Origin of the sequence: Dokdonia sp. PRO95 (assembly GCF_000355805.1) — a bacterium.
Classification (GTDB): Bacteria; Bacteroidota; Bacteroidia; order Flavobacteriales; family Flavobacteriaceae; genus Dokdonia.
In genome coordinates, this window is the sequence record NZ_CM001837.1 from 1,221,106 (window position 1) to 1,278,776 (window position 57,671).

Genomic DNA, 57,671 nt, shown 5'->3' on the forward strand with positions numbered 1-57,671 from the left:
CTTATGAGGTCAATGATTATTATTAATCTTCTTGAGCGTCTCTATTTTTCTTATTAATGATACCTTTTGCTTCGTTATCCTTTTTCATTTGCTCTCCTATTTGATTAGAAGCTACAAAGGAGGTGATCATATCATTAAGCATATTACTTCCAGCTTGTGGAGAGTTAGGCATTAAAATTAAGTTAGAATTAGTTTGTTCACCCATAGATTGTAAAGTGTCATAATGTTGTGTTACAACTATAAGCGCAGATGCTTCTTGAGAATTGATCCCCACATTATTTAATACATCTACAGACTCTTCAAGACCACGAGCAATCTCTCTACGCTGGTCTGCAATACCTTGTCCTTGTAAACGCTTAGATTCTGCCTCTGCACGAGCTTTTGCTACTATCTTGATACGATCTGCTTCTGCTTCAAACTCTGCAGCCACTTTCTCGCGTTCTGCTGCATTAATTCTGTTCATTGCTGCCTTTACCTGTAAATCTGGATCAATGTCTGTTACAAGTGTTTTAATGATGTCAAAACCGTAGTTAGACATTGCTTCGTTAAGCTCACGCTTTACTGCAATGGCAATATCATCCTTACGCTCAAAAACATCATCTAGTTTCATTTTAGGTACCTCTGCACGTACTACGTCAAAAACGTATGATGTAATTTGATCTCCAGGGTTTTCTAGTTTGTAAAAAGCATCATATACTTGATCTTTTACTACTTGAAACTGTACAGAGATTTTAAGTCTGACAAAAACGTCATCTTTTGTTTTTGTTTCTACTACAACATCTAGTTGTTGAATTTTTAGGTTGATACGTCCCGCAATTTTATCAAAAACAGGGATTTTAAATTGAAGTCCTGAGTTACGCACTCCTATAAATCTTCCAAAACGCTCCACAACGGCAGCGGTTTGCTGTTTAACCATAAATATCCCTGAGAGGATAATAAGTATGGCTAGTACTACTAATACTGGTAAAAGAATCTGTCCCATAATGGATATTTTAAAAATTATTGATGGTGATTATTGTAATCTTAAAGATAAGTAGCCATAATCGATTAAATGTAACACATAAACTAAAAGTTTCTTGATTGCCTTAAAGTTATTATACCTTACAACAATAATTAAGCATAATCCTCTTTACATAATCCCCTATGAAATATCTATCACTTCTCGTTTTACTAATTGTTACATCTACAGCTATGCATGCTCAATCTTACAGAGGTAGTGGTAACTACAATCGGATAGGACTTCAAGGTAAAGTAGCATTGATAGATTTAGACACAAAGAATTTTGATGTACAAGGAGAAACCGGTTTCCTAGCAGGTTTTACTACTAGAGGAAATGTGTATAATAATTGGGGTATGGTTTACGGAATTGATTTTTTAAGCACTGCGGTTACAGTTCAAACAACTTCCTTAGATCAACTAACTAGTGAGGATACTCAATATAATATTATAGGTGCTCAACTTAATCTATTACTCAGTTATAATTTAATAGCAAACCATCTAGCAGTAGATATTGGACCTGCACTACTTATCAACAGTAAGATGAAGCTAGATAATTCTAGTCAAAGCACAAATATAGTAAGTGGTTATACTACTCTTACTGCAAGTGACATACAAGAAATATCTCGAGTAAATGGTTTTGGCGTCATAGGACTCACAGGAGGTTTTGAACACGTAAGGCTTAGTCTACAATATCAATATGGATTTACAAACATCCTGAATAATCTTAACGATCAAAACCTTGTAATTGATAACAATGCGAGAGATTTTAAAGGCAATGCATCAATAATCGCTGCTGGAGTTGTCTTTTATTTATAAACTATCGGTAAAAAATTAAGGCTACAAATCAATGATTTGTAGCCTTAATTAATAATGTGATGTATAACAATTACCCTAGTGTGGTAATTGCATAGTCTATACGTCGCAATGTTTCTTCTTTACCAACGGTGGTAGCAATATCAAAAACATCAGGTCCTTGCATAGCGCCCACAAGTGATAATCTAAAAGGTTGCATTACTTTTCCAAAACCTAATTCCTTTGCTACAATCCACTCTTTAAGAGCTGTTTGAGCCTCTATTGTTGTAAAGTTTGATACACCAGATAAGATAATTTTCACCTCTTGCATGATGGCTGCGGTATCTTCTTTCCAAGCTTTTTTAGAAGCTTTGGCATCAAATTCTGTTGGTGCAGTAAAGAAGTAACTTCCTAGTGTCCATAAATCTTCTACAAAGATGGCGCGTTCTTTAATTAAATCAACTACGTGTGTTGTATACTCCTCTGTCGTAGTTACATTCTTATCCTTTAAGAATGTCATAAATTGATCTGCTATAAGTGCTACAGGAGATTCTTGCATATACTGCTGCTGGAACCACTTAGTTTTTTCTGGATCAAATTTTGCTCCAGCTTTATTAACACGTTTTAAATCAAAAGCTGCTACAAGCTCTTCTAGACTAAAAATTTCTTGCTCTGTTCCAGGATTCCATCCTAAAAAGGCAAGCATGTTTACCATGGCTTCTGCAAAGTAACCATCTTCTCGATATCCAGATGAGATTTCTTTTGATTTTGGATCTTCCCATTGTAGCGGAAATACTGGAAATCCTAGTTTATCACCATCACGCTTACTTAATTTTCCTTTTCCTACAGGTTTATGAATAAGTGGTAAGTGAGCAAATACTGGTGCATCCCATCCAAAGGCTCTATATAATAACACGTGTAACGCTAGAGATGGTAACCACTCTTCACCACGTATCACATGAGTAATTTCCATTAAATGGTCATCTACTATGTTTGCTAGGTGATAGGTAGGCATCCCGTCAGATTTAAATAACACCTTATCATCTAGAATGTTAGTATCAATCTCCATAGCACCACGTATTTCATCACGTAGTTGCAACATTTCGTCTTGTGGAGACTTAAAACGGATTACATAGTTTTCACCAGCAGCAATACGTTTCTCTGTTTCTTCTTGTGATAGAACGAGAGAGTTATCTAGTTTAAGGCGATTGTGCCAGTTATAGATAAAGGTCTTGCCGTTTGCCTCGTGATCTTTTCTGTGTGCATCAAGGCTTTCGGCAGTATCAAATGCATAGTAAGCATTATTGGTGTCTACTAACGCTTTCGCGAAAGCGTGATACTTATCCTTACGTTCACTTTGTCTATAAGGTCCAAAACCACCGTCTTTTGTAGGTCCCTCGTCATACGAAATCCCGCACCAGTCTAGACTTTCACGTATATAATCTTCTGCACCAGGTACATAGCGATTTTGATCTGTATCTTCTATACGGAGGATAAAAGTACCTCCATGTTTTTTGGCAAATAAATAATTAAAAAGCGCCGTACGCACACCACCGATGTGCAATGGCCCAGTAGGTGAAGGTGCAAATCGCACCCGAACGTTTTGAGACATAGTCTTAGATTTTGTGCAAAGATACTTTTAAGCCTTTAAAAAGGCTTAACGATTACCGTTTAAAGTTTTTTATGAAGTTCACAGTGATATCTTTGTAAATGTTGACATCCTCTTAAAACATAATAAAATAGTACTTTAGAGGTTGCTATAAAGAGAATTAGGATAGATGACGAACAGATTTGAAAAAATAGAGAGGAAGCTAGAGGGATTTATTAGAAAATATTACACTAATGAATTGCTGCGCGGTGCGATATTATTTTTTGCACTAGGGTTGATTTATTTTTTAATCACACTGCTCATTGAGTACTTTTTCTGGCTTAGTCCTGCGGGAAGAACGGTTCTCTTCTGGGCATTTATAGCGGTAGAAATTGCCTTACTCATCAAGTTTATAGCAATACCACTAGCCAGATTATTTAAATTGTCAAAAGGTATCAACTATAAGGATGCTGCTAGTTTGATAGGAAATTATTTTCCAGAAGTAAGCGACAAGCTTATAAACACCTTACAATTACATAGTGAAGTTACAGACTCAGAGCTAATGCTCGCAAGTATAGAGCAGAAGAGTGAAGAGCTTGAGCCTATCCCTTTTAGACTAGCTATAGATTTTACAAAAAATAAGAAGTACCTCAAATATGCTGCAATACCTGTAGTTATATTTCTCATTGCAAACTATGCAGGGAAGGAAAAGGTTTTCTCAACAAGCTATGAACGTGTTGTAAATTACAACGAGGCGTATGAGCCACCAGCACCGTTTAGTTTTTATGTAGTCAATGAGAATTTACAGGCGATAGAAAATAAAGATTTTGAATTGCGCGTGCGCACACTGGGAGATATAATTCCTGAGGAGGCCTCTGTGAGATTTAATGATGAGGTGTATTTTTTACAGCAAATTGCTCCGGGAGAGTATAGCTATATATTTGAACAGCCTACAGAAAATATCACCTTTAACCTTAAGGGTAATAAAGTCGTATCCCAGCCTTATACCATTGAGGTACTCAAGGTTCCTGTACTTATGGATTTTGATATGGAGCTCAACTATCCTGCACATACTCGCAAAGGAAAAGAGACTGTAAAAAATACTGGGAATGCAATCATCCCAGAAGGAACTACCGTTACTTGGAATATAAGTACGAGGCAGACGGAAGGTGTAGATCTTGTGCTTAAGGATACTATTATTCCTTTCGCTTTAAGCGAAAATGTGACAACCTCAAAAGTTTTTAAAGCAGTAAAACGTATCTATAATAACACGAGTTATGAAGTAAGTACAAGTAATAGCCAACTGAAAAACTATGAAAATCTAGCTTATAATTTACAAGTCATAAAAGATCAGTATCCTCAAATATCCTTAGAAGCAAAAAAAGATACTGTAAACGAGCAGCAGAATTATTTCTACGGAAAAGTGAGCGACGATTACGGGCTTAAAAAATTACAAATTGTTTATTATCCTGCAGAGAGTGATAATAAACAGTATGAGGAAATCAGTATTTCAAAGGGTAATGTAGATCAGTTTATTTATGCATTCCCTAATAATCTTGATTTACAAGAAGGAGTAAATTATGAGTATTATTTTGAGGTTTTTGATAACGATGCCATCCATCGCTTCAAGAGTACGAAGAGCACGATTTATAGTTTTGTGAAACTCACCGATGATGAGCTTAAAAATAAACAGCTTGAACAACAACAAAAATCTATAGGTAATCTTGACAAGTCCTTACAGAAGATGAAGGATAGTGAGAAAGAATTACAAGAAATCTCACGCACTCAGAAAGAGAAAAAGCAACTGAGTTTTAACGATCAAAAGAAACTTGATAGTTTTCTGAAACGCCAGAAACAGCAAGAGGAAATGATGAAAGATTTTTCTAAACAATTAAAGGTGAATCTTGATGAGTTTCAAAAGGAAGAAGAGCTTACAGATGAGGATAAGGAAAGACTCAAGGAACGTCTAGAACGTCAAGAAAAGAAAGCAAAGGAAAATGAAAAGCTTCTAAAAGAATTACAAGAGCTACGAGAGAAAATGCCAAAAGAAGAACTCTCTGAAAAGCTTGAGGAACTTGAAAAACAGAATAAAAATAATAAGCGCAACCTAGAGCAAATGGTTGAGCTTACAAAGCGCTATTATGTTCAGAAAAAGACTGAGCAAATTGCTCGTGACTTAGAAGAACTTGCAAAAAAACAAGAAGACTTAAGTAAGAAGGAGGGCAAAGACAATACTAAGGAAAAGCAAGATGAACTCAATGAAGAGTTCAAAAAACTTGAGGAAGCATTAAAAGATCTTGAGAAAGAAAATCAAGAACTTAAAAAACCTATGGAGCTTCCTGGTGACGAAAAGAAACAAGAAGAAATTAAAGAAGAGCAGGAGGGAGCTAGCGAAGAATTAGAAAAACAAGAAGATCAAGAACAACAAGACGGAACACCCCAGGATAAATCTAGTGCTCAAGCGAAACAGAAAAAGGCTGCAGAAAAGATGAAGCAAATGAGTAAGTCTATGCAGTCCCAAATGCAAATGGGTGGTGAAGAAAGTCTTGAAGAAGATGCAGAGATGTTACGCCAGATATTAGATAATCTTCTTGTTTTTAGTTTTGAAGAAGAGACTATAATGATGGAATTTCGTAAGATGGATGGGAAGAATCCTAATTACGCACGTAAATTAAGAAGGCAAAATGTACTCAAACAAAATTTCAAACACATAGATGATAGTTTATATGCATTGTCACTGCGTCAGCCTAAATTGGATGAAGTTATTAATGAGACTTTAGTAGATATTGATTACAGCATGGATCAAGCCTTATCAAGACTTGCCGAAAATCAAATCATGCAAGGAGTAAGTAGCCAGCAATATGTGATCACTGGAACTAATAAACTAGCAGACTTCCTTAGTCAGACGCTGGATAATATGCAAAATGCAATGATGTCTGGTAGCGGCTCCGGTAAAGGAAAAGGTATGGGCATGGGTTCTGGCAGTGGTGGCGGAGGACAACTCCCCGATATTATACAGAGTCAAGAAGAACTCAATAAGAAAATGGGTGAGGGTAAGAAACCCGGGGAAGGAAAAGAAGGTGAAGGCAAGGAAGGAGAATCTGGTGAAGGTTCTGATGGAAAAGAAGGAGAAGGAAAAGGAGGCGGTGATCAACCTGGGTCTGAAGGCGAGGAAGGAAAAGATGGTGAAGGTGGTCAAGGTGGAGGAAAAGGCTCGAGTAATAGTGATTTAAAAGGTGATGGAAATGGCGAGAATGGGGATGGAGAAAATGGAGAAGGACAAAGTGACGAGTATGAGCAGGGACTTCTTTATGAAATATATAAAGAGCAGTCTAAGTTAAGACAACAACTAGAAGATGCTATTCAAAGGGAAGGTCTTGGGGACAATGCAGAGAAGCTTGTTAAAGATATGAAGGATGTCGAGCAGCAATTATTAGACAAGGGTTTTAATAATGAAACCTTACAACGTATGACTAATCTTAAGCACGAACTACTTAAACTTAAAGAAGCAACGCTACAACAAGGAGAGGAGAATAAGCGTGAAGCAAATACCAACTTAAAGGAGTTTTCAAATCCTGTAAACAGTGCTCTTGAGAAAGCAAAAAAGTATTTTAATACAACAGAAATATTAAACAGAAATGCACTTCCGCTTAAGGAAGAATACAAGCGTAAAGTGCAGGATTACTTCCAGAAAAACAATGATTGAATTTAATAGTACAAATGATTTTGAATTATCAAATCCTGGAGAGTTACTTCAGTGGTTAACATCCGTTATAGAAGCCGAGCAAAAACAAATGGGTGAGATCAATTACATTTTTTGTGATGATGCTTACTTGCATAAACTCAATGTTGAATATTTGAATCATGATACCCTTACAGATGTAATTAGTTTTGATTATACAAGTGGAGATGTGATTAGTGGAGATGTTTATATTTCTGTAGAGCGTGTCGAGGATAACGCTGCAGATTTTAAAACTTCATTTAAAGACGAATTAAGCCGTGTTATGGTTCACGGACTACTGCACTATTGCGGTTATAAAGATAAGAGTGAGGATGAGGCTAAGGAGATGAGAGCTAAGGAAAACTTATATTTATCAGTTAGATAAGTAGTAAATTTCTTACAACTCTCGAGTTCAAGGTTTAACATCTGTCCCAGTGGGAAGTTGTGTTAGAGAGAACTAAAGGCTGTATCTTTGCACGCCTTTAAAAGAATGTATATAATGCTTTCGCGAAAGCGTAACTTCTCTTAGAGATATTAATATTTTAATGTTCCACGTGAAACAATGAGTCTATTTCAAGATACATACGATGTTATAGTAGTAGGTGCTGGCCATGCAGGTTGTGAAGCTGCCGCTGCCGCTGCAAATATGGGAAGTTCTACACTTCTTATAACTATGAACCTACAAACCATTGCCCAAATGAGTTGTAATCCTGCTATGGGAGGAATTGCAAAAGGGCAAATAGTAAGAGAGATTGACGCGCTAGGAGGATACAGTGGTATCGTGTCTGATAAGACAGCGATACAATTCAAGATGCTCAACAAATCTAAAGGTCCTGCCATGTGGTCTCCACGTGTGCAATCTGATAGAATGAGATTTGCAGAGGAGTGGAGAATGAAGCTTGAGCAAACTAAGAATCTTGATTTTTATCAAGAGATGGTTAGCGGTCTTATCGTAGAAAATGATAAAGTAGTTGGTGTAAAAACCTCACTTGGAATCGAAGTACGAGGAAGATCTGTAGTGCTAACTAATGGTACTTTTTTAAATGGATTAATCCACATAGGAGATAAACAATTTGGTGGAGGTAGAGCAGGTGAAAGAGCAGCCACCGGAATTACAGAACAGCTAGTTGGATTTGGATTTGAATCTGGTAGAATGAAAACAGGAACACCTCCACGAGTGGATGGTAGATCGTTAGATTTCTCTAAGATGATTATTCAACCAGGTGATGAAGTTCCAGAGAAGTTTAGTTATAGTAAAGAAACAAGTCCGCTTACAAATCAGCGTCCTTGTCATATGAGTTATACTTCGCTTGAAGTTCATGATATATTGAGAGAAGGTTTTGATCGTTCACCTATGTTTAATGGTCGAATTAAATCTCTTGGGCCAAGATATTGTCCATCTATCGAAGACAAGATTAACCGCTTTGCAGATAAGGATAGGCATCAATTATTTATTGAGCCAGAGGGTTGGAATACTTGCGAGATCTATGTAAATGGATTCTCAACATCACTTCCAGAAGATGTCCAGTTTAAGGCTTTAAAGTCTGTAGCAGGTTTTGAAAATGTAAAATTCTTCCGTCCAGGTTATGCCATCGAGTATGATTATTTTCCGCCTACACAGTTAAAGCATACTTTAGAAACTAAGCTTGTGAGCGGACTGTATTTTGCGGGACAAATTAATGGAACCACTGGATATGAAGAGGCAGCTTCTCAAGGATTAATGGCAGGTATGAATGCACACCTTAAAGTGCATGAGAAAGATCCTTTCATGCTCAAAAGAGATGAAGCATATATAGGGGTTCTTATTGATGATTTAATTACAAAAGGTACAGAAGAGCCGTACAGGATGTTTACATCTCGTGCAGAGTATAGAACACTGTTGCGTCAAGATAATGCAGATGAGCGTCTCACACCTATGTCAAATGCTGTAGGTTTAGCCTCTGAGGAACGTCTCATTACCATGGAAAAGAAACAGGCAGAATCTAATGATCTCGTAAAGTTCTTTGAAGAGACAAGTATTCTCCCTGAAGAGGTAAATGATATACTAGAGGAAAGAGGATCTTCTCCTATGAGACAATCTGATAAAATGTTTAAAGTATTTTCTAGACCTCAAATCACGCTTGATGATATGAAAGGCTTTGAGAAAGTAGCTGCCTATATTGAGGAGAAAGATCTTGATCGTGATGTATTAGAACAAGCAGAAATTAAAGTTAAGTATGCAGGTTACATTGCAAAGGAAAAAGCAAATGCAGACAAGCTACAGCGATTAGAAAATATTAAAATCCCAGAAGGTTTTGATTATGCAAAACTGAAGTCGTTGTCTTTTGAGGCTAGGGAAAAATTATCTAAAATTAGGCCAACTACAATTTCTCAAGCATCAAGAGTGAGCGGAGTTTCTCCTTCAGACATAAGTGTAATGTTAGTTTATATGGGGCGATAGTTTTTAAATAGTATACGTTCCACGTGAAACAAAGTTGATGAAAGAAGATTTTAAAGTAAGAGATCATTCGGTAAGTGGAGAAGAATTTACACTAAAGTATGATAAGAAGTACCACATGTATTTTACAAATCCTAAGCCGGATATTTCTAAGCTTCCTTCATATTATGAAAGTGAAGATTATATATCTCACACAGATGGAAAACGATCTTTATTTGAAATCGCATATCAAACTATAAAAGGTATCACGCTTTCGCGAAAGCAAAAACTCTTAAAAAAGTTTCATCCTGACCAAGGTTCTGTTTTAGACATAGGAGCTGGAACTGGAGATTTTTTAGAATTTCTATCTAAAAAAAAATGGAACGTAAAAGGAGTAGAGCCAAATGATAAAGCTAAAAAGCTTGCTCAACATAAAGGACTCGATATTTATAACACTATTGATGAAGTAGGAGGGGAGTTATACGATGTGATAACGATGTGGCATGTGCTAGAACATGTTTACGATTTACAAGAGCAAATAGCATGGTTGAAAAAGCAACTAGCAAAAAATGGAACTTTATTTATTGCCGTTCCGAATTTCGAATCTTTTGATGCTAGTTATTATAAATCATATTGGGCAGCTTTTGATGTGCCAAGACACTTATACCATTTTTCAGAAACTTCTATAAAAAGACTTTTTGCAGAACAAGATTTACAATTAGTAAAAACACTGCCTATGAAATTTGATTCCTATTATGTGAGTCTTCTTTCAGAAAAGTATAAAAGTGGTAAAATGAATTTCTTCACTGCATTTGTGAGTGGATTCAAGTCAAATCGTAAAGCAAAGCAGTCTGGAGGTTATTCATCTCATATTTATGTCCTTAAACACGCTTAAATTGCAAATAAGCGCTTTTAAGGGCTTATGAGCACGAATGCTTTAAATATATATAGCTAAATGCCGAAACCGCTTAAAAACAGTGTTTATAGGCTTCGTTTTTAATAAGGTTTTATTATTAATTCATTTTTTGACGATTAGTTTTTCTTATGACGGCTTGTTTCGACAATTTTTCATTTTTTATTTAATCTGGAATTGACAATTTAGTTTTCAATGTTTCTGTTCAAAATGTAATTTGATATGAAATGTTCCACGTGGAATATTTTCAATTAACAATGTCATTTTTATATCACACAATTACTATCGGCTGTAATATGTGTATCAATCTTCCAGATTATTTCATTTCTGTTTTCAATGTTAATGCTTTCAGTATATCGTATTGATTAATTACGAATTAATTCTCTTTTTGAAATTGTAGCCTTCTCAATAAATTCTCTAAGTGTAGGTTTCAAAAGATTCAAGTTTTAGTGAATAATCGATAAGGTTAAGTCTTTTTACATTTATTTGAGAATCAAAATGGAAATAGAATTAATTTTAATTCAGTTTTAATGGATTCTACCTATTTTCGCATCAAATAATCAAAACAATAAAATGAAAAAAATAGGAATGCTACTTGTTACCGCTATGATGGCTGTAGCTTGTCAAACAGAAAAAACTGGTTTTGTAGATACTGAAGAGCTACTTACAGAATATGCAGAGCTTAAAAGCGCAAAAGATCGCTTTACAAAGCAAAATGATGAAATCATGGGCGAGCTAGAGGTAAAAATCAAAGCTTATCAAATCAAAGAAGACTTGTTTAGAAAAAACGGGCCATCTATGTCTCGTAAAAAGCAAGAAGCAACTTATAACGAACTAGGAGCAGAGGCACAACAATTACAACAAGAACGCCAGGCAAGAATAGGTCAACTACAAGTAGAAAGCCAGAAAGTAATAGACTCACTTATTACAAAAGTGAAGGACAAGGTAAAGGATTACGGAAAGACAAATGGTTACTCTTATATCTATGGATCTAACGATGCTGGAAGTGTTCTTTATGGTAAAGATGAGTTAAATCTTACAGAAGCAATTCTTACAGAAATGAATGGAGAATATGCTCCAAAAGAAGACTAAATTCTAGTCTTCAAAATAGCTTAAAAAGCGATGAGAAATCATCGCTTTTTTTATGCCTAATACTCATTGATTATCTCGTCCCGAAATGACTAGAGAGCGCCGTAAAATCTCCGTACTTTTTATCAAGATAATCAAGCTTATTTAAATAAGATTTCACCAACCAAATGGTACTGCTTAACGGGATAGAAACCGTGCCGGTAGATTATAGAGCCTCTAAGTGTTGTCGTTTAGTAAAAGATCTGAGATCATCTAGTATATTGATAGCGTATACTATTGATTGTTTATCTAAAAATATATTTAGTCGAGGCTAAATATAGATGTAACTATTTGATATGATCAGCTCTTACGATGTAAAAATCGAGTTAATTTAATTGAGAGATCTGTTAAGATTATTTTTGCATTTCCATTACGTTCTATATGATATGAAGCGTCTTGTATGGCCTCTACAATAGGAAATATATTATTATTGTGAACAAACGGAGCAAATTTTGAGAGATCAAAACCGGTCTCTGGTTCCATAAAAACAAGATCATTTGCCTTGTAATTTTTAAGCAAAGCTTGACGAAAAAATTGCACGCAATAAGCCAGGAAATTCTTTTGAGTTTCACGACCAGATTTTGCTATGATTTCGCTCCACTCCATAAGTCCTAAAACGGCTTCTTTTTTACCCTTTGCTTGGAAGGCTGTTCGTACCCATGTAACAAACCATTTTTCAAACTGAATATCGTCTCCATCATGATGCAATAAATGCATTGCTTGCTGGTAATCTCCTTGTGCTTGATGAGCAATTTTATGAGCTTCGGCATCTGGAGTATTATGATGATTAATTAAAGCATCGGCAATTTGTGGTTCGCTTAATCTTGGGAAATGTAATACTTGGCATCTTGACTTTATCGTTTCTATAATGCTATCCTCATTTTCAGATATGAGAATAAATAAAGTTTTTGCTGGTGGCTCCTCTAGTAGTTTGAGAAGTTTATTTGATCCAGCAGTATTCATTTTATCGACTGCCCATATAATCATTACTTTATAACCTCCTTCATAAGATTTTAGGGCGAGTGCTTTATTGATTTCGGCAGCTTCATCTACTCCTATTTGCCCTTGCTTCTTTTCAATACCTAGATGCTGGTGCCATTCAAAAAGATCTCCATATGGATTTTCTGTAATAAATGATCGCCACTCTTTCATAAAATTATTAGAGACAGGATGGCTTTTTACTTCAGGAGTAGTGGCTACAGGAAAAGCAAAGTGCAAATCTGGATGTGATAAGTGTTCAAACTTTAAATTACAAGCTTGAGATCCTCCCTCATTTTCGCCTTGAGCGTTATTACATAAAATATATTGTGCATAAGCAATCGCCATGGGTAAAACCCCTGTACCAGATAAACCTATAAAAAGTTGAGCATGAGCAATACGCCCTGCATCAACACTTGTTGTGAGATGATTTTTGATAAAATCTTGCCCGATAACGTTTGAGAACAGCATAGCTCCAAATATAAAGGAATCACTGCATTTTTTATCCTCTGTATCTATTATATTTGTTAGCAAAACCAATGAAAATGATTACAGTAGACGACTTTAATTTTGAGAATAAGAAAGCTTTAATCCGCGTAGATTTTAATGTTCCCCTTGATGAAGATGGTAATGTTACTGATACTACAAGAATTGAGGCCGCAAAACCTACTATTTTAAAGATATTAGAAGACGGAGGATCTGCTATCCTTATGTCTCATTTAGGTCGCCCTAAAAACAAAGAAGAGGAGTTTTCTCTTTCTCAGATTTGTAGAACTGTTTCTGAAGTCATTGGTGTAGAAGTAAACTTTGTGGAGGATTGTGTAGGTACAAAAGCTATAGAGGCAGCATCTAACCTTGAAATGGGAAAGATATTATTACTAGAAAACCTTCGTTACCATAGCGAAGAAACAGCTGGTGATGTTGAATTTGCAAAGCAGCTAAGTGGGCTAGGAGATATTTATGTAAATGATGCCTTTGGTACTGCACACCGCGCTCATGCATCTACTACGATCATAGCTCAGTTTTTTCCAGATGCAAAATGTTATGGTTATTTACTAGCTAAAGAAATTGAGAGTCTTGATCGCGTGCTTAATAACAGCGAGAAGCCTGTACTAGCTATTCTTGGTGGTTCTAAGGTATCTTCAAAAATTACGGTTATTGAGAATATTCTTGATAAAGTAGATGAGATGATTATAGGTGGAGGTATGGCTTTTACCTTTATTAAGGCACAAGGAGGTACCATAGGAGATTCTATTTGTGAAGATGATAAAATGGAGCTCGCACTTGATATTCTTAAACAAGCCAAAGAAAAAGGAGTACAGATTCACATACCAGTAGATGTTATTGCAGCAGATGATTTCTCAAACGATGCAAACACAAAGGTGTCTGATATCATGAGTATCGAAGATGGATGGCAAGGCCTTGACGCTGGACCAAAATCTCGCGAACTCTTTGATGAAGTAGCAAGGCGTGCAAAAACTATTTTATGGAATGGACCATTAGGAGTTTTTGAGATGGAAACATTTGCCGGAGGAACTATCGCACTAGGTCATAGTATTGCTGCAGCTACAAAGGATGGCGCGTTCTCACTAGTAGGAGGTGGAGATAGTGTTGCTGCTGTAAAACAATTTGGTTTTGATACAAAAGTAAGCTACGTCTCTACTGGAGGCGGTGCAATGCTTGAGATGCTGGAAGGTAAAACTCTACCAGGTATAGCTGCTATACAAGAATAATTAACAATACATCAATAGATAAGACCACCTCTTGAGGTGGTCTTATTTTTTTATACTTAACAGAAGTTGTGCTGGCTAGAAGTTATATCCCCTATCTTTAAAACCATACGATTTTCCCGTATCTTTCGTTCCTTGACTATGACTCTAATGCAACATAATTTTAAAATATCCCTAGTAGCTTCTATACTCTTGTTTTCCGCTTTCGCGAAAGCGCAAGATACCCTCTCATATGAGGCCTACAAACAGAAAGCTCCGGTTATAAAAGAAAATAAAAAACCAACACTCCAAAGAGATACTATCAAAGTAGTAGATACTGTCATTACAAATACAATCTCTCAAGATTTACCTCAAGTATTACTAGATACACAAGTGAGAGATTCTATAACCTTTAACTTACCAGATAATCCTCAAGCAGCACTTATAGATATGCGCTGGCGTAAGGAACTGGCAAGAATGGATCTATTTGATTCTATAAATAATATACGTGAAAGCCACACATACCGTCCAGAAGTAAACTTAGAACTTCCTACAGACACACTAAAAAAACGCCTTGCCGAAATAAATGCGCGTACTCCATTTAACGTGGAGTATAACCCGTCGCTAGAAAGCGTGATAAATCGTTACTTAAAGCGTCACAAACCTACCATGGAGAAGCTTATGGCCGTGAGCCAGTTTTACTTCCCTATGTTTGAGGAGCGTCTCGATAAGTACGACATTCCTTTAGAGATGAAATATCTCGCCATTGTAGAGAGTGCACTGCGACCTAGAGCAAAATCAAGAGTAGGAGCAACGGGATTATGGCAGTTTATGTTTGCAACAGGTAAAATGTTTAAGCTCGAAGTAAACAGCTATGTAGATGATCGCATGGATCCTATTGCAGCAACAGAGGCGGCTTGTGCTTACTTATCACAACTTTATGACATACATGGAGACTGGGATCTTGCGCTAGCATCTTATAACTCTGGTCCAGGAAATGTGTCTAAAGCAATAAGACGCTCTGGAGGTGCTACAAATTACTGGAATATTAGAAAGAATTTACCTCGAGAAACCGCTGGTTATGTACCTGCGTTTCTAGCCACGATGTATCTTTTTGAATATGCAGACGAGCATGGATACACACCAGAAAAAGCTCCTGTAAATTACTTTGCAACAGACACCATTCACATAAAACAAAGCATCGCTTTAGATCAGGTTTCTAGTATTGTAGGTATTCCTTTGGAGATTGTTCAGTTTTTAAATCCGCAGTATAAATTAGATATTATTCCGGTGGTAAAGGATAAGAAATATTACGTGCGACTCCCTATCGAGAGTGTGGGTAAATTTGTACAAAATGAACAGGCTATTTACGCTTTCGCGAAAGCAGAATTAGACAAACGTGAAAAACCATTACCTGAGGTACTTACAGCAAGTTCGCAGGTGAGATATCGAGTACGTAGTGGGGATTATTTAGGTAAAATTGCCAATAAATATGGCGTAAGAGTAAGCCAAATCAAGAAATGGAATAACCTCCGATCCAATGCCCTTAAAATAGGACAGCGATTAACGATTTACCCTAGAAAACCTGTTACTAGTAGCTCATCAAATAGCAGTAAAAAAACTGTATCATTTAAAGGAAAGAAAACATATATCGTTCAAGACGGTGATTCGCTATGGAAAATTGCAAATAAATATCCTGGAGTAAGTATTGAAAATATTAAAGTTTGGAACGATATTAGTAGTTCTAAACTCAAACCAGGAATGAAATTACGCGTTTCTAAATAATTAGATTATGAAAAAGTTATTTCTCGTCTTAAGCCTATGCTTTACAGCAGCACTTGCCGCACAAGAAGTAACTCTCAAACCTTTTGACCCTGCTGCTTATGTAGCAATAGATAGTGAAGGAAATGAAAATCGTACTGTTAAGAATCCAGTTTATACATACTTGATAGATAACTACAAAGCCATTTCAGAAAAGGAAATTCTTTCACCTAATGGTGGCGGAGATTGTGGTTTTACACAAAATTTTGATAATGGGATCATCTACACAAAACGTAATTGTGGCGATGCATCACTTGCAACTGGAGAAGTACTCACTATAGCAAACCCTGATAGAGAATCTGTGCTGTTATGGGTAGAGTCGGTGAATAAGATTTTTGGAGATTATGGTCAGAATCATTGGAACTTCGACCTTACAGAATACAGACCTACGGACAATATACTAGGCGGTTTTTTTACAATTAAGAGAGATACAGATTACACCACGATCCTTGTGATGTCTGGATGTTAATCATTAATAATAGCAATATGATAAAAAGAATATTTTTAAGTATAGTAACAGCGTCCTTACTTATTTCTTGTGGGGATAATGACGGTAAACGCATTTTAAGCCAGTCTGTAGGTAATATTAACAACGTTAAGGTAATTGTGACTAAAGCACAATGGCAAGGAGCTATAGGAGACGCGCTACGCGATGTGCTGGCAGATCCTGTTTATGGATTACCACGTGAGGAGCCTAAGTTTTCTATAGATCAGATTCCGCCTGAGGCTTTTAGTGATTTTTTACTTAAGAATAGAATTTATTTGCAAATAAAACCGGCAGATAGTGCTTCTTTAACTATCGTAAAAGATAAGTATGCACGCCCACAAACAGGAGTAATTGTTACTGGAAGTAGCCACACACAAATTGCAAATCTTATTATTGATAATGAGGAACGTATTGTAACTGCTTTTAAAGAACAAGAGCTTGTTGCAAATCAAAGTCGAATTAAAAAGGCATTGAAGAAAACAGATTCTTTACAAAAGGTATTTGGAGTAAAACTTAACTTTCCAAATGCATATCGATATGCAGAACAGAAATCAGATTTCTTCTGGATGCGCAAAGAGCTAAAGCGCAGCGGTAACATGAATATCACAGTGTACGAGGTGCCGCTACAAGCAATTGATAAGGACACCTTAACAATCAAGAACATTATACGCATGCGTGATTCTATAGGAGGAAAGAAAATACCAGTAGATGATGGTCGCTTTATTACAGAACGTGCTTTCTCACCATACTTACAAGAAACAGAGATAGATGGAAAACTAGCTTATGAAACTAAAGGAACATGGGAAGTAGACGGTCGTTATATGGCTGGACCTTTTGTAAACTATGCCGTAAGAGATGAAAAAAATGGAAGATACTTGATATTAGAAGGTTTCATCTTCTCCCCATCACAAGACCAGCGTGATAATATGTTTGAGCTTGAGAGTATCTTGAAAAGTGCTAGGTTGAGGTAAAAACGTTATCTTTATTATGTTGTTAAACAGTATATTATGGGAGCACTAGAGTTACGAGAAGAAGTTTTAAGAAAAGTGCAAGATGCAGATGAGCGTTTACTTGCAATGATAAATGCCCTAGCAATAAGCTATCAAGAATCTGAAGTAATTGCTTATACTGTGGAGGGAGAACCTTTGAGTAGAGAACAATACAAACAAGAGCTACAGGAGGCAAAAGCAGAATATAAACGAGGAGAGTATACAGCCGTAGATGATCTCAAGAAAGAAATAAAGGATTGGTAATTGATGCTTAATACTGTCTGGACCAATACAGCAAAAAGAGATTTAAAGCAAATTTACAATTACATAAAGAATGTAAAGAAATCACCACAAGGCGCTCTAAATGTGGTTAATGATATTATCGAGGCTAGTGAAACTATTATTTACTTTGAGCAATATCAAAAGGATGAAATTAATAATACCTTTAGAAGGATTATAATAAGACATTATAAAATAGTGTATGATAGAGAAGGTGATGACATTGTTATTTTACGAGTCTTTAGCACATATCAAAACCCTAGTAGATTGATAAATGACGTTTAGAAATTATGCTTTCGCGAAAGGTGGTAAATATAAAAAAACCGCATAACTCAAAGAGCTATGCGGTTTTTCTATATAAGAAAGAGGGAGTATTACTTCTTCTCTTCTATCATATCGTCTTCTTCGTCCTTAGACGCTTTCTTAAATTCTTTGATACCGCCACCTAAGCCGCGCATCATTTCAGGGATTTTCTTACCTCCAAAAAGTAATAAAACAACTAATACAATAAGTCCTATTTGCCAAGGGCCTACCATTCCTAAAAATATTGCTAAAAAATTCATCTTCATCTGTTTTAGAAAAACAAAGATAGTAAGAAAACAGACATACGAGCGTTAAAGTGATAAAAAGGACTTAATTGGTGCTGAGTGGTTATCGCAATCCAATTTTCGCGAAAGCGTAAAGACATCAATTATCTCATATCTAAAAAGTATATTTGTATCTCAAATGACAGAAAAAAAAGAGAAGAAAAAAAAGATTGCAAAAAAGCTACTGCATAAGTATCGCTTAGTTATTCTCAATGAAGATACTTTTGAGGAGCGTATTTCTTTTAAACTCACACGACTCAATGTGTTTATTCTAGTAGGTATATCTGCTATTATTCTTATTGCACTTACTACATTACTTATCGCATTTACACCATTAAGGGAATATATTCCTGGTTACTCAAGCACAAAACTCAAGCGCAATGCGACGCTACTCGTTGCAAAAACAGATTCTCTTGAAAATGCAATTAGAGTAAATGAGCAATATTACTCTTCTATACGTAGAGTGTTAAGTGGAGACGTAGAGGAGCTAGAATTTGATAGAGATTCTATACGCGATGCTGTTTTTAATGATGAAGAAATATATGTGCTCCCTAGTAAGGAAGATAGCCTGTTGAGGCAAACAGTAGAGCAGGAAGACAAGTATAATGTGTTTGATAAAGCTATTGAGGATACAGATTTCTCACTATTTCCTCCTGTGAAAGGAACCATATCGTCTGCATATAATGCTAGCCAAAAACACTTTGCAGTAGATATTGTAACGGTAAAAGATGCCCCAGTAAAAGCGGCAGCAGATGGTACTGTAATTTTTGCCGAGTGGACTGCAGAGACAGGTCATGTACTTATTATAAATCATGGTAAAAACCTTATCACTGTTTATAAGCACAACGCTTCTCTCAATAAGTCACAAGGAGCCTTGGTTCAAGCAGGTGAAGTTATTGCCACGGTGGGTAATACAGGTGAGTATAGTACTGGACCACACTTACATTTTGAGTTGTGGAGTAATGGTTACCCTATAAATCCGACTAATTTTATAGATTTTAACTAATGTCGATAAAGTCTTTTGGAGCAAAAATTTTTGCGTCGTACATACAGCGAAGTATAAAAAAATGGGCAGACAACCCTATTGAGACTCAGCACAAGGTTTTTGAGAGTCTTATAGATGCGGCTCAGTATACGACCTTTGGTAATGATCACCGTTTTGACACAATAAAATCGCATGCAGATTTTGTTAAGCAGGTGCCTATAAGAGATTATGAAGACTTGCGCTACTATGTAGATAAAATGGTTGCTGGAGAACCAGATATACTCTGGCCAGGTAAACCTCTTTACTTTGCAAAAACTTCTGGAACGACTTCTGGGGTAAAGTACATACCGCTTACTAAGGATAGCATGAAAACGCATCCTAACAGTGCACGTAACGCAATTCTCTCTTACATCGCAGAGACAGGAAATACAGACTTTGTAGATGGTAAGATGATTTTTTTACAAGGAAGCCCAGAGATGACCGAAAAGAATGGCATCAAACTAGGCCGTCTTTCTGGTATCGTCGCACATTATGTGCCTAATTATCTACAGAAGAATAGGCTTCCTAGTCTGGAAACTAATTGTATAGACGACTGGGAGCAAAAGGTAGATGCTATTGTAGATGAAACCATAGATCAAGATATGACGCTCATAGGTGGGATTCCTCCGTGGGTACAGATGTATTATGAGCGCCTTATCCAGAAGAGTGGTAAAACGGTGGGAGAACTCTTTAAAAACTATCAGTTGTTTGTGTACGGAGGTGTAAATTATGAACCTTACCGTCGCAAGCTAGAAGATCTTATAGGTAGAAGCGTAGATAGCATTGAGTTATATCCAGCGAGTGAAGGGTTTTTTGCCTTCCAAGATTCACAGACAGAGAAAGGAATGCTGTTGCAACTAGACAACGGTATCTTTTACGAGTTTGTAAAAGCAGATGAGTTTTTTAATGAAAACCCAACGAGAATAACGCTTAAGGATGTAGCTCTTGACGTAAATTATGTGATGATTATCTCTACCACAGCCGGTTTATGGGCTTATAACATAGGAGATACCGTGATATTTACGAGCCTTAAACCCTATCGTATCATGGTTTCTGGTAGAATCAAGCATTTTATCTCTGCTTTTGGAGAGCATGTGATAGGCAAGGAGGTAGAGCAGGCCATGCTTGAAGCCTCAGCCGAAACAGACATTAAAGTGACAGAGTTTACCGTAGCACCGCAAGTAGCACCTCAAGAAGGATTACCTTATCATGAGTGGTTTATAGAATTTGAAAATGAGGGTAGTGATGATTTGCACGCTTTCGCGAAAGCGTTAGATTCCTCACTACAAGCTCAAAACTCATACTACCTTGACTTAATCACAGGAAAGGTACTCCAGCCATTAAAAATCACGAAGGTGGTAAAAGATGGCTTTAATAATTACATGAAATCACAAGGAAAGTTAGGTGGTCAAAATAAAATTCCAAGACTTTCAAACGATCGAAAGATTGCCGATCTATTGCAATCAAAATAGTAGTTAATAATCAACTTGAACACGAAATTACCGCGGTCAAGTTCAATTAAGTACCTTTATCCCCAATTATGAGCACACAAAAAAAACAAGGCCGTACGAGAGCCCAAGAGAGCAGCAGCGCTATAGAACGCATGTATATTACTATGCGTCACCTTTTTAATAGAGGATTTTATAAACCTATGGGAGTCTCTGGTGAGACACTTAGAGAGTCACTTCTTATACTAAGACCAGAAATTTACGGTACCATCGCCGAAGAAAAGGTAGAACTAGATGGTCTTCTTTACGTTATTGATAGACTTCCAGAAGGAATAGAGCAGTGCAGGTTTATTAACCTAACAAGTGATGAGGGTTATAAAAACAGCCACTTTGAACCTATTATTCCAGCAAAACGACGTCGTAACTGCTACCGCATAGATGAAGAACAAATGAACATCGAGATTACTCGTGGTCGTTCTGAAATTTATGATATTCTTACACACGTGACGTTCTTATTCATAGAGTCTCACAAGATTATGAAACGTGTCCTTATAAATGATGAGGGTGCAGTAATACGCGATTGGGAAAAGCTAGAAAAAGCAGTTTTAAATAACGAAGAGTTAGATCAAAATAGCTGGGAGATTGCCACCACGCATACTGCAAACATCTTAGGACGCACCTTTGCAGAGGTACGAGCTATTGCACCGCACTTTAATACTAGATCAAACAATAAACGTTTTTTTGAACTTATTTACTGGTTAGGTAAGCTGGCTATAGCAGAAGTACTTAGAGAGGAAAAGCGTACAGTTACCTTTAGTCCTGTTCTAAGAGAGCGTCTAGGTCACCACATACATGGTGAGATCTGGGCAAATGATATAAAGGCTACGTTAAAAAAGAACAACCTTCTAGGTAGGCCTTTACATATTATAAGTGCAAATATGCACTCTGTAATGAACACACTGTATGCTCCACTCGCACTTAAATCTGAGCTTAAGAAAAAGTCTAAACTAGAGGTGTATGAGATGCTTAGTGATAGCGGTAATAGTGCTCTACGTGCCAAAGTAGAGAGGGCTGCATTACAAAATGGAATGATATACCTACCAGATGATAGTGGTACTAATATCAATGTGCAAATTTTTGACATGTGTAAGCTACCAGTAGCCGAAAATGATTTTTGTAGTAATGATCTAAAAAAGGAGGAGCAGCCAGTCATTATAGTGATGGACTACGCCTTTGGAGAGCAGGCTTATGAAACTATGGAAGAGCTTCTCAAACCGTATGAAGAGGGAGAGGAGAAAACATATTTAGACGTAGATTCTGTATCTATTATGGGTAAAGCAGGTATTCTAGAAGGTGGAAAGGGAGACCTTATGATACCAAGTGCACACCTTTTTGAAGGTACGGCAGATAACTATCCGTTTGAGAACGAACTTACTAAAGAGGATTTTGAAGGACATGGATTAGAAGTGTTTGAAGGTGCTATGGTTTCTGTATTAGGAACATCACTGCAAAATAGAGATATCCTTAAATTCTTCCATGACAGTACTTGGAGTGTAATAGGTCTAGAAATGGAAGGAGCACACTATCAAAAAGCAATACAAGCTGCCGCAAAACTACGTAAGAGTATACAAGAAGATGTAAAAGTAAGATATGCGTATTATGCTAGTGATAACCCACTAGAAACGGGTAGTACACTCGCATCTGGCGGACTAGGAACTACAGGAGTAAAACCTACGTACCTTATTACAGAAAAGATTCTACATCAGCTTTTTACCTCTAATAAGTAGTACGGATATAATACAACTAACATTCAATTTTAAGTAAGCTCATGAGCGATCACAACAATCCGCCTGTAAATCAGCAAGAAATGGACCTCTCAGATATCTTTTCTTTGATAGGTAGACTATTTAAAAATATAGTTTATTCATTTTTTAGGGTTGTTGATTACTTCATCAAAATGTGGTGGGCCTTCTTATTACTCATTGTTGCTGGAATAGCTCTAGGGTTTGTTTTTAAGGAGGAGCCATCTTATGAGGCAAATCTGTTATTAAAAACTAATTTTACTAGTCAGGCGTATGTTTATACGGCAATAGATCAGTTTAATAATAACCTTGAGGAAGACGATGAAGGTTTTATAACCTCCCTTGGTAAATCACCAGAAAGCTTTAGTATTAAAGAAGTAAGCGTAGAGCCTGTAGTTGAGGTGCTAGATTTAGTGAATTATATTGGAGAAAATGACGGTGCACTAGGAGAGATGACTAGAGAGTTTAAGCTTGAAGATGATCGTGAGTTGTTTGCAACAGATCGGTTTTTATCTAAGTTTAAATTTCATAAACTCAAATTTGTATTTGATAGTGATAAAAACTTAAACGATATTGAGACTTTCTTGTCATTTATTAATGACAACTCGTATGCTAAAGAATTGAAAAAGGAAGGCCTCAAAAACCACATAGCTTACCTTGAAAGTCAAGAACAATCTATTGCTCAGATAAATGAGCTTATTAATTCTATTAGTACGGATAAGAATATATCAGATCAAAAAGGGCAGCAGGGGTTCTATTTTAATAATCAAAATGAAAACTTAGCATCATTATTTCACACCAAATCAAATCTGGTAGGAAATTTAGAAATAGAAAAGAATGACTTTGTAAGTTATAGTAATCTAGCAGTAATCGTAAGTGACATTCAAGTATCAAAGAAATCATCTATAACAGATAACTTAATTGTTATCTACCCATTAGTATTTGTGATAATATTTTTAATACTCTCGGGTATTGTAAGTGCATATAGATCATACAAGCGTGAAACTTCTGCATTAAAAAGATAGTTTTTCATACATATTAATAATTATTTATGAGTAATAAAGTAGCATTAATTACCGGTGTGACTGGTCAAGACGGAGCGTACTTAAGTGAGTTTTTACTTAAAAAGGGCTATGAGGTACACGGTATTAAACGCAGATCATCTTTATTTAATACAGATAGGATAGATCACCTTTATGAAGATCCTCATATAGATAATCAGCGATTTTTTCTGCACTATGGAGATCTTACAGACAGTACAAACTTGTTTAGAATTATTCAAGAAGTACAGCCAGATGAGATTTATAACTTAGGTGCAATGAGTCATGTACAGGTATCCTTTGAGATGCCAGAGTATACAGCAAATGTAGATGGACTGGGTGCCTTACGATTATTAGAAGCTGTGAGAGCTCTAGGACTTGAAAAAAAGACGCGCATTTATCAAGCAAGTACATCAGAGTTGTATGGAAAAGTACAAGAAGTACCGCAATCTGAAACCACACCTTTTTATCCAAGAAGCCCTTATGCAGTAGCAAAACTATATGCATACTGGTCTACCGTAAATCATCGTGAAGCTTATGATATGTTTGCGTGTAACGGTATTTTATTTAATCACGAGTCTCCAGTACGAGGAGAAACTTTTGTGACTAGAAAGATCACTAGAGCTACATCAAAAATTGCTTTAGGATTACAAGATAAAATGTATTTAGGTAATCTAGATGCAAAGCGTGACTGGGGTCATGCTAAGGACTACGTAAGGATGATGTGGATGATCTTGCAAGCAGAAGAGCCAGAAGATTGGGTAATCGCCACGGGAGAGACTACAACAGTACGTGACTTTATAAAAATGGCCTTTACACATATAGGTGTTACCTTATCTTTTGAAGGTGAAGGAATTGATGAAAAAGGAATTGTTACTGCATCAGAAAATGCAGATTATCCTGTAAAAATAGGGCAAGTAGTGGTTGAGGTAGACCCAAAATATTTTAGACCTACGGAGGTAGAGCTTTTAATAGGTGATGCTACAAAAGCCCTCAAAAAGCTGGGCTGGAAGCCCGAATATAAACTTCAAGGTCTTGTAGATGATATGATGCAGAGCGACCTAAGGTTAATGAAAAAAGATAGCTACCTCAAAGAAGGCGGATATAAAACGATGAATTATTTTGAGTAATACATCCATACCTACAAACGCTAGAATTTTTGTTGCTGGACATCGCGGCTTAGTGGGAAGCGCGATTGTTAATACACTTGTAGCAAAAGGCTATACGGATATAATCACGCGCACTCACAAGGAACTCGACTTAACAAACACAGTAGCAACACAAGAGTTTTTTAAGAAAGAAAAGCCAGAATATGTTTTTCTCGCAGCTGCAAAAGTGGGTGGGATTATAGCAAATAATACGTATCGAGCAGATTTTCTTTATGTGAATCTCATGATTCAAAACAATGTGATTCATCAGAGTTATGTACACGGAGTTAAGAAATTGTTGTTTTTAGGAAGTACTTGTATTTACCCTAAAAATGCACCGCAACCTATGCCAGAAGACGCTCTGCTTACAGGAGCTTTAGAATATACAAATGAGCCCTATGCCATTGCCAAAATAGCCGGCATCAAACTTTGCGAGAGTTATAATTTGCAATACGGGACAGATTTCATTTCAGTGATGCCTACTAATCTTTATGGAATTAATGACAACTTCGACTTAGAGAAATCTCATGTCTTACCAGCATTGATAAGAAAGATTCACCTTGCAAAATTACTTTCAGAAGGAAAGAATGATGAGGTCTGTAGAGACTTAGATGTTTCCGCTTTCGCGAAAGCGCAACCTATACTAGAAAAGTACGGTGTAACAGCCAAAAGCGTTGAGATATGGGGAACAGGAACGCCTAGAAGAGAGTTTTTATGGAGCCAAGATATGGCAGATGCTTGTGTGCACATTTTAGAAAACACAAGTTTTGATGACGTAAGAGGAAGCACAACCGAAGTAAGAAATACACACATAAACATAGGCACAGGAGAGGATATATCTATAAAAGAGCTAGCAACGCTTATTAAAGAAACGATAGGTTTTAAAGGACAACTAATTTTTGATAGCTCAAAACCAGATGGCACACCGCGCAAGCTTACAGACGTTACAAAACTTAATAGTTTAGGATGGAAACATACGGTAGCGCTTGAGGATGGAGTTAATAGATTATATAATTGGTATTTAGATATTAAGAACCGATAAGAATGTCATTTTACAATACACTTAAATTTATAGTTACACATCCTCTTAATAAGAAAAATCCTGTAGCTGGCCTTGTACGTTTTGGTAAATGGCAGTTAAAAAGTAGGCTTCTTAACAGGCCTATAATTTGCAATTTTGCTACTAAAAGTAAGCTATTAGTCTCTAAAGGAATGACTGGAGCAACCCAGAATATATACTGTGGCCTTCAGGAATTTAATGATATGTCTTTCCTTCTTCATTTTCTGCGAGATACGGATCAATTTATTGACATAGGGGCAAACGTAGGTAGTTACAGTATACTTGCTTCTTCTGAGATAGGTGCTACCACGTTTGCTGTGGAACCAGTTCCTAAAACTTTCGAAAGTTTACAAAGAAATATTGAACTAAATAATAGTCAAGATAGAACGCAATCATTTAATATGGGTGTGGGTAGTACTAAAGGGAAGATTTTATTTACTGCCGGATTAGACACAATGAATCATGTAGCTATAGAAGGAGAAAAAAATACTATAGAGGTCCTTGTAGACACTTTTGATAATCTGTTTGAATTAAATAAAACTACTCTCGTTAAGATAGATACAGAAGGATTTGAATCTGCCGTTTTAGAAGGAATGGAGGAATCAATCTCAAATAGCAACTTGCAAGCTATAATCATTGAGTTAAATGGACTATCTAAAAGATATGGTTATGATGATAATAAAATTCACAATAAGCTCATAGAAAGCGGTTTTAAGCCATATGACTATAATCCTTTTACACGCACTCTGAATTTACGCAAATCGTACGGACAATATAATACTTTGTATTTACGTGATTATAATTTTATTTTAAACAGAGTTCAAGCGGCTCCATTATTTAAGATTCATAACACTGAATTTTAAATGTAACAATCACATTAGAGTTTGAAAAACCTTCATGAAATTAAGGCGTTAATTCATTCCTCATTTGGGAAGAGAATTTCTGTAAATTATATCTCGCTTTTACTTATTCAAGTTACAAACCTAGTATTACCTATAGTTACCTTTCCTTATCTCATCTCAATATTAGGCTTGCAGAAGTTTGGGTTGATAATGTTTGCACAAGCCATTTGTTCTGTACTTTACATTTTTGTTGATTATGGGTTTAGTCTCAGCGCAACAAGACATATAACGCTACAGAGATCTGATAAGGAAGAAATGGCAACTGTTTTTTCAACTGTCCTTCTTATAAAAATTGTAATCGCTACAAGTGTATTTATGTTATACGCTATTACTGTTTTTGTTGTGCCCAAATTTCAAATTGAAAAAGAAGTGTTTTTATTAAGCTACCTTATGGTCTTTGGACAGGCGTGCTTTGTAGATTGGTTTTTTCAAGGAATAGAAAAGATGAAAGTGATGGCACTCTTGAGTCTTTTGGCAAAAGGAGTTTTTACACTTCTTATATTTGTGTTTATACGTGATGTGTCAGATTATGTTCAAGTTCCATTCTTTATGGGTATAGGATATATTCTAGCAGGAATTCTAAGTATTATTTTAGCTTTGAAATACGTTTCCATTGTTAAACCTAGTTTCACCTTAGTAAGAAAATTATTAAGGGAAAGCTTTAGTTTATTTGTGTCTAACCTCGCTGCTAGATTGATTAACACTATTCCCATCTTAGTGCTAGGTTTCTTTGTTAATGAGTCTACAGTAGCTATTTACACAAGTATGGAAAAGCTTATCACAACTTCAAAAGGGGTCTTTGTTTCCCTATATCAAGCGTTATTTCCATGGTTAGTTAGTCAAACACGTGTAAAACAGAGAGAATACGTAATAAAAATGTTACCTATAGTTGGCTTACTTGCAATTATGGTTACACTACCATTCCTAATTTGTGGAGGATGGCTGTTAAACATATTGTATGATAATGTAGCTATAAATGAAAATAGTTACCTTTTCTACATACTTGCACTTAATATCATTTTCACTAGTTATTTTATGCTATTTATTGCCCATTATTTTCCAGCGGTTGGTGATTTTATGTCTCGATTGAAGACATTGGCTTTTTCAGCTGTTTGCGGGATTATAATAGGCTTAATTTTTATCAGTCAGCTTGAGATACTTGGAGCAGTTATCACGGCGGTTTCTATAGAAGCTATTCTATTAATATTCTCAATATATTACTTTATTAAAACGAGACCTGTTGGAACTATCTAAAGATAAAAAGTTGATTATTATTCAAACGGCTGTCCCAGATTATAGAAAAGGTTTCTTTAAAGCCTTGAGAGATAATCTAGGGGATAATTTTGAGTTGTATAGTGGTAGTCACTATTTTGAAAAATCTATACAGTCTGACGCGACAATCCCTTATAAGAAAACTAAGAACACTTACCTTTTTAACGCTAGATTTTTAATTCAATTTCAAATCATAAAATTAATAGCGAGTGATAACCTGTTAGTGCTTGAACTCAACCCTAGAATAATTTCGAATTGGATATTATTGATAGGTAGAAAAATTTTAGGTAAACAAACGATACTGTGGGGTCACGCATGGCCACGACAAGGTAAAGATGCTAGTACTGATAGTTTAAGACATCTCATGCGTAAACTAGCAAGGGCTATAGTAGTATATACTAATAAACAGCAATTAGAACTTCAAGAGAAAATGCCCCGTAAAATCATTCTCGCAGCACCTAATGCACTTCTCAATACATCTCAAATGGGTGCAATTGCTGGAAACCCTAAACACCTTATTTATGTGGGGCGTTTAACAGAAAGTAAAAAAACACTTTTTCTTGCAAAGGCATTTAGCAAAGCACTTAATGATATTCCAAACGATGTACAGCTTTTTATTGTAGGAGATGGAGAAGAAAAGGAGGCTCTAGAATCATTTATAATAGAAAACAACTTGTCTCACAGAATACATTTGCTGGGCCATATAAATGATATAGCTCGATTGAGAGAATTATATAGCAACAGTTATTTTAGTGTTTCTCCTGGTTACGTTGGGTTGTCTGTAACTCAAAGTTTTGGTTTTGGTGTACCTATGATCGTTTCAAGAGATGAAAACCATTCCCCAGAAATTGAAGCAGTTTTAGATGGTGTAAATGCTCTTTTTTTTGATACTAATAGCGAATTAAGCTTTCGCGAAAGCTTAATAAATATGTACAGCAATATTGATTTATGGACATCAAGAAGAGATGAAATTGCCGCATTTTGCGCCAAAAATTATTCTGTAGAGGCAATGGCTCAAGTATTTTGTAAATTGTTAAATACTAAGAGGTAATGAGCCTCTATAACCACTAGCCCGTCAAGCGAAGCTTTTTTTACTTGTACTCAATAAAGAAAGTGATAATTTCTAATAATTCTCAATTAAATGGATATAATAAGGAGCCAAAATAGTATCAAGTTAGTAGAGGGTGCTCTCTTGTTATTATTTGCCTCTATTTTATTACCCTCTAATATAAAATCGATTGCAATCGGCCTCTTTGCCGTTGTGAGTTGTTTACATTTTTTTAAAAGTGGAAACACCTTTAATATTAGGTTTTTCTTTTTAAATAGTGCCGTTTTTATAGTAATGGTCTTTACGTTACTATATAGTGATAATCTTGAGTATGGAGTACAGAGACTTATCATGTTTTTATCTCTTGTAGTTTTCCCACTTTGCTTTTCTATGTACTCCCAAAAAGATATTAACTTCTTATATAGAAATAAGTATAGGTACTTGTTTGCATATATAATTACAGTGGTTCTATTTAATGTAATACCTTTTTTGTGGTTTTATATCACTCATTACAGTTTTATAGAAATGTTAGAACACTTTCCTATGACAATGAAATTAAATGTAGGAAAATATGGAATGCATGCTATATATCTATCCATGCATTGTAGTGTTGCCCTTATCTTTTCAGTGTATGTATTACAGTCCTTAACAACAAAATGGAAAGTAATATGTTTAATTGCCTTAGATCTAATATTAGTATGTTTCTTATTAATTTACGCAAAGAAAGGATCAATGATTGGTTTAACTATAGTTGCTTTTCTCTTTATACTCTTTCGACGAAAAAAGGTAACTATAAGGCCTTATCTTTTTGCTTTAGTAGGACTTATGGTACTTATAGTAGCAATTCCGCGCACTCGAAATAAATTTTTAGAATTTAAGAAAATTGAGGCAGTAGGTGAAGGAGCCCCTACCTCCACAAATATTAGATACACTATCTATAATGTTGCTAAAGATGTAATACTAGATAGCCCTATTTTAGGTTATGGAGTAGGTGATTTTAGATCAGTTTTAACTGATAAATATCAGGAATTAGAAATACCAATATTGCAAGAAGGAGGATATAATGCACATAATCAGTTTCTAAGTTTTTTGATTATTGGCGGTATTGTAGCGCTTCTAGCTTTTATATGTACGCTTTTAATAAACTTTATCTTTGCTGTAAAGTTTAATAACGAATTACTAATACTATTTATCATTTTTTATGGTATTTTAATGCTTACCGACAATATTTTAGAGAAGGAGGCAGGTGTTGTATACTTTTCATTATTCTTCAATTTTCTTACTGCCAAATCACTATTTGCAATTCCTAATCACAGTGACTTAAGAAGATAATTAGAATGGGTTTAGTTGAAAATATTCAAGTTTAAAGATGTATGCTAGGTAAACTCATATTGATGTTATCTTATCTACTGATAAGTATATTTCTATTTGCAACATTCAGTGCAGATACTTCTGTATGGATATCATTCTTTATAAGTAATCTCTTATTATTTGGGATGTTCTGGTGGCATTTGTATCAAGAGAAAGAGTTTTCTCCTTTCATTTCTGTGTTTCTTGTCTTTAGCTTTCTGTTTTTCATACTTTCTCCGCTTCTCCAAGTAGGAGAATTAAACCTTACAAATGGAGTTTTCATAACTAAATTAAAATACTCCCAAGCGGCAATTGTACACACAAATGTACTTGTAATCATATTCAACCTGACCTTTGCTGTAGCATATCTTTATTTTAAAAAGTTTCGAAAACTGAGAGTTATTCCAGTTTATGATCAGACCAAATATAAAGCCCTGCCAGTACTAATTAGTATAATCTCTATCGCTACAGTGCTAGTGTTTATTGCTAGCTTCGGTTTTGTACAAGAAGAAATAAGAAGACATAGTGGGACACCCTCGTCTGCGTCAATAGGGATGCTATTGTTGTGGAAAAAGGTGCTATTTATGATGCCATTTGCAGGAATCGTACTATGCTTTCAATATTTTGAGAAACGAAAAAAACTACCAATAAACATTATTATTGTAGCCTTACTTTTCTTAATTCTTGGAGCGTTTTTATTGTGGTTTAAAAACCCCTTGACAGAAAAGCGCAACGCTTTAGGTCCCATTTATATTTGTATTATATTCTTGATGGCACCTAGATTACTTAATAGCAATGTTAAAATGACGCTATTTATGTTCTTTTCAATGATTATAGTTTTCCCACTCTCTGCCATACTTACACATGTGACAGCCACGTTTGAGGAGATTTTAGACAGACCTAGAGTGTTATTGGACAGTTTTGAAGGTTATGGTATAGGTCAGGTTTTTAATACATTACACTATGATGCCTTTATAAATATTACAGCAACCTTAGACTATGTAAAATATGAGGGCTTTTCATACGGTTATCAATTGCTAAGCGGTTTATTATTTTTTGTTCCTCGTAGTCTATGGGAGACAAAACCCACAACCACTGGAAAATTAGTTGGTGAACATCTTATTGAATATCATGGGTTCCATTATAGTAATTTATCTAATCCACTAGTATCTGAGGGTTATATTAATTTTGGGATTTTTGGAGTCGTTATGATGGCTATTTTTCTCGCAATTACATGTATAAAGCTTCTTTCATGGTTTAAAAGCGACGACTATCTTAAGAAGATTTTAGCACTTTACTTTGCTATACATTTATTATTCTTATTGAGAGGTGATTTTGCAAATGGCTTTTCTTATTACATTGGCATCTTTGTCGGAGTTTATATACTTACGCGCTTTTTACAATATATAATGGAACAGATGTTTTTAAACCAGAAATCATGGAAGGCAAAACATAAGCAACGTATATAAAGAAGCCTTATACTATGCAATTTTATAAGTTAATATACGCATCATTTTGAACTGTAAAAAGTGATTTACTTATCTGTATTTTTGATTGTTTTCACTTCTAATATTTCCAAGTAGCAAATGCACATAGTCCAAATACATAATAGATATAAAGACATAGGCGGTGAAGATATTGTTGTGAGTCGAGAAAAATTGCTACTAGAGTCTGCAGGTCATAAAGTCTCTCAATATATTGTAAATAACAATGATATTAATACGCTTTCGCGAAAGCTAAAAACGGCATTGTCGCTACCATATTCGGTTTCTCAAAAGAAATTAATTAAGGCATTTTTAAAAGATTCTTCACCTGATGTTGTGCACGTGCATAATTTTTTGCCTGTAATTACTCCGTCGATTTTTTACGCTTGTAAAGAACTTCGCATACCAGTAATAGTTACTCTACATAATTACAGAATACTATGTAGTAACGGGCTTCTTTTTAGAGATGGGAAACCTTGCGAAGACTGTATAAAAAGTAAATGGGGTATTCCCGCTATTAAAAACGGTTGTTATCAAGAATCTAAAATCGCGACAGTATTTCCCGTAATCAGTAACGCCCTGCATGGACATTTACAAACATGGTCATCATATATTGACAAAGTGATATTGTTAAGCGAATTCTCTCATGAGATTTTTAAGAAATCGCATATAACTTTTAGAGAGGAACAAGTTATAGTCAAACCAAATTTTACCGAAGATAGAGGCTACCTCTATGATAAAGAGAATTATATGCTATTTGTAGGGCGTCTCTCAGATGAAAAAGGGATTGTAAACGTAATAGAAGCTTGTATTAAAGCAAATAAAAGACTCAAAATTGCAGGTACAGGTCCCCTTCATGAAGTTGTTGAGAATTATTCACACCTACATAATAATATAGAATTTGTAGGAAATCAAGATGGAGAAGAGTTATCAAGCTTATATAAAAATGCTCAAGCATTAATCACAGCATCTAAGATGTACGAGACTTTTGGGTTGGTTATAATAGAATCATTCTCCTTTGGTACCCCAGTTATTGCACCATCGTTTGGGAATGGTGGGCAATTAGTTAAAGATCAATACAATGGATTACATTACACGTTAGATGATATTGATAATCTTGTAGAAGCGATTGAAAAAACAGATTACCTAGATCAAGAAACTATGAGAAATAATGCCCGAGAAACATTTCTGAAAAACTACACAGCTCAACAGAACGTATTAAAATTGCTAGATGCGTATAAATCCGTTTTATGATTAGGAAATTCTATTAAACTATTTTTACAAGCCCTATGAATAATCTCCAAGGCAAACACATCACACTTATCTCCTTAAACTTCTACCCGGAAGACACTGCAATAGGACTTTACAGCACGCAACTAGCAGAATATCTAGAGCAGCAAGGAGCACATATTTCGGTGATTACTGCGTTTCCTTATTACCCTAAATGGGAAATAACAGAAGCATATCAAAACCAAGGAGCTTATCTACATGAGAAGAAGGGAACCATTGATATATATAGATATAAGCAATTTACTCCCAAGGAGCCTACATTCTTAAAACGGGTTATACATATAGCCGATTTTACCATAGGTTCACGCTTTAATTTCAAGCAGATTGCAGCGTGTGATATTGTAATCTCTGTTATTCCTTTTACGAGTAGTGCATGGTTAGGAAATACGCTTTCGCGAAAGCGTAACGCAAAACACTGGATTCACATTCAAGATTTTGAATTTGACGCGGCTTTTCAGTCGGGTCTTGCCGCTGGAGGTGAAAGTAAAAGTATGGCGTATAAAGCGTTGATGAAATTAGAGCGCAGTATTCTCAATAAAGCAGATTATGTGAGTACGATAAGCCATGCGATGCTTGCCAAACTAAAAGAGAAAACCACCACCGAAACCTACTATTTACCTAACTGGATAGATGCAAACGAGAGTGATCCATCTAAGTCACAAGCACATCCTTATTTTTCTAAAGATAAGTGTAGTATTTTATATTCTGGTAATGTGGGAGACAAGCAAGACTGGCAGTTATTTACAGACCTTATCAAAGCATTAGACTTTAATACGTTTGAAGTAATTGTAGTAGGAGCAGGGGCAAAAATGAATGCTCTAAAGGAGAATTTAAAACATACAGAAGTAAATTTTTATCCTCCAGTACCATTTGCCGCGTTATCAAGTTTGCTAGCTAGTGCAGATGTGCATATTTTATTTCAAAAGAGCGAAGTTGTAGATACGGTTATGCCTTCTAAAATACTAGGTATGATGGCGAGCGCTAGACCATCTATCATTACCGGTCACCCAGACGCAGAGCCAGCTAAGATTATAAATGATTCGAAAGGTGGATATTACAACTCCGTTATTAATGTTGATATAATATTGAGCCAGCTAGAGACTCTCCATTCGGCTCCAGAAACTGCTTTAACTATGGGTACAGCTGCAAGAAACTATGTACTTGAAAAATTTGCAAGGAAACCTATTTTAGATAAATTTTCTCAAACGCTGAGTAGGTTGTAGGGCTTAGGCTTTACAAGCAGGTAATACTTCCTTATTTTTACGAACACAGATTGTTAAGTCTGTATAGATTAATCAACCAATTATGAAGAGAGTTTTAATTACGGGTGCTGCAGGATTTTTAGGGTCTCATTTATGTGATAGATTTATTAAAGAAGGTTTTCATGTAATTGGGATGGATAACCTTATCACTGGTAGCCTGTCTAATATTGAGCACCTTTTTAAGTTAGAGCAATTTGAGTTCCATCATCACGACGTTACTACTTTTGTGCATGTGCCAGGTGACTTAGATTATATTCTACATTTTGCGTCACCAGCGAGTCCTATTGACTATCTTAAAATACCCATACAGACACTTAAAGTAGGTTCGTTAGGAACACACAACCTATTAGGATTGGCCAAGGTTAAAAATGCCCGTATTCTGATTGCATCAACATCAGAAGTTTATGGTGATCCACTCGTGCATCCTCAGGATGAAAATTATTATGGTAATGTAAACACTATAGGGCCAAGAGGAGTATATGACGAGGCAAAACGCTTTCAAGAATCTATCACAATGGCTTATCATCGTTTTCATGGCTTAGAAACTCGCATAGTGAGAATTTTTAACACCTATGGACCTCGTATGAGACTTAATGATGGTAGAGTAATACCTGCATTTATGGGACAAGCGCTCAGGGGAGAAGATCTAACGATATTTGGTGACGGTTTACAAACTCGTTCCTTTTGTTATGTGGATGACCAGGTAGAGGGTATTTTCCGCCTATTAATGAGTGATTATGCATTTCCCGTAAACATTGGAAACCCAGATGAAATTACAATAAAAGATTTTGCAGAAGAGATTATAAAACTCACCGGGACTGATCAAAAAGTAATTTACCAAGACTTACCGGTAGATGACCCGATGCAACGTAAACCTGATATTTCTAAAGCAATGGAAATATTAGATTGGGAGGCCAAGGTAGGTCGCGCAGAGGGTATGAAAAAGACGTTTGAGTATTTTAAAAGTTTATCTCAAGAGCAATTATATAAAAGCGAACATAAAGACTTTTCAAAACACATACGTAAATAAGTATGGCGCAACGCGTAGGTAGGTATTCCTTTTACATAAGACCCATAATTTATGTTATAGACCTAGTAATTATTTTATTACTAGCTAGGGTATGCCTCATTATGAATGAGGATTTTGTGGTGTTCTCATTGTATATCACGATAACTTGGATTTTATCAACCATCAAGTCAGATTTTTATGAAGTTTATAGGTATACTAAGCCTACACGTATAGTATCCCTTTTACTATTACAGTTATTCATTTTTGCATTACTTGTTTTTGCATTCTTCGGTCTATTTCAAACAGTAGACGCCTCTCCAATAGCTGTGTTTCTATATGTTTTATATGTTTTTATAGGTGTAGGGATCAATAAATTTGGAGTATTCTATTTGTTAAAAACGTATAGAGCAGTTTTAGGAGGTAACCATCGTCGTGTTGTTATTTTAGGCTGGAATGTGCAAGTTAAGGAGCTTAAAAAGTTTTTTGATGAAAACAAAAGGTATGGTTATGTAGTGAGTAGCACCTTTGATATAAAAGACCCAAGTGTATCTCTTGACAGCATATTTAATTACATATTAGAGAATAGTGTAGATGAGGTTTACTGCTCAGTAGAGCAGTTTACTAATGAAGAGTTGAGAGAGATATCTGAATTTACAGATAACAACCTTAAGATATTAAAATTTATTCCAGACAGCCGCGAGATCTTTACAAAGAAACTAGAATATCAATACCTAGGGATTACTCCCATACTATCTTTGCGTACCATCCCTATAGATAAACCATTTAATCAGTTTATTAAACGTGCGTTTGACATCGTTCTTTCTATTGCTGTACTTGTAGGCGTATTATCATGGCTTACCCCTTTGCTTGCAATTTTAATAAAGCTCGACTCTAAAGGGACTGTGTTTTTCAAACAGAAACGTAACGGATTAGATTATCACGAGTTTTACTGCTATAAATTTCGCTCTATGAGAGATAATGAGAAGGCAGATATTGAGCAAGTGAGTAAAAATGATAGTCGTATTACTAGAGTAGGTCGGTTCCTGCGTAAAACCAGTATGGATGAATTACCGCAATTCATTAATGTCCTTAAGGGAGACATGTCTGTCGTGGGGCCAAGACCTCATATGGTGAGACATACTCATATGTATGCAGAGCGTATAGATAAATTTATGGTGCGTCACTTTATAAAACCTGGAATCACTGGTCTTGCGCAAGTGAGTGGTTACAGAGGAGAAATAGAGACTGAAGAGGATATAGTAAACCGCGTAAAATTTGACATATTCTACGTAGAAAATTGGTCACTCTTCTTAGATATTAAAATTGTTTTTAATACTATTTATAAAGCTATTGTAGGAGATGACAAAGCTTACTAAAAATGACATACAGCCACTAGTCTCCATTATCACTCCGCTGTATAATGCAGCACCATTTATTGCTCAAACTATCGCGAGTATTCAAGCACAAACGTATCAAAACTGGGAGCAAATTATCGTAGATGATTGCTCGACAGATAATTCTGTTGATATTGTAAGAGCCCTAGCAGCTCTTGATGATAGAATTAAACTTATTACGCTTTCGCGAAATAGTGGTGCCGCACACACCCGCAACATTGCAACAGAAGCTGCTCAAGGGAAATTCATTGCATTCTTAGACTCTGACGACTTATGGCATGCAGAAAAACTCCAGAAGCAAATTGCCTTTATGCAAAAAACAGCTTGTGACGTTTCTTATACCAGCTATGTACATATCGATGAACATGGAAAACCACTTGGTAAACGCATCGTGGCATTACCAGAGCTCCATTACAAAAAGCAACACAGCAATAACTATGTGGGAAATCTCACTGGTATTTACAATGCAACCTCAATAGGTAAAATAAGCGCTCCAGACGTTAGAAAAAGACAAGACTGGGCGCTGTGGCTAGACGCGATAAAGAAGAGCGGAAAACCCGCCTTAGGTTTGCAAGAAGATCTGGCTTTTTATAGAGTACGTGAAGGCTCGATGAGCTCAAATAAATTAAATCTCGTTAAGTACAACTATCAGTTTTACAAAACTTGCTTAGGATATTCTCATGTAGTAGCTGCAATATGTTTACTCCGCTTTTTCTGGGAGTACTTCGTAGTAAGACCTGAATGGATACAGCGATATGATGTCTAAGAAACGAGAGAAGTAAACTGTTTGAGTTTACCTCTATCCCTACGGTCCAGTACGGCTACTTTTTCAAAAGTTAGCTTTAGTTCATCTTCAAGATAAGTAGTGGTAGCTTTTTCAATATTTCTTTTTTCTTGAGCATTAAGTGGTCTCTCAGAGGTATAAATAAATTTAAATGAATCTTGAGCAGTTTGCTCAATAATGAACTCACTTACATTGCCATCTTCCTCTATAATACTCTTGGTCACATAATAAAATGTTAGTCCAGGAACTACTTTGCCGCTAGGTAGCCGTGCAATATCACTTGTTCTTCCTTGAAGATTTTCTAAAATAGGATTTTTAAGCGTGCTTAGTGGTGATAAAGATCCCATATCACCTATATCATAACGTATAAAAGGATGTGCTTTATTATAAAAAGATGTGATTACAATACGCCCTACCACACCGTGAGGTACAGGCTTATCGTTATCATCAAGAATTTCGACAAATAACAACTCACTATCTACCTCTAACTGATTCTCCTTATTTTGAAAGGCTATAAGTCCTACTTCTGAGGCTCCATATTCATTAATGATTGGGACATTAAATTGCTCCTGCATTAATTCTAAATCATCGGGAAATAGCATTTCACTAGTGACAATACATGCTTTAAGAGTAGGACAGATATCAGTGAGTATAATTTGGTGCTTTTTCAAATACTTAGCAAGTAATACAATGCTACTGGTGTAGCCATTTATATAGTCAAAAGGTGTCTTGCTAAATTTTTTAACCATATCTGCAAGCTTGTGCTCGCAAAGATCAAAAATGGGAAAACGATATCTGTTACCTAGTTTATCCTTGAGTCTTTCCTTTTGATAGGCAATCGTTGTAAGCGGAATCCCATAAAAACGCGCCTGTTTTGAGGTGTCCAGGTCAAGATGATACCAGTTGTACCTCCTTTGGAAACTCACCCAGCTCAACGCATGAGCGTCTTTATCTTTTGCAAAAACAAAAGGATGTCCAGAAGATCCAGAGGTCCTACCTACGTATACCGTCTTGCGGTCGTAGTTTTGAGAAAGCCTATTTTCAAGCGGTTGTTGTAGATCTGCTTTTGTTAGCACTGGCAGTGTTTCCCAGTCTTTTTCGCCTCTTTCGGTAAGGAGACTTTTATAAAAGGAATTATAAATCTCGTGATGGGTAACTATCTTTTTTTTCTGCTCAGATATATATGCTGCATATTCACTTTCTGGGATATCTATGATACGTTGTAATTCCGCTTTCGCGAAAGCGGTATCAAATCCCTTCATTTTTAAAGCCCAGTTGAATAAATTCACATCGTCTTAATTAGGGAGCCAAAATACAAACATTTATTTTTGTCTAAACGCAAAATATACCATAATGAATATCTTAATCTTAGGTTCTGGAGGACGCGAGCATACATTTGCTTATAAACTAGCACAGAGCGAGCAATGTGATTCACTTTTTGTTGCACCAGGTAATGCAGGTACTGCTCAAATTGCAACGAATGTTGCCATAGGCGTAACCGATTTTGAGGCCATCAAAGCTTTAGTGATTAAGGAACAAATAACAATGGTTGTTGTAGGACCTGAGGATCCGCTAGTGCAAGGAGTATATGACTTCTTTAAAGGAGATGAAGCTCTCAAAAACGTTGCTGTCATTGGGCCCAGCAAGGAAGGAGCAGAACTTGAAGGGAGCAAGGAGCGCGCAAAGGAATTTATGATTGCTCATGATATTCCTACGGCTGCCTACGAAGCCTTTACAGTAGAAACACTAGAGAAAGGACAAGCGTTTTTAGAAACTTTAAACTCTCCATATGTTTTAAAAGCAGATGGTCTTGCGGCGGGTAAAGGAGTTTTAATCATAGAAGATCTTAATGAGGCAAAGAAGGAACTAGCGAGTATGCTTGGCGGTAAATTTGGCGATGCAAGTACAACCGTAGTCATAGAAGAGTTTCTAGACGGAATCGAGCTTAGTGTTTTTGTACTTACAGATGGTAAAAACTATAAAGTGCTTCCTACTGCCAAAGATTACAAACGTATAGGTGAAGGTGATAAAGGACTTAACACCGGAGGAATGGGTGCAATAAGCCCAGTTCCATTTGCAGATGATGCTTTTATGAAAAAAATAGAAGACCGCATTGTAAAGCCTACGGTTAATGGTCTTACTAAAGAAAATATAGATTACAAGGGATTCATATTTATTGGTCTTATCAAAGTAGGAGATGACCCTAAGGTAATTGAGTACAATGTACGCATGGGTGATCCTGAGACCGAGGTAGTATTACCACGTATTCAGTCTGATCTTGTATCACTTTTTAAAGCGGTTGATAATCAAACATTAGACCAGCAAGAGTTTAAGCTAGATGCTAGAAGCGCAGCAACAATAATGCTTGTTTCTGGAGGATATCCAGAAGCTTATGATAAAGGAAAAGTAATCACAGGACTTGAAAACATAGAAGGTTCTATTGCTTTTCATGCAGGAACAACAGAAAAAGATGGCGCAGTAGTTACTAATGGAGGTAGGGTGATTGCAATCACATCCTTTGATGAAGATTACAGAGAGGCCATAAAAAAATCCTACCAGAATATAGAAAAACTACATTTTGATAGGATAAATTATCGTACAGATATAGGTTTTGACCTATAGTGAATTAAAGGTTGCTTTCTAGCTCGCTGTTTTTACCTAAGAAACCGTGAGCTTTTGCCTCGCGGTATTCTGTATCGTTATCGTCATACTTTTTGATTTCCATAATCCAGTATACGATTGCAGCTGCACAAATGAGCATAAATAACCAGTTTACTCCGTTAGCAAGCCACCAGTTGCTCAATTCTAATTCGGCAAGGGCGTTAAAAGGTGCAAATAAAGTTGCTTCTGCAAATTCTTCAATGCCTTCGAAAAATCCTGTCAAACTCATAATGTTGTATGTTTACAATATTGAAATCTTAATTACACATCACATAAAGATGTTATTGCAAAAATAGGAAAAAAACTAGCTATGCTCACAAGATTTTTTGGGACTTCAAAACCACTCGCCATTGCGCTTGTTTTGATATATATGACCTTGGGGTTTTTCTATAGCCATAGGGATATATTTACAGAGCCATTTACATGGCTAGGCATATCTGTAACGTTAGGTATGTGGTTACTTTATGTGCTCACTATGTTTATATTGAGTTTTGTTTCTCAAAAAAATGACCTTACTAAGCGATCTTCATATGGAGTACTCTTGTTTGCAGCATTTAGCTTAGCATTACCAGTCGCTCTAAAGGATCACGCCATATTAATAGCAGGTTTCTTTATCTTAATCGCGCTGCGTAGGATCATCAGTTTCAAGTCAGAATTACACATGGAGCGCAAGATTTTTGACGCGGCATTATGGATACTATTAGCGTCACTTGCCTTTTATTTTAGCTGGTTGTATGTTATAGCGATTTATCTAGCGTTACTTTTTTATAGAATTACGGTAGTAAGATATCTCTTTATACCACTATTAGCGCTACTAAGTTTTGGTGTGATTTATTATTCTATTTTATTATTTCAGGTGGGAAATCCGTCTGAGGTTTCGTTATCATTTCAACCCATATCACTAGATTTTACAGCTTATAATAATCTACAAGTGCTCGGTGCAATCGCTTTCTTCATTGGGACATTATTATGGACCATCTGGAAGTATCTAGGTGAGCAACGAAGAGCCTCCACTGGATCAAAAAGTAGATACTCCGTTATTTTAGGAATACTAGCTGTAGGGCTATTGGTAATCTTGTTTACCACTACAAAAACTGGAGCAGAGTGGTATTTTATTATTCCTGTAATGACCATTATTGTAAGCAATTATCTAGAAAACACAGAGAGCCTGCTCTTTAAGGAAAGCTTACTATGGTTTATCATATTATTACCTATTCTTATTCATCTACTACCTTAATTTTATAGCTCTTGTTTCTAAATCCAAGGCTACTGTTAACAAGTAAAGGCAGTGGGCTATTCCAAATCAAAAAATAATATCTTTGTAGACAATGCATGTTGCCCGTAATCCTTAGGGATTTTAACCGTTTTCCGACGCACTAGGCATTATAGAACAATTACATTATAGAAAACAATTATATGTTTACAGAAAAGGCAAACGCCATTTTTAAAGAAGCAATCGATACCTATCATTTAGTAAATACGGTAGACCAACCTTTTACTAATAAGTATGATAAAAATGAAGATTTATTGGGTCATCTGTTGTACAGAAAATGCTGGATAGATACGGTACAGTGGCACTATGAAGACATCATTCGTGATCCGCAGATTGATCCAGTTGCAGCCTTGACTCTAAAACGTAAGATTGATGCGTCTAACCAAGATCGTACGGATATGGTAGAATATATAGACAGCTATTTTCTTGAAAAATATAACAGCGTTGAGGTTAAAGAAGGCGCTACAATTAATACAGAAAGTCCGGCTTGGGGAGTAGATCGTTTATCCATCCTAGCACTCAAAGTATACCATATGGAAGAGGAAGCAACTCGTACAGATGCTAGTGATGCACACCGAGCTGCTTGTAAAACTAAACTTGACATATTACTTGAGCAACGCGTAGACCTTTCGACAGCGATAGATACCTTACTTGAAGATATCTCAAAAGGTGACAAGTACATGAAAGTCTATAAACAGATGAAAATGTATAATGATGATGAGCTCAACCCTGTACTGCGCAACATCAAAAAATAATTATCTATTGTAGGTTTTAGTTTAAATCGATAAACCCTTCACAAGTCTAGCGAGATAATGACTCAACAAAAACACATGCTCATCATTCGTCTCTCTGCAATGGGAGACGTTGCGATGACGGTGCCTGTGGTGTACGCTTTCGCGAAAGCGAACCCAGAAATAAAAATATCCTTCCTTTCAAAACCTTTTTTTAGGCCTATTGTAGAAGCAATGCCTAATGTATCCTTTATCGCTGCCGAAGTCAATACCATACATAAAGGGGTGAGCGGTATGTGGAAATTATCGCGCCAACTTAAAAAGTTAGGAATTACACATGTAGCAGATATGCACAATGTAATTCGGTCAAAAATGCTGCGTAAGTTTCTTAATCTTCCCAGCGTTTCCTTAGATAAAGGTAGACCAGATAAAAAGGCACTCACTAGAAGCACAGATAAAGTTTTTAAAGCTCTCAAGACCACAATAGCAAGATATCAAGATGTTATTGAAGGGTTAGACGGACATCATTTTATACCAGAACCACTCCCTAAACCTAACAAACAAGATGAGGTTATAGAGTTTACTGCTGGTTGTCATAAAAAGTGGATTGGTATAGCACCTTTTGCTGCACACCTAGGGAAGCAATATCCACTAGACTTGATGGAACAAGTCATTAGAGAGTTAGATGGTAAAAAGGATTACAATTTATTTCTTTTTGGAGCACCAGATGAGGAGGAGATACTAAGGGATCTTTCACAAGGTTGCATGATGACAAAAGTAGTTGCCGGAAAACTCAAATTTAAAGAAGAAATTAATTTTATAAGTCAGCTAGATCTTATGCTCGCTATGGATAGCGGTAATGCGCACCTAGCAGCAATGTATGGGATTCCTACGGTGACATTGTGGGGAGTAACACACCCATACGCAGGATTTGCACCATATAACCAAGAAGCAAATTGCTTACTTTCAGATAGAAAAAAGTATCCACAAATACCTACCTCTATTTACGGAAACGTAGTTCCTGAAGGCTATGAGGATGTGATGAGGACTATCTTACCTGCTGATATTGTTGAGAACGTGACAACTATAATCTAGTTTCAAAGTGTTATGCACGCATAGCAATATTGTTTATATTTGTTTAAATTAAATGTTTTATGAGCGCTACAAAACCTACCCTAAAAGACTTACTTGGTATTACACATCCTATCATTATGGCACCTATGTTTTTGGTGTCTAATGTTGCAATGCTTAAAGCCGGAATGCAAAACGGTATCGCTGCTTGTGTACCAGCACTCAATTATAGAACAATAGACGAGCTTAAGGCGGCAATTACAGAACTTAAAGCTGCCAAAGTTCCTGGAGGGGCTTTTGGTATTAACCTCATTGTAAATAAATCAAACATGAAATACCCTGCACAACTGGAAGCGGCTTGTGAGCTAGGGGTAGATTTTATAATTACATCTTTGGGATCTCCACAGATGGTAATTGAGCAAGCAAAACCTAAAGGAATCAAAGTGTTTTGTGATGTAACAGACCTTGGCTATTCAAAAAAGGTGGAGGCTATGGGCTGTGATGCTCTTGTGGCTGTAAATAATCAAGCAGGAGGACACAGAGGTAATATCGCTCCCGAAGCATTAATAAAAGAACTTGATGAAAACTGTACAATTCCAGTAATCACTGCTGGAGGCGTTGCAAATAAAGCAGATCTAGAACGCGCTATGTCTTACGGTGCCATAGGAGCAAGTATAGGAAGCCCTTTTATAGCATCAGAAGAGGCTCCAGTATCTCAAGAGTACAAACAAGCTTGTGTAGACTTTGGCGCTAAGGATATTGTGATGACTCAAAAGATTTCTGGTACACCTTGTACTGTCATAAACACGCCTTACGTTCAAAAGATAGGGACTAAACAAACGTGGTTAGAAGGCTTATTTAACAAGAATAAGAAGCTTAAGAAGTGGGTTAAGGCCATACGTTTTGCAAAAGGAATGCGTGACACTACAAAAGCTGCTCAGGGAGCTACTTATAAAACAGTATGGGTTGCAGGTCCATCTATAGAAGAAACGACTGCTATAGCGCCTGTGGCAACTATTATTAAGAAGTTTATATAGAAGTACGCTTTCGCGAAAAAAGGAACTGTCATCTCGACGCTAGGAGAGATCACACAAGCAGCTAAGGAATATAGCTCTACAAGTAACATTTTAAAATTTATCCTATAATTTTTTCAGTGTTATGCGATTTCTCGTCACTCGTACCTCGCTCTGTCCAAATGACTACATATTGTCATCTCGACGAAAAGGAGAGATCACACAGGCAGCTAAGGAATCTAGCTCAACGAGTAGCGTTTTAAAATTTCTCACATAACGTTCTCACTCTTATGCGATTTCTCGTCACTCGCACCTTGCTCTGTCGAAATGACTACAGATTGTCATCTCGACGTTAGGAGAGATCACACACGTAGCTCAAAGTAGAGCGTTTCAAAGGTTTACTTACTTCAAATAACCAAAATCTTTCAGATCTTTTGAGGTATGAACTTCATGAGCAACACCATCTTTTAACACCAAGTTCTTAGTAGAAACGTCAAATACATCTGTATAATAGTGATCTGTGAGTATGATTCCTTTTTTCGCTTTAAGCGAAATTAAAAACTCTTTTATTTTCTCCTTGTAAAGCGGTTCAATCATAGAAAAAGGCTCGTCCAGCATTAAGAAAGGGTGGTTGAGGTTTGCGACAAGTAGTAATTCTAGATAACGTATTTCTCCCATGGAGAGTAGGCCAGCTTTTCTTGAAGCAATTTTTTCAATAAATGGAGCTCTAAAGATGGTGTCTTGAGCATCACCACTTTCATGAAATAGCGGAATAATATCTCTCACTTTTAAATGCTTGGGTAAGAAACTTTCTTGTGGTAAGTAACCGATAAGTTGCTCAGGTATGATGCTTTTAGGTACAATGGATGTACCATTTATGCTAAGCTCTAAGCGCGTAGGTTTAAGTGTTCCAAAAAGAATTTTAAGAAGTGTAGATTTTCCAGAGCCATTCTTTCCAAAAAGTCCTAAAACATCTTCTGTGCTAAGATTAAAAGATACATCTGTGAGTATATTTTTCCTTCCAAAGTTTTTGTAGAGACCGTGTACGTTAAGTTCATTTTTCATAGAAACGGCAGTACAAATACAGTGAGTATGCAGGCAAGAACAAAGTTTACCGCCCATGCACGTAGTATCAGATAGCGCTTTGTAAAGCCGAGATTATAATACATATAATATTGCTGCTTCTGAAAATATGCAAATGCCAAAACGCCTAAGCCAGTGCCAAAAACTCCAAAAATAATGATGGTGGTAATTATCCCTACAGAGATGCGTTCACTAGCGGAAACGTGAACAAGCCCAAACACTAAGCAAATGCCTGCAGCGTATAAAGTTACATCACGGTAATAGGTCCACATGGATGAAAAGTAAGGAAAGTAATTGTTTTTGCAAATGAGTAATGATGGTTAAAAAGCAGTGATTGTAAGCTTTAAGAATTATTCAAAAACCTAAAGAGCTTTCTTAAGTCATTATCTTCCTTAAAGGATAACTTTTCATCTTTCATAAAGGTTTTCACTGCATTAGACTCATTATCAAATTGATTGATAATAGAAGATTTTTTCAGTTTTATCTTTATTATTTCGTCATCTTGAGAGATGTAATAATTACTATTAATAACTATTTGATCATTTAATTTACCCCTATATGGGTCTGATCCTCTTTGTATAAGCTCTGCTTTGAAGTCTTTTAATAAAGTTTTTCCGTTATAACTTCCTAACTCTTGAAAGAGCACAAATTTATTTTCTATTTTAAAATACTTAACTACGTAAGGACTGTAGTTAATACTTACTCTTTTAATGTCATCAAGTTCAAATATGTACACAGATTTCTCTGATATTTTTGATTCAAATGAACCTTTATCAGCGTTAATGTTGAAGTTTTGCTCTAAGACATATTTTTTGCCATTATTTAACTCAATTACAGCATTATTTTCCCAATTTTCAAATACGTAATATGATCCTTCAACATTAGTTGGCGAAGAAGAAAACATACTCGAACTTCCTGATGCTGTGCCTATAGTATTAGGCGCTCCAGCATTTGATATAGAGGAAAGAGCATTAAAATTAGTCTCGGTAACACTACTTTGTTGTCCAAAGAGCGAAAATGTGGTTAAAATAAATATTGTAGTGACATGTAGGGATAGTATACATTTCATGATTAGATGTTTGCAGTTAAAACATCAATGTAATAAATATAAATAGTTTTACATGAAATATAGACAACATTAACTAATTGAATATAAGCTGTTTATTGATGTTCTTGATTGCTATATTTTATACACTCCCTTACCACCATGTTGCCCTATAACAAAAGCATTAAATTCCTTTAAAAATAATTTTTTATCTAAGGCATGCTTTTCGGCAGTTGCTCTTAGTCCTTTTTTCAGTGCGGCATTTTTCTTAAGAATGGAAACTAAAAACCAAATAAGTATAGCAATTATTAATAATCCTAGTGTGAGCATTGTCATTTCTATAATATTCTTCTCTGAATAAGTAACACGTTTTCCAGCAATAAAAATGCTGTAAATACCAAAAAGTCCAGCTACTGCAAAACCTACGTATCGTACATTATAAGTAGTTTTCATATACAATACATAACTATCAATTTGGGCTTGAAGTTCTTGAGACGGTAGTGTGGATAATATTGGGAATTCTTGTAGGTCAGTATTCATTGTGCTACTTGTTTAATACGTTTTATAATTTCTTTTGCTTGTTTTTTATTGTCAAACTGCCCAAGGCTAAAAGTTCCATTTTTAATAACACTATTAACGTTTGCAACGCTTACTATCTCGTTCTGTATGACAAGTACAAGTTTACGTTCATAAACGACGCCACCTCTTCGCGTGATGGGAATACCCTTATAATTGGTTGTGAAGTTTTCAAGCTCTTTGCCAGTGAGGTCGTCTAGCTTAAAGAATATGCTCCATATTGGATATCCTTTTGGCTTGCTTGCCATTATCTTTTGAATGTCTTTAAACTCTATAAGCGCAGTATTGCTATAATGTATAAGTCTTTTGTCATCTGGATTAATGCCAGAGGGATCTTCGTCATTTATGGTTTGTGCATAAAAGCCGTTATAGAATTTTTGTAATAGAGGCGTCTCTTGCTGAGCTTGAACAGCAGTAACAAATAAAAAAAGAAGTATAGGTAGTGTATTATAAATTTTCATCCTTATAAAGGTAGCCTGCAATATATCTACAAATGATAAGCACATGCAAGCTATTAAAAAGAAAAAAACTCATTAAGTAACTATACCCAATGAGTTTTAAAAATATGTTATCGTAAAAGACTACACATCATCAAAATCTACCACAATCGAAGCTGAGGTAGGATGCGCCTGGCAGGTAAGTATTAATCCTTCGGCTACTTCTGAGTCTGTTAAGATTTGGTTTTGTGACATGACTGCTGTTCCTTCTGTTACACGAGCAATACAGCTGCTGCATATGCCGCCTTGACAAGAATGTGGAGCATCTATGTCTTGATCTAACGCTACATCAAGAATGACAGCATCTTTCTCCATAGTAAACTCAAATTCCTCATCGTCACAAACTACTTTGATGGCAGTTTTCCCATCTAGGTTGGCGTCAATAGTTACCTCTTCTGTACTTGCAGTAAAAAGTTCGAAGTGGATATTTTCTTCCTTAGTATCGTTTTCCTTAAGCACTTTAGAAACTTCTTTGATCATGGCTTCTGGGCCACATAAGAAGTACTCGTTAAAGTTATTTGACGCATATTTATTCTTTACTACAAAATTAACTGTAGCCTTCATAATACGTCCAAAATGTGCTCCATCTACTCGTGTTTGAGAGTAAATAAACTCTATAGAGAAACGATCTTTATACTGGTCGCGTAAGGCAATTAACTCATCGCGGAACATGGCTTCTTCTTCGGTGCGGTTTCCGTACACTAGAACAAATTTACTATCTGCAGACTGTGATAATGTAGTCTTAATCATTGATAAGATAGGCGTGATTCCTGATCCTGCAGCAAAGGCTGCGTAGGTTTGCGCTTTCGCGAAAGCGGAATTTTCAATTTTAAAACGTCCTTCTGGTGTATGAACGTCCATGGTATCACCCTCCTTTAACTCACGGTTTGCATACGTAGAAAATGTACCATTCTCAACTTCTTTTATCGCAACAGTAAGTCCTTCTTGAGGAGTGCTGCAAAGAGAATATGCGCGACGAACTTCCTCGCCATTAATTTGAGTTTTTAAAGTTATATATTGTCCTGCAGAGAAGTTAAAATCTTCTTTAAGCGAATCTGGAACAGCAAAAGTTACTGCCACAGATTTTTCTGTAACGCGCGTAATGCTTTGTATATGAAGTGTATGAAATTGTGACATTATGTTTTTTTTGTAAAAATACAAACGATTGCGTTTTGTATGTAACATTATCGAGAGTTTAAATACCTATACCTCGCTAAATAACCTGTGATTATGGTAAAACAATTTATAAGTCTAGAGTGGAAGGCTTTTTTTAGAAGTGCTTCTTTTCAAACCAACCTCGCTCTCAAGATCTTGATGATTTTTGGGGTGTTGATGATGATTTTGTACCTAGGAGGTGCAGGTGTAGGACTCTATTTCCTTCTTGAGAAAATGGACCTCGAACCTTTTGCCACGGTAAACATGTTTATGATTTATTATGTAGTGGGTGATCTCATTATACGATACATGGGGCAGAAAATGCCGGTAGTAAACATCAAACCGCTATTACTACTGCCTTTTAAGAAGACTAAGATTGTAAAGTTTGCATTAGGTAAGACGGTACTTTCTTTCTGGAACTGGATGCATGCATTTTTCTTTATTCCATTCTCTATAGTCTTAATTGCACAAGACTTTAATCCGCTGGGAGTATTGGCATGGCATATTGCAATGTTCTGTTTTATATATGCAAATAACTTTATCAATGTCTTTTTAAATGATAAGTTGTGGTTAGTAATAGGTGTGGGAGCACTTTTTGCACTTCTAGGCGCTGCTCAGTATTACGAATATTTTGATATTACTGCTTTCACCCAGCCATTCTTTCAAGGGCTGTATGAAGTGAAGTGGACGGTTATTTTCCCTATAGCACTACTTGTTGTGGTGGCAACCATCGCATTTAAATATTTCTTAGCACGATTATACCTTGATGCAGGGCTGGCAAAAAAGGTGAGTGAAGCAAGCGGTGGAGATTTAGGATGGTTAGACCGTTTTGGGAAACAATCTACATTTCTCAAAAATGACATTAGACTTATAATGAGAAATAAACGCTCTAAGACTACGGTCTTTATGAGTATGATGTTTTTGTTTTATGGATTGTTGTTTTTTGGAGTAGAGGTTTATAGTGGTCCGTTCTGGATGATGTTTGCGGCAGTGTTTGTGTCGGGAGGGTTTTTGTTCAGTTTTGGTCAGTTTGTTCCATCATGGGATAGTGCTTACTATCCGCTCATGATGACGCAAAATATTGCTTATAAAGAGTATTTAAAATCAAAGTGGTTACTAGTGGTAATCGCCACTCTTATCTCTGCAATACTTTGTATTCCTTATGTTTACTTTGGGGTAGATGTACTACTCGCCATCATTGTAGGCGCCATTTTTAATATGGGAATTAACGCTCACTTAGTATTACTGGGTGGTGCGTTTATAAAAACACCTATAGACTTACAGAGTGGTAAAAAAGCCTTTGGTGATAAGAGCTCTTTTAATCTTAAAACATTACTCGTGAGCTTGCCAAAAATGCTCGGACCTATGGCTTTATATGCTATAGGCCACTTTACAGTAGGTCCCATGCTAGGGTATGCACTTGTTGCTATAGTAGGATTGATAGGTTTTGCCTTTAGAGATAAAGTGTTTGACCAGATTATTAAAATATATAAGAGCGAGAAGTACAAAACGCTTGAGGCTTACAAACAAACTAAATAATACAGACTATGATTACTATAAACAACTTATCAAAATCATATAGCGGAGTAACAGTTCTCAATCTTGAAGGGTTTGAGATTCCTAAGGGACAATCTTTTGGACTAGTAGGTAATAACGGCGCGGGAAAAACAACACTTTTCAGCTGTTTGCTAGATCTTATCCAGCCTACTTCTGGCTACATAGAAAATAGTGGGGTAAAAGTGCATGAAAGTGAAGATTGGAAAACACACACCGCATCTTTTATAGACGAGACTTTTCTCATAGGTTACTTAACACCAGAGGAATACTTTTACTTTATAGGAGACTTGAGAGGTGAGAATAAGGCAGATGTAGATGCGTTACTTGCAACTTTTGAAGACTTCTTTAATGATGAGATTATTGGAAAACGTAAATATCTGCGTGATCTTTCTAAAGGAAATCAGAAAAAAGTGGGTATTGTAGCTACACTTATAGGAAAGCCTGATGTTATTATTTTAGATGAACCTTTTGCAAATCTAGATCCAACTACGCAAATAAGGCTTAAGGGAATCATCAAGCAAATGGCCATTGACAAGGAGGTTACAGTACTAGTTTCAAGTCATGATTTACAGCACGTAACAGAAGTTTGTGAGCGTATTGTGGTGCTTGAGAAAGGAGAACTTGTAAAGGACATTATTACCTCACCGGCTACTCTTAAAGAGCTAGAAGGTTATTTTGCTGGCAATGAGGTAATCACAGGGGTGTAAATTTTGGGTAAAAAAAATGGTCACAATAAAGTAACCATTTCCTAAGTTCCCCAACTTAATTGTTCAAACCTTATAAAGGTCTGAACAGTAAAAATACTAAAGTGCTTGCAATCAACGATGAACATGGGGTAATTTTTATGAAAAAAATTCAAACGATTGCGTAAATACGCTTTTTGATACTTTTTTACTGGAAATAGGATACTTCTTAATAAGTGAATACTATTTAATTACGGATAGAAATCTTCGTTTTTTCAAAAAGAAGCGTATTTTTACGAGCCTCCATACTAATTACGGTAAATTACAGTTCCCTTTAGTAAAAACAAATAAGGTTTGAAATTACTCTTAAGACGTTTATTCTTTACTGGTGTTATTACACTATCTCTATCGAGTTGCTCTCGTAAGAACGATTCTTTTTTGAGCCGTAACTTCCATGCTGTTACTACAGAGTTCAATACATTGTATAATGGAAACGTTGCGCTAGAAGAAGGCAAGAACTCCCTCGTACAAACCTTTAATGATAATTATTGGGATGTTTTACCTATTGAGCGCATCGCTTTTGAAGAAAATACAGCTCTAGGAGAAGAGAATAGAGACCCTAACTTCTTAAGAGCAGAAGAAAAAGCCATAAAGGCAATACAAAACCATGCTATGAAAATAGATGGTGAGGAACGCAACCCACAAATGGATGAAGCTTTTCTTCTATTGGGTAAAGCACGTTACTACGATCAGCAATTTGTACCTGCTTTAGAGGCTTTTAATTATGTACTCGCATATTATCCCAAGAGTAATAACATAGCACAAGCCAAGGTCTGGAAGGCAAAAACAAATATTAGGCTTGAGAATAATGAGGTAGCAATTAAAAATCTTAAACAAATTTTTGAGGTAGAAAAAGATCTCAAAGATCAAGATATTGCAGATGCTCATGCAATGCTCACGCAAGCATATCTCAACCTTGGTATTCAAGATAGTGCATTTCAATATATACAAAGTGCGGCAAAGCTTACAAGAAAATCTGAAGAGCGCGGTCGCTACAACTATATTTTAGGCCAATTATACAATAGAGCAGGCGAGTATTCACTCGCAAATGAAGCGTTTCAAGATGTTATTGATCTCAACCGTAAAATACCACGTAAATACCATATTAACGCACGCTTGGAGCAAATGCGTAACTACGATTATAAAGTGGTAGATACGCTAGTAGTAAGAGAGCGCTTAGATAAAATGGTTCGTAACCGTGAGAATAGACCATTTTTAGATAAAATCTATTACGCAAAAGCAGACTTCTTTATGAGAACAGGAAGAGAAGACTCTGCAATTGTTAATTATAATAAGTCTTTAAGGCAAAGTAGTACAGATGATTACTTGCTTTCTAGAGATTACCTAGCACTCGCAGATTACAATTTTGAGCAGGCCTCGTATAAAATTGCGGGAGCATATTATGATAGTGTTATAGGAAAAATTAATGATCGTAGCCGTGAGTATCGTACTATCAAGAAAAAGCGAGAGAATCTAACTGACGTTATAGATTATGAAAACCTCACACAGCGCAATGATAGCATCATTGCTTTAGTGACACTTTCAGAAGACTCACTTACGGCTTATTTTGATAACTACATTGCGCAAATCAAAGCAAAAAAGGAAGCAGATTCTATTGCACGTGTTGATAAAATACGTAACAATGAATTTTTTAATGCTTCAGGTAGTGGAGCTAGAGAATCCGGTGGAGAGCCAGGAGAGTTTTATTTCTATAATGATGTAGCAGTTGCATACGGAAAACAGTCTTTTGAAAGAAGATGGGGGAAACGCCGTCTCGTGGATGGATGGAGATTATCTTCTGTACAATCTGTACCTCTTAATTCGAGTAACTTGCCAGTTGCCTTAGATAATCCAGATCTTGACGGAGAAAAAGACATGACTACGGCAGATTATATTGCAAGCTTACCAAGGGAGAAGACTCAAGTAGATAGTCTGTTAAAAGAACGCGACTTTGCATACTTCCAGCTAGGTCTTATTTATAAAGAGAAATTTAAAGAATATCCTCTGGCAGCCCAGCGATTAGAAAAATTACTAACTTTTAATCCAGATGAAAAGTTGGTGCTTCCTGCATTATACAATCTCTACCAAGTGTATGGGACTATGGACGCTTCCGCGAAAGCGAATACCTACAAAAATAAAATTACAACGGAATATCCAGATTCTCGTTATGCTACTCGCATCAATAATCCAAACAAAGCATTAGAAGCCGATGCAGAGTCTCCAGAAGAGGTGTATAAGGGATTATATAAGAGATTTCAGAACCAAAATTTTGTAAATCTCGAGAGCGATTTAAATAAAAGAATCGATCAGTTTTATGGCGACCCTTATTTACCAAAGTTCGAATTACTTAAAGCAACAGTCGCTGGAAGATATGAAGGGTATGAGGCTTATAAGAAAGGGTTGAGCTATGTAGCACTTACATATCCTCGCACAGAAGAAGGAAAGAAAGCACAAAGCCTACTGCAAAATGCACTCCCTACCATGAAGTTTGATCAATTTGATGACGAGTCTATTGCAATTAACTATAAAATAATCTATCCATTTAAAAATAGTAATATTCAAGGAGCGAGAGATTTACAGCAAAAACTTTTAGAAAGTTTTGAGGAGGTGGGCTATACGGAGTTTTCAACCTCTATAGATGTTTATGATGCACAACAATCATTTGTTGTAATTCATTATTTAAGTAGCCGCAGCCAGGCAGAAGGCCTAGTGGAGTTGCTTAGTACTAATAAAGATATTTTGATAACGTTACCTAGTATGGTAATCGCATCAGAGAATTATAAAATAATTCAAATGCATAAAAATCTTGATGCATACAAAGCACAAGATTCAAATTAACTGATTAATTTTTACTCATGTTTTCAGACAATAAGAAAGGAAAAGGACCTGATCTATCTAACCAGCAGAACCGCATAAGCCAGGGTACAACGCTTAAAGGTGATGTCACCTCAGAAGGTGGTTTTCGTATTGATGGCGTTATACATGGTAATATTACCTCACCTAATAAAATTGTAATAGGTAAAACAGGTGTGGTACTAGGAACCCTTATTTGTAATGATGCAGATGTAGAAGGGAAAATAGAAGGTAAACTAGAAATTAAGAACCTTCTTTCTATAAAAACAGCTGCTCATATTGAGGGCGAAGTAATTACAGGTAAGCTAGCTGTAGAGCCAGGGGCGACCTTCAATGCATCATGCGTTATGAAGGGAAGCGTAAAAACACTGTCTAATGGCAAAGGAAAAGAAGGGCGCTCAGCTTAATAGGTGGGTTAAATTTTCTACCATACCTTTTCAGATGGGAGCAACCATCTACTTAGGTAATTTACTAGGAACATGGCTCGATGTGAGATATGAAACAGAGTGGGTGGAAACAACAATCACATTAATTGCAGTTTTTCTTTCTATTTATATTGTAATCAAAGGGGTTATACAACTTAACAAGTAGTCGTGATAAAAAAAATACTCCTCTATGTTGCTGTCGCTGTGGCTACTTTTTTTATCAGTTACAGCTTACATAATTATATATTGATCTCTATAGACAATACCCCTCCTTATAATTTGAGAGATGTATATATCTTTCATCTATCATTATCACTTTTTATCGTTTTGTCATTTGAGTTGATCATTTATTTTTTAAAGGAATTTAAAGATCAAATAGGATTTTTATACTTAGGGTCTATTGTCTTAAAAATGATGCTCTTCTTTGTTATTTTTAGAGAATTACTGTCAACAAGCTTACAATTGTCAAAAACAGATAAATTATCATTACTCATTCCTATTGCTATTTTCATAATTTATGAGGTGATGATAGTTGTTAAAATGCTAAACAGAGCGGATTAATTTTGAAATAATTAAGAAATGCATTTTATTTTCAAGAAAATGAGTATTTTTGCACAAAATTTAAGGTTACGTTATTTATTGAAAATTTAAGAATGAAGGTAGCATCAAAATCAATCACACTTTTAGTATTAGTTTTTGTTCTTAGTATTCCCTTTTACGCTTTCGCGAAAGCGGATACTGGAAAGACTGGAGAAAAAGGAAATCCGGTTAATACTAAAGAGGAGGTAAAGGCTTACATACAGCATCACTTAAAGGATTCTCACGACTTCCATTTATTCTCAACTTTTGATGATAATGGGGTAGAGCACCACTGGGGTTTCCCGCTTCCTGTTATGTTATGGGGAGAAAACGGATTTACTGCTTTTATGTCTTCAGAGTTTCATCATGATGATGAAGGTCAGGTAATCGTAACTAAAGGTGAAAGCCGCTTTGTGAAAAATCACGGTCGCATCTACGAGCTTGAGCCAGGAGCAACAAGTCTTACTTATGATGAAGATCACCACGCAACAAATGCTTCAAAACCTTTTGATCTTTCAATCACAAAAAGCGTTTTTGGTATTATACTAATAGGGCTTTTAATGTTAATCTGGTTCTCAGGATTAGCAAGACAATACAAGAAAAAAAATATTCCAACTGGATTTGCACGAGTACTTGAGCCTCTAGTAATTTATGTGAGAGACGAAATAGCAAAACCGAACATTGGGGAGAGCTACAGAAAATTTACAGGATACCTTCTTACAGTATTCTTTTTTATCTGGATACTTAACTTAGTAGGATTAATGCCATTTGGTTTTAACGTTACGGGTCAAATCGCAGTAACTGCAGCACTGGCTGTTATTACATTAGTGATTTATGTATTTAGCGGTAACAAACACTTCTGGGGTCACATGTTATGGATGCCAGGTATACCTTATGTATTCAGACCATTATTAGGTGTTATTGAGCTTGCAGGTACATTGGTTATTAAGCCATTCTCATTGTTAGTTCGTTTATTTGCAAACATTACGGCAGGGCATACTGTTGTTATGAGTCTTGTTGCTGTGGGAATCTTGTTGCAAGATTCGCTTAGCGTTGCGGGATCTACAATAGTATCATTATTCTTATCTGCATTTATTATGCTTATCGAATTGCTAGTAGCATTTCTACAGGCTTATATATTTACTACGCTATCAGCATTATTTATTGGTATGGCTGTAGCAGATGATCATCATGACGAGGAGTTGCATGATGAGCATGGTGAAACGATAGAGGATACAGAAGTTATTAGAAAGAACTTCACTTAATTAAGAATTTTTATTTGTTTAATTTTTTATATACACTATTATGTCTTTAGCATTAGTACAAGAAGTAGCACCAATGATCCCAAATTTAGTGGGAGCTGGTTTAGTAGTAATTGGAGGTGGTATCGGTCTTGGTAAGATTGGTGGAGCTGCAATGGAAGGAATTGCTCGTCAGCCTGAGGCTGCTGGTAAGATCCAGACTGCGATGATTATCGTTGCTGCACTTTTAGAAGGACTTGCATTTGGAGCACTTATCTTAGGATCGTAATCCAAGTCAACCTTAAAATTCAACTCCCTGCAACGGTTGGTTGCAGGAGTTGAATTTAATTAAACAAAGATTAAAAGAACAAAGAATCACTTTTGAGATGGAACAATTATTAGAGAATTTTTCACTTGACCTGTTTGTAAAACAAACAATCCTTTTTTTATTGATCATATTTTTGATGGTAAAATTTGCTTGGAAGCCTATTATGAATGCTCTTAACGAGCGTGAAGAAGGTATTCAAGGAGCTCTAGATGCTGCTAAAAAAGCAAAGCTAGATATGCAAAACCTTCAAGCTGATAACGAGAAGCTTTTAAAAGAAGCACGTGCTGAGCGTGAGTCTATGCTTAAAGAAGCTCGTGAGATGAAGACAAAAATGATTGATGATGCCAAGGCGGAGGCTAAGGTGGAAGCAGATAAAATGGTGTCACAAGCACAAGCAGCAATTGAGGCAGAGCGCAAAAGTGCTATCGCAGATCTTAAAGGTCAAGTTGCAGCACTTTCTGTAGAAATTGCAGAGAAGGTTGTTAAGAGTGAACTTACAAATAAAGGAAAGCAACTAGAACTCGTAGATGAGATGCTAGGTAATGCAACTTTAAACTAATAGAATTTAAGCCGCCATCACTATGAGTAGAGCAGCAATAAGATATGCAAAAGCAGTACTAGATCTGTCAAAAGATAATGGTACTATTGAGGCAGTTTTAAATGATATGAAATCTGTTACAGCAACGCTAGAGGAAAGTAAAGGTCTTCGCAATGCTCTTAACAGCCCAATTATCAAGGCAGATGATAAGCGTGCCGTATTAAGACAAGTATTTACAGATGGAACAAAGGAGACTCTTGGTCTTATAGATGTTCTTGTTGATAATAAAAGAGCTGACTTGTTAGGAGGCGTAGCACAAAGTTTTATTACAGAATATAATAAAGCGAATAAGATAGAGGCTGCAACGGTAACAACAGCAATAGCGTTAACACCAGAGCTAGAGACTAAAGTGCTAGCAAAAGTGACTGAGCTTACTGGAAGTACGAATGTTACTTTAACTAATGTGATTGATGAGAGCATTATAGGTGGTTTTGTGCTACGTGTAGGTGATACGCAGTACAATGCTAGTATCGCTAGCCAGTTAAGTAAATTAAAAAGAGAATTTAGTAACAGTTTAT

55 protein-coding genes (1 of these 55 running past the window's edge) are annotated in these 57,671 nt (G+C 36.1%); 42 read left to right on the plus strand and 13 right to left on the minus strand.

Annotation, left to right across the window (positions count from 1 at the left end):
• Nucleotides 1-22 precede the first annotated feature (22 nt).
• Entirely contained in the window at nt 23-982 is a 960-nt protein-coding gene (locus D017_RS05285; protein ID WP_035335086.1) for an SPFH domain-containing protein, read from the minus strand.
• A gap of 161 nt (nt 983-1,143) precedes the next feature.
• On the opposite strand from D017_RS05285, the gene D017_RS05290 reads away from it, so the two are divergent.
• On the plus strand, nt 1,144-1,815 hold the full coding sequence (locus D017_RS05290; RefSeq protein ID WP_035335087.1) for an outer membrane beta-barrel protein: 672 nt from the start codon (nt 1,144-1,146) through the stop codon (nt 1,813-1,815).
• Nucleotides 1,816-1,885: 70 nt separating this feature from the next.
• Here D017_RS05290 and gltX read toward each other — a convergent pair whose 3' ends face one another.
• A complete protein-coding gene (gltX, locus tag D017_RS05295; RefSeq protein WP_035335089.1) occupies nt 1,886-3,403 on the minus strand; it encodes a glutamate--tRNA ligase in 1,518 nt (505 codons plus the stop codon).
• Nucleotides 3,404-3,569: 166 nt separating this feature from the next.
• Between gltX and D017_RS15345 the strand changes: the two genes are divergently transcribed.
• From D017_RS15345 to D017_RS05320, 5 genes are all read left to right on the plus strand, one after another.
• Nucleotides 3,570-7,085: a DUF4175 family protein gene (locus D017_RS15345; RefSeq protein WP_035335090.1), complete on the plus strand. Its 3,516-nt coding sequence runs from the start codon at nt 3,570-3,572 to the stop codon at nt 7,083-7,085.
• Nucleotides 7,078-7,485 (plus strand): rRNA maturation RNase YbeY, encoded by a 408-nt coding sequence (gene ybeY, locus D017_RS05305; RefSeq protein ID WP_035335091.1) that lies wholly within the window; start codon nt 7,078-7,080, stop codon nt 7,483-7,485. Before D017_RS15345 ends, ybeY begins: the two co-directional genes overlap by 8 nt.
• 177 nt (nt 7,486-7,662) lie before the next feature.
• Nucleotides 7,663-9,540 (plus strand): tRNA uridine-5-carboxymethylaminomethyl(34) synthesis enzyme MnmG, encoded by a 1,878-nt coding sequence (gene mnmG / locus D017_RS05310; RefSeq protein WP_035335092.1) that lies wholly within the window; start codon nt 7,663-7,665, stop codon nt 9,538-9,540.
• 37 nt (nt 9,541-9,577) lie between these two features.
• On the plus strand, nt 9,578-10,411 hold the full coding sequence (locus D017_RS05315) for a class I SAM-dependent methyltransferase (protein ID WP_035335094.1): 834 nt from the start codon (nt 9,578-9,580) through the stop codon (nt 10,409-10,411).
• A gap of 591 nt (nt 10,412-11,002) precedes the next feature.
• A complete protein-coding gene (locus D017_RS05320) occupies nt 11,003-11,521 on the plus strand; it encodes an OmpH family outer membrane protein (RefSeq protein ID WP_035335095.1) in 519 nt (172 codons plus the stop codon).
• A gap of 336 nt (nt 11,522-11,857) precedes the next feature.
• Here D017_RS05320 and D017_RS05325 read toward each other — a convergent pair whose 3' ends face one another.
• Nucleotides 11,858-13,006 (minus strand): DNA polymerase III subunit delta', encoded by a 1,149-nt coding sequence (locus D017_RS05325; protein ID WP_035338020.1) that lies wholly within the window; start codon nt 13,004-13,006, stop codon nt 11,858-11,860.
• Nucleotides 13,007-13,080: 74 nt separating this feature from the next.
• On the opposite strand from D017_RS05325, the gene D017_RS05330 reads away from it, so the two are divergent.
• The 6 genes from D017_RS05330 (at nt 13,081) to D017_RS05355 (ending at nt 18,105) form a co-directional block, all read left to right on the plus strand.
• Nucleotides 13,081-14,268: a phosphoglycerate kinase gene (locus D017_RS05330; protein WP_035338022.1), complete on the plus strand. Its 1,188-nt coding sequence runs from the start codon at nt 13,081-13,083 to the stop codon at nt 14,266-14,268.
• A 138-nt stretch (nt 14,269-14,406) separates the two neighbouring features.
• Nucleotides 14,407-16,029 (plus strand): lytic transglycosylase domain-containing protein, encoded by a 1,623-nt coding sequence (locus D017_RS05335; protein WP_051583812.1) that lies wholly within the window; start codon nt 14,407-14,409, stop codon nt 16,027-16,029.
• A gap of 7 nt (nt 16,030-16,036) precedes the next feature.
• A complete protein-coding gene (locus tag D017_RS05340; protein ID WP_035335096.1) occupies nt 16,037-16,534 on the plus strand; it encodes a hypothetical protein in 498 nt (165 codons plus the stop codon).
• Between the two features lie 17 nt (nt 16,535-16,551).
• On the plus strand, nt 16,552-17,523 hold the full coding sequence (locus D017_RS05345; RefSeq protein ID WP_035338026.1) for a DUF4837 family protein: 972 nt from the start codon (nt 16,552-16,554) through the stop codon (nt 17,521-17,523).
• Between the two features lie 36 nt (nt 17,524-17,559).
• Nucleotides 17,560-17,805, plus strand: a complete 246-nt coding sequence (locus tag D017_RS05350; protein ID WP_035335097.1) for a hypothetical protein — start codon at nt 17,560-17,562, stop codon at nt 17,803-17,805.
• 3 nt (nt 17,806-17,808) lie between these two features.
• Entirely contained in the window at nt 17,809-18,105 is a 297-nt protein-coding gene (locus D017_RS05355) for a type II toxin-antitoxin system RelE/ParE family toxin (protein WP_035335098.1), read from the plus strand.
• Nucleotides 18,106-18,194: 89 nt separating this feature from the next.
• Here the strand turns inward: D017_RS05355 and tatA are convergent, their stop codons facing one another.
• Nucleotides 18,195-18,383 (minus strand): twin-arginine translocase TatA/TatE family subunit, encoded by a 189-nt coding sequence (gene tatA / locus D017_RS05360; protein ID WP_013750675.1) that lies wholly within the window; start codon nt 18,381-18,383, stop codon nt 18,195-18,197.
• Nucleotides 18,384-18,546: 163 nt separating this feature from the next.
• On the opposite strand from tatA, the gene D017_RS05365 reads away from it, so the two are divergent.
• From D017_RS05365 to D017_RS05440, 16 genes are all read left to right on the plus strand, one after another.
• On the plus strand, nt 18,547-19,413 hold the full coding sequence (locus D017_RS05365) for a M23 family metallopeptidase (RefSeq protein ID WP_035335100.1): 867 nt from the start codon (nt 18,547-18,549) through the stop codon (nt 19,411-19,413).
• Nucleotides 19,413-20,903 (plus strand): GH3 auxin-responsive promoter family protein, encoded by a 1,491-nt coding sequence (locus D017_RS05370; protein ID WP_035335102.1) that lies wholly within the window; start codon nt 19,413-19,415, stop codon nt 20,901-20,903. Before D017_RS05365 ends, D017_RS05370 begins: the two co-directional genes overlap by 1 nt.
• Before the next feature lie 68 nt (nt 20,904-20,971).
• Nucleotides 20,972-22,666, plus strand: a complete 1,695-nt coding sequence (locus D017_RS05375; RefSeq protein WP_035335103.1) for a hypothetical protein — start codon at nt 20,972-20,974, stop codon at nt 22,664-22,666.
• Nucleotides 22,667-22,707: 41 nt separating this feature from the next.
• Nucleotides 22,708-23,706: a hypothetical protein gene (locus D017_RS05380; protein WP_035335105.1), complete on the plus strand. Its 999-nt coding sequence runs from the start codon at nt 22,708-22,710 to the stop codon at nt 23,704-23,706.
• 26 nt (nt 23,707-23,732) lie between these two features.
• On the plus strand, nt 23,733-24,851 hold the full coding sequence (gmd, locus tag D017_RS05385; RefSeq protein ID WP_035335106.1) for a GDP-mannose 4,6-dehydratase: 1,119 nt from the start codon (nt 23,733-23,735) through the stop codon (nt 24,849-24,851).
• A 7-nt stretch (nt 24,852-24,858) separates the two neighbouring features.
• Nucleotides 24,859-25,911 (plus strand): GDP-L-fucose synthase, encoded by a 1,053-nt coding sequence (locus tag D017_RS05390; RefSeq protein ID WP_192816529.1) that lies wholly within the window; start codon nt 24,859-24,861, stop codon nt 25,909-25,911.
• A 2-nt stretch (nt 25,912-25,913) separates the two neighbouring features.
• Nucleotides 25,914-26,792, plus strand: coding sequence for an FkbM family methyltransferase (locus D017_RS05395; protein WP_035335110.1), 879 nt, complete (start codon nt 25,914-25,916; stop codon nt 26,790-26,792).
• 21 nt (nt 26,793-26,813) lie between these two features.
• Nucleotides 26,814-28,085, plus strand: coding sequence for an oligosaccharide flippase family protein (locus D017_RS05400; RefSeq protein ID WP_035335112.1), 1,272 nt, complete (start codon nt 26,814-26,816; stop codon nt 28,083-28,085).
• Nucleotides 28,072-29,154 carry a glycosyltransferase gene (locus D017_RS05405; RefSeq protein ID WP_051583814.1) on the plus strand — a complete coding sequence of 361 codons (1,083 nt, stop codon included), beginning with the start codon at nt 28,072-28,074 and terminating at the stop codon, nt 29,152-29,154. Before D017_RS05400 ends, D017_RS05405 begins: the two co-directional genes overlap by 14 nt.
• 90 nt (nt 29,155-29,244) lie before the next feature.
• Entirely contained in the window at nt 29,245-30,483 is a 1,239-nt protein-coding gene (locus D017_RS05410) for an O-antigen ligase family protein (RefSeq protein WP_035335113.1), read from the plus strand.
• Nucleotides 30,484-30,545: 62 nt separating this feature from the next.
• Nucleotides 30,546-31,970 carry an O-antigen polysaccharide polymerase Wzy gene (locus D017_RS05415; protein WP_152023867.1) on the plus strand — a complete coding sequence of 475 codons (1,425 nt, stop codon included), beginning with the start codon at nt 30,546-30,548 and terminating at the stop codon, nt 31,968-31,970.
• Between the two features lie 117 nt (nt 31,971-32,087).
• Nucleotides 32,088-33,239 (plus strand): glycosyltransferase family 4 protein, encoded by a 1,152-nt coding sequence (locus D017_RS05420; RefSeq protein ID WP_035335116.1) that lies wholly within the window; start codon nt 32,088-32,090, stop codon nt 33,237-33,239.
• Between the two features lie 35 nt (nt 33,240-33,274).
• Nucleotides 33,275-34,498, plus strand: coding sequence for a WcaI family glycosyltransferase (locus D017_RS05425; protein ID WP_035335118.1), 1,224 nt, complete (start codon nt 33,275-33,277; stop codon nt 34,496-34,498).
• 82 nt (nt 34,499-34,580) lie between these two features.
• Entirely contained in the window at nt 34,581-35,567 is a 987-nt protein-coding gene (locus D017_RS05430; protein WP_035335120.1) for a UDP-glucuronic acid decarboxylase family protein, read from the plus strand.
• 2 nt (nt 35,568-35,569) lie between these two features.
• Entirely contained in the window at nt 35,570-36,922 is a 1,353-nt protein-coding gene (locus D017_RS05435) for an undecaprenyl-phosphate glucose phosphotransferase (RefSeq protein WP_035335121.1), read from the plus strand.
• Nucleotides 36,906-37,706: a glycosyltransferase family 2 protein gene (locus D017_RS05440; RefSeq protein ID WP_035335122.1), complete on the plus strand. Its 801-nt coding sequence runs from the start codon at nt 36,906-36,908 to the stop codon at nt 37,704-37,706. The genes D017_RS05435 and D017_RS05440 overlap by 17 nt, the downstream gene beginning before the upstream one ends.
• Here the strand turns inward: D017_RS05440 and D017_RS05445 are convergent.
• Nucleotides 37,703-39,013 (minus strand): phenylacetate--CoA ligase family protein, encoded by a 1,311-nt coding sequence (locus tag D017_RS05445; RefSeq protein ID WP_343215431.1) that lies wholly within the window; start codon nt 39,011-39,013, stop codon nt 37,703-37,705. The genes D017_RS05440 and D017_RS05445 overlap by 4 nt on opposite strands.
• Before the next feature lie 64 nt (nt 39,014-39,077).
• On the opposite strand from D017_RS05445, the gene purD reads away from it, so the two are divergent.
• On the plus strand, nt 39,078-40,346 hold the full coding sequence (purD, locus tag D017_RS05450; protein ID WP_035335125.1) for a phosphoribosylamine--glycine ligase: 1,269 nt from the start codon (nt 39,078-39,080) through the stop codon (nt 40,344-40,346).
• A gap of 4 nt (nt 40,347-40,350) precedes the next feature.
• On the opposite strand, the gene D017_RS05455 is transcribed toward purD, so the two are convergent.
• The gene (locus D017_RS05455; protein ID WP_013750694.1) at nt 40,351-40,614 is read right to left on the minus strand and encodes a hypothetical protein; all 264 of its coding nucleotides are present in this window, start codon (nt 40,612-40,614) and stop codon (nt 40,351-40,353) included.
• 81 nt (nt 40,615-40,695) lie between these two features.
• On the opposite strand from D017_RS05455, the gene D017_RS05460 reads away from it, so the two are divergent.
• From D017_RS05460 to D017_RS05475, 4 genes are all read left to right on the plus strand, one after another.
• Entirely contained in the window at nt 40,696-41,622 is a 927-nt protein-coding gene (locus D017_RS05460) for a DUF6427 family protein (RefSeq protein ID WP_035335126.1), read from the plus strand.
• A gap of 179 nt (nt 41,623-41,801) precedes the next feature.
• Nucleotides 41,802-42,413 carry a DUF4254 domain-containing protein gene (locus D017_RS05465; RefSeq protein ID WP_035335129.1) on the plus strand — a complete coding sequence of 204 codons (612 nt, stop codon included), beginning with the start codon at nt 41,802-41,804 and terminating at the stop codon, nt 42,411-42,413.
• Nucleotides 42,414-42,470: 57 nt separating this feature from the next.
• Entirely contained in the window at nt 42,471-43,484 is a 1,014-nt protein-coding gene (locus tag D017_RS05470) for a glycosyltransferase family 9 protein (protein WP_035335130.1), read from the plus strand.
• Between the two features lie 59 nt (nt 43,485-43,543).
• On the plus strand, nt 43,544-44,497 hold the full coding sequence (locus tag D017_RS05475; protein ID WP_035335132.1) for a nitronate monooxygenase: 954 nt from the start codon (nt 43,544-43,546) through the stop codon (nt 44,495-44,497).
• A gap of 378 nt (nt 44,498-44,875) precedes the next feature.
• Here the strand turns inward: D017_RS05475 and D017_RS05480 are convergent, their stop codons facing one another.
• The 6 genes from D017_RS05480 to D017_RS05505 form a co-directional block, all read right to left on the minus strand.
• Entirely contained in the window at nt 44,876-45,538 is a 663-nt protein-coding gene (locus D017_RS05480) for an ATP-binding cassette domain-containing protein (RefSeq protein WP_035335133.1), read from the minus strand.
• Complete coding sequence (locus D017_RS05485) at nt 45,535-45,828, minus strand: hypothetical protein (protein WP_035335135.1); 294 nt, start codon at nt 45,826-45,828, stop codon at nt 45,535-45,537. Before D017_RS05485 ends, D017_RS05480 begins: the two co-directional genes overlap by 4 nt.
• A 71-nt stretch (nt 45,829-45,899) precedes the next feature.
• The gene (locus D017_RS05490; protein WP_035335136.1) at nt 45,900-46,625 is read right to left on the minus strand and encodes a hypothetical protein; all 726 of its coding nucleotides are present in this window, start codon (nt 46,623-46,625) and stop codon (nt 45,900-45,902) included.
• A gap of 111 nt (nt 46,626-46,736) precedes the next feature.
• Nucleotides 46,737-47,141, minus strand: coding sequence for a hypothetical protein (locus tag D017_RS05495; RefSeq protein ID WP_035335138.1), 405 nt, complete (start codon nt 47,139-47,141; stop codon nt 46,737-46,739).
• Nucleotides 47,138-47,638: a hypothetical protein gene (locus D017_RS05500; RefSeq protein WP_152023868.1), complete on the minus strand. Its 501-nt coding sequence runs from the start codon at nt 47,636-47,638 to the stop codon at nt 47,138-47,140. The genes D017_RS05495 and D017_RS05500 overlap by 4 nt, the downstream gene beginning before the upstream one ends.
• 120 nt (nt 47,639-47,758) lie before the next feature.
• A complete protein-coding gene (locus D017_RS05505; protein WP_035335140.1) occupies nt 47,759-48,811 on the minus strand; it encodes a ferredoxin--NADP reductase in 1,053 nt (350 codons plus the stop codon).
• A gap of 93 nt (nt 48,812-48,904) precedes the next feature.
• On the opposite strand from D017_RS05505, the gene D017_RS05510 reads away from it, so the two are divergent.
• The 5 genes from D017_RS05510 to D017_RS05530 all read left to right on the plus strand — a co-directional run bounded on the left by D017_RS05510 (nt 48,905) and on the right by D017_RS05530 (nt 54,573).
• The gene (locus tag D017_RS05510) at nt 48,905-50,368 is read left to right on the plus strand and encodes a DUF5687 family protein (protein ID WP_035335142.1); all 1,464 of its coding nucleotides are present in this window, start codon (nt 48,905-48,907) and stop codon (nt 50,366-50,368) included.
• An 8-nt stretch (nt 50,369-50,376) separates the two neighbouring features.
• Nucleotides 50,377-51,093 carry an ABC transporter ATP-binding protein gene (locus D017_RS05515; protein WP_035335144.1) on the plus strand — a complete coding sequence of 239 codons (717 nt, stop codon included), beginning with the start codon at nt 50,377-50,379 and terminating at the stop codon, nt 51,091-51,093.
• A 330-nt stretch (nt 51,094-51,423) separates the two neighbouring features.
• Complete coding sequence (locus D017_RS05520) at nt 51,424-53,967, plus strand: hypothetical protein (RefSeq protein ID WP_035335145.1); 2,544 nt, start codon at nt 51,424-51,426, stop codon at nt 53,965-53,967.
• Between the two features lie 17 nt (nt 53,968-53,984).
• The gene (locus D017_RS05525; protein ID WP_035335147.1) at nt 53,985-54,389 is read left to right on the plus strand and encodes a polymer-forming cytoskeletal protein; all 405 of its coding nucleotides are present in this window, start codon (nt 53,985-53,987) and stop codon (nt 54,387-54,389) included.
• Nucleotides 54,358-54,573, plus strand: a complete 216-nt coding sequence (locus tag D017_RS05530; RefSeq protein WP_035335148.1) for an AtpZ/AtpI family protein — start codon at nt 54,358-54,360, stop codon at nt 54,571-54,573. The genes D017_RS05525 and D017_RS05530 overlap by 32 nt, the downstream gene beginning before the upstream one ends.
• Before the next feature lie 205 nt (nt 54,574-54,778).
• On the opposite strand, the gene D017_RS15505 is transcribed toward D017_RS05530, so the two are convergent.
• Nucleotides 54,779-54,919, minus strand: coding sequence for a hypothetical protein (locus D017_RS15505; RefSeq protein WP_160164962.1), 141 nt, complete (start codon nt 54,917-54,919; stop codon nt 54,779-54,781).
• 141 nt (nt 54,920-55,060) lie between these two features.
• Between D017_RS15505 and atpB the strand changes: the two genes are divergently transcribed.
• The 4 genes from atpB to atpH all read left to right on the plus strand — a co-directional run.
• On the plus strand, nt 55,061-56,251 hold the full coding sequence (atpB, locus tag D017_RS05540) for a F0F1 ATP synthase subunit A (protein ID WP_035335150.1): 1,191 nt from the start codon (nt 55,061-55,063) through the stop codon (nt 56,249-56,251).
• 40 nt (nt 56,252-56,291) lie between these two features.
• A complete protein-coding gene (gene atpE / locus D017_RS05545; protein ID WP_275450825.1) occupies nt 56,292-56,516 on the plus strand; it encodes an ATP synthase F0 subunit C in 225 nt (74 codons plus the stop codon).
• A 97-nt stretch (nt 56,517-56,613) separates the two neighbouring features.
• Complete coding sequence (locus D017_RS05550; protein ID WP_035335153.1) at nt 56,614-57,114, plus strand: F0F1 ATP synthase subunit B; 501 nt, start codon at nt 56,614-56,616, stop codon at nt 57,112-57,114.
• Between the two features lie 22 nt (nt 57,115-57,136).
• A protein-coding gene (gene atpH, locus D017_RS05555) for an ATP synthase F1 subunit delta (RefSeq protein WP_035335154.1) crosses the window boundary here: on the plus strand, nt 57,137-57,671 show its 5' portion. 2 nt of this gene lie beyond the right edge of the window; only the first 535 of its 537 coding nucleotides appear in the window; its start codon is at nt 57,137-57,139; its stop codon straddles the right edge of the window (only 1 of its three bases is visible, at nt 57,671).

Coding starts and splice junctions, on each gene's coding strand:
- D017_RS05285 (WP_035335086.1), bottom strand. CDS start 982: ATGGGACAGATTCTTTTACCAGTATTAGTAGTACTAGCCATACTTATT.
- D017_RS05290 (WP_035335087.1), top strand. CDS start 1,144: ATGAAATATCTATCACTTCTCGTTTTACTAATTGTTACATCTACAGCT.
- gltX (WP_035335089.1), bottom strand. CDS start 3,403: ATGTCTCAAAACGTTCGGGTGCGATTTGCACCTTCACCTACTGGGCCA.
- D017_RS15345 (WP_035335090.1), top strand. CDS start 3,570: ATGACGAACAGATTTGAAAAAATAGAGAGGAAGCTAGAGGGATTTATT.
- ybeY (WP_035335091.1), top strand. CDS start 7,078: ATGATTGAATTTAATAGTACAAATGATTTTGAATTATCAAATCCTGGA.
- mnmG (WP_035335092.1), top strand. CDS start 7,663: ATGAGTCTATTTCAAGATACATACGATGTTATAGTAGTAGGTGCTGGC.
- D017_RS05315 (WP_035335094.1), top strand. CDS start 9,578: ATGAAAGAAGATTTTAAAGTAAGAGATCATTCGGTAAGTGGAGAAGAA.
- D017_RS05320 (WP_035335095.1), top strand. CDS start 11,003: ATGAAAAAAATAGGAATGCTACTTGTTACCGCTATGATGGCTGTAGCT.
- D017_RS05325 (WP_035338020.1), bottom strand. CDS start 13,006: ATGCTGTTCTCAAACGTTATCGGGCAAGATTTTATCAAAAATCATCTC.
- D017_RS05330 (WP_035338022.1), top strand. CDS start 13,081: ATGATTACAGTAGACGACTTTAATTTTGAGAATAAGAAAGCTTTAATC.
- D017_RS05335 (WP_051583812.1), top strand. CDS start 14,407: ATGACTCTAATGCAACATAATTTTAAAATATCCCTAGTAGCTTCTATA.
- D017_RS05340 (WP_035335096.1), top strand. CDS start 16,037: ATGAAAAAGTTATTTCTCGTCTTAAGCCTATGCTTTACAGCAGCACTT.
- D017_RS05345 (WP_035338026.1), top strand. CDS start 16,552: ATGATAAAAAGAATATTTTTAAGTATAGTAACAGCGTCCTTACTTATT.
- D017_RS05350 (WP_035335097.1), top strand. CDS start 17,560: ATGGGAGCACTAGAGTTACGAGAAGAAGTTTTAAGAAAAGTGCAAGAT.
- D017_RS05355 (WP_035335098.1), top strand. CDS start 17,809: ATGCTTAATACTGTCTGGACCAATACAGCAAAAAGAGATTTAAAGCAA.
- tatA (WP_013750675.1), bottom strand. CDS start 18,383: ATGAATTTTTTAGCAATATTTTTAGGAATGGTAGGCCCTTGGCAAATA.
- D017_RS05365 (WP_035335100.1), top strand. CDS start 18,547: ATGACAGAAAAAAAAGAGAAGAAAAAAAAGATTGCAAAAAAGCTACTG.
- D017_RS05370 (WP_035335102.1), top strand. CDS start 19,413: ATGTCGATAAAGTCTTTTGGAGCAAAAATTTTTGCGTCGTACATACAG.
- D017_RS05375 (WP_035335103.1), top strand. CDS start 20,972: ATGAGCACACAAAAAAAACAAGGCCGTACGAGAGCCCAAGAGAGCAGC.
- D017_RS05380 (WP_035335105.1), top strand. CDS start 22,708: ATGAGCGATCACAACAATCCGCCTGTAAATCAGCAAGAAATGGACCTC.
- gmd (WP_035335106.1), top strand. CDS start 23,733: ATGAGTAATAAAGTAGCATTAATTACCGGTGTGACTGGTCAAGACGGA.
- D017_RS05395 (WP_035335110.1), top strand. CDS start 25,914: ATGTCATTTTACAATACACTTAAATTTATAGTTACACATCCTCTTAAT.
- D017_RS05410 (WP_035335113.1), top strand. CDS start 29,245: ATGGATATAATAAGGAGCCAAAATAGTATCAAGTTAGTAGAGGGTGCT.
- D017_RS05415 (WP_152023867.1), top strand. CDS start 30,546: ATGTTATCTTATCTACTGATAAGTATATTTCTATTTGCAACATTCAGT.
- D017_RS05420 (WP_035335116.1), top strand. CDS start 32,088: ATGCACATAGTCCAAATACATAATAGATATAAAGACATAGGCGGTGAA.
- D017_RS05425 (WP_035335118.1), top strand. CDS start 33,275: ATGAATAATCTCCAAGGCAAACACATCACACTTATCTCCTTAAACTTC.
- D017_RS05430 (WP_035335120.1), top strand. CDS start 34,581: ATGAAGAGAGTTTTAATTACGGGTGCTGCAGGATTTTTAGGGTCTCAT.
- D017_RS05435 (WP_035335121.1), top strand. CDS start 35,570: ATGGCGCAACGCGTAGGTAGGTATTCCTTTTACATAAGACCCATAATT.
- D017_RS05440 (WP_035335122.1), top strand. CDS start 36,906: ATGACAAAGCTTACTAAAAATGACATACAGCCACTAGTCTCCATTATC.
- purD (WP_035335125.1), top strand. CDS start 39,078: ATGAATATCTTAATCTTAGGTTCTGGAGGACGCGAGCATACATTTGCT.
- D017_RS05455 (WP_013750694.1), bottom strand. CDS start 40,614: ATGAGTTTGACAGGATTTTTCGAAGGCATTGAAGAATTTGCAGAAGCA.
- D017_RS05460 (WP_035335126.1), top strand. CDS start 40,696: ATGCTCACAAGATTTTTTGGGACTTCAAAACCACTCGCCATTGCGCTT.
- D017_RS05465 (WP_035335129.1), top strand. CDS start 41,802: ATGTTTACAGAAAAGGCAAACGCCATTTTTAAAGAAGCAATCGATACC.
- D017_RS05470 (WP_035335130.1), top strand. CDS start 42,471: ATGACTCAACAAAAACACATGCTCATCATTCGTCTCTCTGCAATGGGA.
- D017_RS05475 (WP_035335132.1), top strand. CDS start 43,544: ATGAGCGCTACAAAACCTACCCTAAAAGACTTACTTGGTATTACACAT.
- D017_RS05480 (WP_035335133.1), bottom strand. CDS start 45,538: ATGAAAAATGAACTTAACGTACACGGTCTCTACAAAAACTTTGGAAGG.
- D017_RS05485 (WP_035335135.1), bottom strand. CDS start 45,828: ATGTGGACCTATTACCGTGATGTAACTTTATACGCTGCAGGCATTTGC.
- D017_RS05490 (WP_035335136.1), bottom strand. CDS start 46,625: ATGAAATGTATACTATCCCTACATGTCACTACAATATTTATTTTAACC.
- D017_RS05495 (WP_035335138.1), bottom strand. CDS start 47,141: ATGAATACTGACCTACAAGAATTCCCAATATTATCCACACTACCGTCT.
- D017_RS05500 (WP_152023868.1), bottom strand. CDS start 47,638: ATGAAAATTTATAATACACTACCTATACTTCTTTTTTTATTTGTTACT.
- D017_RS05505 (WP_035335140.1), bottom strand. CDS start 48,811: ATGTCACAATTTCATACACTTCATATACAAAGCATTACGCGCGTTACA.
- D017_RS05510 (WP_035335142.1), top strand. CDS start 48,905: ATGGTAAAACAATTTATAAGTCTAGAGTGGAAGGCTTTTTTTAGAAGT.
- D017_RS05515 (WP_035335144.1), top strand. CDS start 50,377: ATGATTACTATAAACAACTTATCAAAATCATATAGCGGAGTAACAGTT.
- D017_RS05525 (WP_035335147.1), top strand. CDS start 53,985: ATGTTTTCAGACAATAAGAAAGGAAAAGGACCTGATCTATCTAACCAG.
- D017_RS05530 (WP_035335148.1), top strand. CDS start 54,358: ATGGCAAAGGAAAAGAAGGGCGCTCAGCTTAATAGGTGGGTTAAATTT.
- D017_RS15505 (WP_160164962.1), bottom strand. CDS start 54,919: ATGAAAATAGCAATAGGAATGAGTAATGATAATTTATCTGTTTTTGAC.
- atpB (WP_035335150.1), top strand. CDS start 55,061: ATGAAGGTAGCATCAAAATCAATCACACTTTTAGTATTAGTTTTTGTT.
- atpE (WP_275450825.1), top strand. CDS start 56,292: ATGTCTTTAGCATTAGTACAAGAAGTAGCACCAATGATCCCAAATTTA.
- D017_RS05550 (WP_035335153.1), top strand. CDS start 56,614: ATGGAACAATTATTAGAGAATTTTTCACTTGACCTGTTTGTAAAACAA.